This is a genomic window from Streptomyces sp. ME19-01-6, assembly GCF_033793745.1.
In the GTDB taxonomy this organism is placed as follows: domain Bacteria; phylum Actinomycetota; class Actinomycetes; order Streptomycetales; family Streptomycetaceae; genus Streptomyces.
Genome location: NZ_JARAXF010000034.1, coordinates 56891 through 112606, shown reverse-complemented (window position 1 = coordinate 112606; position 55716 = coordinate 56891). Strand labels below are relative to the sequence as shown.

The 55716-nt window shown below is 70.9% G+C and carries 53 protein-coding genes and 5 pseudogenes (2 of these 58 only partly in view); 24 read left to right on the top strand and 34 right to left on the bottom strand.

What is annotated here, in order from left to right; genetic code table 11:
- Positions 1-781: the 5' portion of an activator-dependent family glycosyltransferase gene (locus tag PV419_RS43565; RefSeq protein ID WP_319698579.1), read on the bottom strand. 509 nt of this gene lie to the left of the window's left edge; only the first 781 of its 1290 coding nucleotides appear in the window; the start codon lies at positions 779-781; its stop codon lies beyond the left edge, outside the window.
- Between the two features lie 136 nt (positions 782-917).
- Between PV419_RS43565 and PV419_RS43560 the strand changes: the two genes are divergently transcribed.
- The 4 genes and pseudogenes from PV419_RS43560 (at position 918) to PV419_RS43545 (ending at position 5627) form a co-directional block, all read left to right on the top strand.
- A complete protein-coding gene (locus tag PV419_RS43560) occupies positions 918-1835 on the top strand; it encodes a putative sugar O-methyltransferase (protein WP_319698578.1) in 918 nt (305 codons plus the stop codon).
- Positions 1836-1855: 20 nt separating this feature from the next.
- Positions 1856-2893 (top strand): NAD(P)-dependent oxidoreductase, encoded by a 1038-nt coding sequence (locus tag PV419_RS43555; protein ID WP_319698576.1) that lies wholly within the window; start codon positions 1856-1858, stop codon positions 2891-2893.
- A complete protein-coding gene (rfbH, locus tag PV419_RS43550) occupies positions 2890-4194 on the top strand; it encodes a lipopolysaccharide biosynthesis protein RfbH (protein WP_319698574.1) in 1305 nt (434 codons plus the stop codon). Before PV419_RS43555 ends, rfbH (PV419_RS43550) begins: the two co-directional genes overlap by 4 nt.
- Positions 4191-5627 (top strand): annotated as a pseudogene (locus PV419_RS43545) (NDP-hexose 2,3-dehydratase family protein). Before rfbH (PV419_RS43550) ends, PV419_RS43545 begins: the two are co-directional and overlap by 4 nt.
- On the opposite strand, the gene PV419_RS43540 reads toward PV419_RS43545, so the two are convergent.
- From PV419_RS43540 to PV419_RS43515, 6 genes are read right to left on the bottom strand one after another with little or no spacing between them, the layout of a single operon-like run.
- Positions 5617-6597 carry a Gfo/Idh/MocA family oxidoreductase gene (locus PV419_RS43540; RefSeq protein ID WP_319698573.1) on the bottom strand — a complete coding sequence of 327 codons (981 nt, stop codon included), beginning with the start codon at positions 6595-6597 and terminating at the stop codon, positions 5617-5619. The pseudogene PV419_RS43545 and the gene PV419_RS43540 sit on opposite strands and share 11 nt — an antisense overlap.
- Positions 6598-6626: 29 nt before the next feature.
- Positions 6627-7616: a dTDP-glucose 4,6-dehydratase gene (gene rfbB, locus PV419_RS43535; protein ID WP_319698572.1), complete on the bottom strand. Its 990-nt coding sequence runs from the start codon at positions 7614-7616 to the stop codon at positions 6627-6629.
- Positions 7613-8521: a glucose-1-phosphate thymidylyltransferase RfbA gene (gene rfbA, locus PV419_RS43530; protein WP_319698571.1), complete on the bottom strand. Its 909-nt coding sequence runs from the start codon at positions 8519-8521 to the stop codon at positions 7613-7615. The genes rfbB (PV419_RS43535) and rfbA (PV419_RS43530) overlap by 4 nt, the downstream gene beginning before the upstream one ends.
- Position 8522: 1 nt before the next feature.
- The gene (locus PV419_RS43525) at positions 8523-9398 is read right to left on the bottom strand and encodes an SAM-dependent methyltransferase (RefSeq protein WP_319698570.1); all 876 of its coding nucleotides are present in this window, start codon (positions 9396-9398) and stop codon (positions 8523-8525) included.
- A gap of 24 nt (positions 9399-9422) precedes the next feature.
- Positions 9423-10709 (bottom strand): cytochrome P450 family protein, encoded by a 1287-nt coding sequence (locus tag PV419_RS43520; protein WP_319698569.1) that lies wholly within the window; start codon positions 10707-10709, stop codon positions 9423-9425.
- The gene (locus PV419_RS43515) at positions 10709-11662 is read right to left on the bottom strand and encodes a methyltransferase domain-containing protein (RefSeq protein WP_319698567.1); all 954 of its coding nucleotides are present in this window, start codon (positions 11660-11662) and stop codon (positions 10709-10711) included. Before PV419_RS43515 ends, PV419_RS43520 begins: the two co-directional genes overlap by 1 nt.
- 236 nt (positions 11663-11898) lie before the next feature.
- Here PV419_RS43515 and PV419_RS53580 point away from each other — a divergent pair, with 236 nt between their 5' ends.
- Entirely contained in the window at positions 11899-12402 is a 504-nt protein-coding gene (locus tag PV419_RS53580) for an NUDIX domain-containing protein (RefSeq protein WP_415925510.1), read from the top strand.
- Positions 12403-12563: 161 nt separating this feature from the next.
- Here PV419_RS53580 and PV419_RS43500 read toward each other — a convergent pair whose 3' ends face one another.
- Positions 12564-13007, bottom strand: a complete 444-nt coding sequence (locus tag PV419_RS43500; protein WP_319698566.1) for a hypothetical protein — start codon at positions 13005-13007, stop codon at positions 12564-12566.
- A 1984-nt stretch (positions 13008-14991) separates the two neighbouring features.
- Between PV419_RS43500 and PV419_RS43495 the strand changes: the two are divergent.
- Positions 14992-15440: pseudogene (locus tag PV419_RS43495) on the top strand (protein kinase); the annotation flags it as partial.
- Between the two features lie 222 nt (positions 15441-15662).
- Here the strand turns inward: PV419_RS43495 and PV419_RS43490 are convergent.
- The 5 genes and pseudogenes from PV419_RS43490 to PV419_RS43470 form a co-directional block, all read right to left on the bottom strand.
- A complete protein-coding gene (locus tag PV419_RS43490) occupies positions 15663-15881 on the bottom strand; it encodes a hypothetical protein (RefSeq protein ID WP_319698564.1) in 219 nt (72 codons plus the stop codon).
- A gap of 35 nt (positions 15882-15916) precedes the next feature.
- Entirely contained in the window at positions 15917-16276 is a 360-nt protein-coding gene (locus PV419_RS43485) for a DoxX family protein (RefSeq protein WP_089509417.1), read from the bottom strand.
- Positions 16273-16887 (bottom strand): TetR/AcrR family transcriptional regulator, encoded by a 615-nt coding sequence (locus tag PV419_RS43480; protein WP_319698562.1) that lies wholly within the window; start codon positions 16885-16887, stop codon positions 16273-16275. Before PV419_RS43480 ends, PV419_RS43485 begins: the two co-directional genes overlap by 4 nt.
- A gap of 205 nt (positions 16888-17092) precedes the next feature.
- Positions 17093-17292: pseudogene (locus PV419_RS43475) on the bottom strand (hypothetical protein); the annotation flags it as partial.
- A 144-nt stretch (positions 17293-17436) separates the two neighbouring features.
- The gene (locus PV419_RS43470) at positions 17437-17973 is read right to left on the bottom strand and encodes a hypothetical protein (protein WP_319698560.1); all 537 of its coding nucleotides are present in this window, start codon (positions 17971-17973) and stop codon (positions 17437-17439) included.
- Positions 17974-18244: 271 nt separating this feature from the next.
- On the opposite strand from PV419_RS43470, the gene PV419_RS43465 reads away from it, so the two are divergent.
- The 3 genes from PV419_RS43465 to PV419_RS43455 all read left to right on the top strand — a co-directional run bounded on the left by PV419_RS43465 (position 18245) and on the right by PV419_RS43455 (position 19421).
- Positions 18245-18439 carry a hypothetical protein gene (locus PV419_RS43465; RefSeq protein WP_319698559.1) on the top strand — a complete coding sequence of 65 codons (195 nt, stop codon included), beginning with the start codon at positions 18245-18247 and terminating at the stop codon, positions 18437-18439.
- A gap of 188 nt (positions 18440-18627) precedes the next feature.
- Complete coding sequence (locus PV419_RS43460; RefSeq protein ID WP_319698558.1) at positions 18628-19056, top strand: DUF2848 family protein; 429 nt, start codon at positions 18628-18630, stop codon at positions 19054-19056.
- Positions 19057-19214: 158 nt separating this feature from the next.
- On the top strand, positions 19215-19421 hold the full coding sequence (locus PV419_RS43455) for an AMP-binding protein (protein ID WP_319698556.1): 207 nt from the start codon (positions 19215-19217) through the stop codon (positions 19419-19421).
- 347 nt (positions 19422-19768) lie between these two features.
- Here PV419_RS43455 and PV419_RS43445 read toward each other — a convergent pair whose 3' ends face one another.
- The 3 genes from PV419_RS43445 to PV419_RS43435 form a co-directional block, all read right to left on the bottom strand.
- The gene (locus PV419_RS43445; protein WP_319698554.1) at positions 19769-21163 is read right to left on the bottom strand and encodes an ABC transporter permease; all 1395 of its coding nucleotides are present in this window, start codon (positions 21161-21163) and stop codon (positions 19769-19771) included.
- A 203-nt stretch (positions 21164-21366) separates the two neighbouring features.
- Positions 21367-22302, bottom strand: a complete 936-nt coding sequence (locus PV419_RS43440) for an ABC transporter ATP-binding protein (protein ID WP_319698552.1) — start codon at positions 22300-22302, stop codon at positions 21367-21369.
- Positions 22295-23104, bottom strand: a complete 810-nt coding sequence (locus tag PV419_RS43435; RefSeq protein WP_319698551.1) for a TetR/AcrR family transcriptional regulator — start codon at positions 23102-23104, stop codon at positions 22295-22297. Before PV419_RS43435 ends, PV419_RS43440 begins: the two co-directional genes overlap by 8 nt.
- Before the next feature lie 312 nt (positions 23105-23416).
- On the opposite strand from PV419_RS43435, the gene PV419_RS43430 reads away from it, so the two are divergent.
- The 3 genes and pseudogenes from PV419_RS43430 to rfbB (PV419_RS43420) all read left to right on the top strand — a co-directional run bounded on the left by PV419_RS43430 (position 23417) and on the right by rfbB (PV419_RS43420) (position 25718).
- Positions 23417-23821, top strand: a complete 405-nt coding sequence (locus PV419_RS43430) for an SAM-dependent methyltransferase (protein ID WP_319698549.1) — start codon at positions 23417-23419, stop codon at positions 23819-23821.
- Between the two features lie 18 nt (positions 23822-23839).
- A complete protein-coding gene (gene rfbA / locus PV419_RS43425) occupies positions 23840-24748 on the top strand; it encodes a glucose-1-phosphate thymidylyltransferase RfbA (protein WP_319698547.1) in 909 nt (302 codons plus the stop codon).
- A pseudogene (rfbB, locus tag PV419_RS43420) lies at positions 24745-25718 on the top strand (dTDP-glucose 4,6-dehydratase). Before rfbA (PV419_RS43425) ends, rfbB (PV419_RS43420) begins: the two are co-directional and overlap by 4 nt.
- Positions 25719-25823: 105 nt before the next feature.
- Here the strand turns inward: rfbB (PV419_RS43420) and PV419_RS43415 are convergent.
- The 8 genes and pseudogenes from PV419_RS43415 to PV419_RS43380 form a co-directional block, all read right to left on the bottom strand.
- Positions 25824-26063 (bottom strand): NDP-hexose 2,3-dehydratase family protein, encoded by a 240-nt coding sequence (locus tag PV419_RS43415; protein ID WP_319698545.1) that lies wholly within the window; start codon positions 26061-26063, stop codon positions 25824-25826.
- Positions 26060-27367 carry a lipopolysaccharide biosynthesis protein RfbH gene (gene rfbH / locus PV419_RS43410; RefSeq protein WP_319698544.1) on the bottom strand — a complete coding sequence of 436 codons (1308 nt, stop codon included), beginning with the start codon at positions 27365-27367 and terminating at the stop codon, positions 26060-26062. The genes PV419_RS43415 and rfbH (PV419_RS43410) overlap by 4 nt, the downstream gene beginning before the upstream one ends.
- Positions 27364-28432, bottom strand: a pseudogene (locus PV419_RS43405) (NAD-dependent epimerase/dehydratase family protein). The gene rfbH (PV419_RS43410) and the pseudogene PV419_RS43405 overlap by 4 nt, the downstream one beginning before the upstream one ends.
- A 2-nt stretch (positions 28433-28434) precedes the next feature.
- A complete protein-coding gene (locus PV419_RS43400) occupies positions 28435-32289 on the bottom strand; it encodes an acyltransferase domain-containing protein (protein WP_319698542.1) in 3855 nt (1284 codons plus the stop codon).
- A gap of 5 nt (positions 32290-32294) precedes the next feature.
- Positions 32295-33017 carry a hypothetical protein gene (locus tag PV419_RS43395; RefSeq protein WP_319698540.1) on the bottom strand — a complete coding sequence of 241 codons (723 nt, stop codon included), beginning with the start codon at positions 33015-33017 and terminating at the stop codon, positions 32295-32297.
- A 24-nt stretch (positions 33018-33041) separates the two neighbouring features.
- Positions 33042-33926: an ATP-binding protein gene (locus PV419_RS43390; RefSeq protein ID WP_319698538.1), complete on the bottom strand. Its 885-nt coding sequence runs from the start codon at positions 33924-33926 to the stop codon at positions 33042-33044.
- Between the two features lie 510 nt (positions 33927-34436).
- On the bottom strand, positions 34437-34634 hold the full coding sequence (locus PV419_RS43385) for a winged helix-turn-helix domain-containing protein (RefSeq protein WP_319698536.1): 198 nt from the start codon (positions 34632-34634) through the stop codon (positions 34437-34439).
- On the bottom strand, positions 34604-34720 hold the full coding sequence (locus PV419_RS43380) for a hypothetical protein (protein ID WP_319698535.1): 117 nt from the start codon (positions 34718-34720) through the stop codon (positions 34604-34606). The genes PV419_RS43385 and PV419_RS43380 overlap by 31 nt, the downstream gene beginning before the upstream one ends.
- A 299-nt stretch (positions 34721-35019) precedes the next feature.
- Between PV419_RS43380 and PV419_RS43375 the strand changes: the two genes are divergently transcribed.
- Positions 35020-35649: a DNA-binding response regulator gene (locus PV419_RS43375; RefSeq protein WP_319698533.1), complete on the top strand. Its 630-nt coding sequence runs from the start codon at positions 35020-35022 to the stop codon at positions 35647-35649.
- Here PV419_RS43375 and PV419_RS43370 read toward each other — a convergent pair.
- Both PV419_RS43370 and PV419_RS43365 read right to left on the bottom strand, forming a co-directional pair.
- Entirely contained in the window at positions 35555-36754 is a 1200-nt protein-coding gene (locus PV419_RS43370; RefSeq protein WP_319698531.1) for a hypothetical protein, read from the bottom strand. The two genes, PV419_RS43375 and PV419_RS43370, sit on opposite strands and share 95 nt — an antisense overlap.
- Entirely contained in the window at positions 36747-37937 is a 1191-nt protein-coding gene (locus PV419_RS43365) for an ATP-binding protein (protein ID WP_319698529.1), read from the bottom strand. The genes PV419_RS43370 and PV419_RS43365 overlap by 8 nt, the downstream gene beginning before the upstream one ends.
- Positions 37938-38227: 290 nt before the next feature.
- Here PV419_RS43365 and PV419_RS43360 point away from each other — a divergent pair, with 290 nt between their 5' ends.
- On the top strand, positions 38228-38443 hold the full coding sequence (locus tag PV419_RS43360) for a DUF5988 family protein (RefSeq protein ID WP_319698528.1): 216 nt from the start codon (positions 38228-38230) through the stop codon (positions 38441-38443).
- Between the two features lie 75 nt (positions 38444-38518).
- Here PV419_RS43360 and PV419_RS43355 read toward each other — a convergent pair whose 3' ends face one another.
- Positions 38519-39229: an AfsR/SARP family transcriptional regulator gene (locus PV419_RS43355; RefSeq protein WP_319698526.1), complete on the bottom strand. Its 711-nt coding sequence runs from the start codon at positions 39227-39229 to the stop codon at positions 38519-38521.
- Between the two features lie 96 nt (positions 39230-39325).
- Positions 39326-40087: an AfsR/SARP family transcriptional regulator gene (locus PV419_RS43350; protein WP_319698525.1), complete on the bottom strand. Its 762-nt coding sequence runs from the start codon at positions 40085-40087 to the stop codon at positions 39326-39328.
- A 711-nt stretch (positions 40088-40798) separates the two neighbouring features.
- On the opposite strand from PV419_RS43350, the gene PV419_RS43345 reads away from it, so the two are divergent.
- Genes PV419_RS43345 through PV419_RS43335 form a run of 3 tightly spaced genes read left to right on the top strand, consistent with a single transcriptional unit; the run spans position 40799 to position 42390 of the window.
- Positions 40799-41254 (top strand): LacI family DNA-binding transcriptional regulator, encoded by a 456-nt coding sequence (locus tag PV419_RS43345; protein ID WP_319698524.1) that lies wholly within the window; start codon positions 40799-40801, stop codon positions 41252-41254.
- 9 nt (positions 41255-41263) lie between these two features.
- Positions 41264-41449 (top strand): substrate-binding domain-containing protein, encoded by a 186-nt coding sequence (locus tag PV419_RS43340; protein ID WP_319698522.1) that lies wholly within the window; start codon positions 41264-41266, stop codon positions 41447-41449.
- Entirely contained in the window at positions 41449-42390 is a 942-nt protein-coding gene (locus PV419_RS43335; RefSeq protein ID WP_319698591.1) for an AraC family transcriptional regulator, read from the top strand. The genes PV419_RS43340 and PV419_RS43335 overlap by 1 nt, the downstream gene beginning before the upstream one ends.
- On the opposite strand, the gene PV419_RS43330 is transcribed toward PV419_RS43335, so the two are convergent.
- On the bottom strand, positions 42350-43534 hold the full coding sequence (locus PV419_RS43330; protein WP_319698520.1) for a glycosyltransferase: 1185 nt from the start codon (positions 43532-43534) through the stop codon (positions 42350-42352). The two genes, PV419_RS43335 and PV419_RS43330, sit on opposite strands and share 41 nt — an antisense overlap.
- 351 nt (positions 43535-43885) lie before the next feature.
- Here PV419_RS43330 and PV419_RS43325 point away from each other — a divergent pair, with 351 nt between their 5' ends.
- On the top strand, positions 43886-45715 hold the full coding sequence (locus tag PV419_RS43325) for a cellulose synthase catalytic subunit (protein ID WP_319698518.1): 1830 nt from the start codon (positions 43886-43888) through the stop codon (positions 45713-45715).
- Positions 45716-45737: 22 nt separating this feature from the next.
- Here PV419_RS43325 and PV419_RS43320 read toward each other — a convergent pair whose 3' ends face one another.
- The 4 genes from PV419_RS43320 to PV419_RS43305 form a co-directional block, all read right to left on the bottom strand.
- Positions 45738-46802, bottom strand: a complete 1065-nt coding sequence (locus PV419_RS43320; protein ID WP_319698516.1) for a glycoside hydrolase family 6 protein — start codon at positions 46800-46802, stop codon at positions 45738-45740.
- Between the two features lie 144 nt (positions 46803-46946).
- Complete coding sequence (locus PV419_RS43315) at positions 46947-47633, bottom strand: cytochrome b/b6 domain-containing protein (protein WP_319698514.1); 687 nt, start codon at positions 47631-47633, stop codon at positions 46947-46949.
- Positions 47617-48465, bottom strand: a complete 849-nt coding sequence (locus PV419_RS43310; RefSeq protein ID WP_319698512.1) for a molybdopterin-dependent oxidoreductase — start codon at positions 48463-48465, stop codon at positions 47617-47619. The genes PV419_RS43315 and PV419_RS43310 overlap by 17 nt, the downstream gene beginning before the upstream one ends.
- 96 nt (positions 48466-48561) lie before the next feature.
- Positions 48562-50217 (bottom strand): FAD-binding dehydrogenase, encoded by a 1656-nt coding sequence (locus tag PV419_RS43305; protein ID WP_319698511.1) that lies wholly within the window; start codon positions 50215-50217, stop codon positions 48562-48564.
- Positions 50218-50468: 251 nt separating this feature from the next.
- Here PV419_RS43305 and PV419_RS43300 point away from each other — a divergent pair, with 251 nt between their 5' ends.
- From PV419_RS43300 to PV419_RS43285, 4 genes are all read left to right on the top strand, one after another.
- Complete coding sequence (locus PV419_RS43300; RefSeq protein WP_319698509.1) at positions 50469-51155, top strand: hypothetical protein; 687 nt, start codon at positions 50469-50471, stop codon at positions 51153-51155.
- 63 nt (positions 51156-51218) lie between these two features.
- Positions 51219-51785, top strand: a complete 567-nt coding sequence (locus tag PV419_RS43295; protein WP_319698508.1) for an NUDIX hydrolase — start codon at positions 51219-51221, stop codon at positions 51783-51785.
- 12 nt (positions 51786-51797) lie between these two features.
- Complete coding sequence (locus PV419_RS43290) at positions 51798-52226, top strand: YidH family protein (RefSeq protein ID WP_319698507.1); 429 nt, start codon at positions 51798-51800, stop codon at positions 52224-52226.
- Positions 52227-52230: 4 nt separating this feature from the next.
- On the top strand, positions 52231-52578 hold the full coding sequence (locus tag PV419_RS43285; RefSeq protein ID WP_319698505.1) for a DUF202 domain-containing protein: 348 nt from the start codon (positions 52231-52233) through the stop codon (positions 52576-52578).
- 230 nt (positions 52579-52808) lie between these two features.
- Here the strand turns inward: PV419_RS43285 and PV419_RS43280 are convergent, their stop codons facing one another.
- Positions 52809-53735: an NADP-dependent oxidoreductase gene (locus PV419_RS43280; RefSeq protein ID WP_319698503.1), complete on the bottom strand. Its 927-nt coding sequence runs from the start codon at positions 53733-53735 to the stop codon at positions 52809-52811.
- Positions 53736-53953: 218 nt separating this feature from the next.
- Here PV419_RS43280 and PV419_RS43275 point away from each other — a divergent pair, with 218 nt between their 5' ends.
- On the top strand, positions 53954-54976 hold the full coding sequence (locus PV419_RS43275; protein WP_319698502.1) for a phosphotransferase family protein: 1023 nt from the start codon (positions 53954-53956) through the stop codon (positions 54974-54976).
- A gap of 7 nt (positions 54977-54983) precedes the next feature.
- A protein-coding gene (locus PV419_RS43270) for an acyl-CoA dehydrogenase family protein (RefSeq protein ID WP_319698501.1) crosses the window boundary here: on the top strand, positions 54984-55716 show its 5' portion. The gene runs 482 nt beyond the window's last position; only the first 733 of its 1215 coding nucleotides appear in the window; it begins with the start codon at positions 54984-54986; the stop codon falls past the right edge of the window.

Genomic DNA, 55716 nt, shown 5'->3' with positions numbered 1-55716 from the left:
CGCTCCACATGCTGACGCCGAAGGTGGCGAGGACGCGCGGTTTCTCCGGTTCGGCGCGGCACCATTCGGGCACGGTCGCCTGGCCGTTGTAGGGGATGTAGCGCACGGGGACGTGCGGCACCGCGGATTCCAGTTGCAGGGAGGGGACCATCTGGTCGATCACGAACTGCCCGGTGAACATCTCCTCGGAGAAGGCGAAGCCGTACTTCTCGCCCCATCCGTTCACCCATTCCGCCACCGGGTCCTCGCGGTCCTGGGGTGCCTGCCGCGCCAGGGCGGCGAGGAAGTGGCCGCGCAGCCGGACGTCGACTTCGATGATGAGGGACATGCGGGCCTGGGCCGCGCCCACCGCGGCCGCGACGACGGGGCCGGCGTTGCTGAGCCACTCCCAGACCACCAGGTCGGGCTTCCACCAGCGGCCGTAGGCCACCAGATCCTCGATCATCGAGTCGTTCTGCACCTTGAGGATCTCCGCGAGGCCGGAGTGGTACCGCTTCAGCTTCTCCAAGGTCAGCATCTCCGGCCGGTCCTCGGCCATGCCGATGTCGGGGATCTGGAAGCCGGTCCTGTTGGCCGTCTCGGAGAACCGGTTGACCTTCTCCCGCAGGGGTTCGTCCGATCCGGCCGCGACCGCCGTCAGCCCTGCTCCGGTGATGACGTCGGTGAGCTCGGGCCCACTGGCGACGTGCACCTCGTGGCCGGCCGTCCGCAGTGCCCAGGCCACGGGCACGATGTGGTGGAAATGGGTTCGCGCCGGGTACGTGACGAATAGCACACGCATGGTGTCATCTCCTCTCCGGCTCTCAACTCTATGGACACCCCTAAAGCGAGTGTTGCGCTGTCAGTACGCCTTTAGCGCTGCTGGCTAGGCTTCGCGTGACAGCACGTGACCGTCGTCGATGGAGAAGGAGGGCGGGATGGCGAAGGCATTTCAGGCCAGCCGGCAGTGGGAGCGTATCAGCGAGCTCTGGGTCACCGAGAATTCGGCGGCCGATCTCCATGGCTTCAAGTCGGATCGGAGGAATTTCAATCTCGCCCTCTGGGACCCGACGACCAACGGGATCAGGTATCTGAGGGCACTCGTCTACGAGTTGGCGACGCGTCTCGGCGACGACGACTGGGCGAGGATCGAGAGGATAGAGAACCGCGAGGTCGGTGATCCGGTCTCGATTCGTTACGAGGGCCACGACATCTGCCTCGACTATCTCCAGGCGGCTGTCGAACTCGGCTTCATCGAGAAGGAGATGGATCTCCACGGCGCCCACGTCCTGGAGATCGGCGCGGGATACGGCCGCACGGTCCACGCGATGCTGTCCAACTACGACCTCGCGTCCTACACCATCATCGACCTGAAGAACACCCTTTCGCTGAGCACGGCGTACCTGCGCGCGGTGCTGGACGACAAGCAGTTCGCGAAGATGAAGTTCGTGCAGGTGAAGGACATCGAGACGGCGCTGGGGTCCGACCGGTACGACCTGTCCGTCAACGTGCACTCGTTCACGGAGATGGCCCCCGACACCGTCTCGGCATACCTGCGCCTGATCGACGAGCGGTGCACGGGGTTCTTCGTGAAGAACCCCGTCGGCAAGTACATCGACAAGAGCATGGACGGCCACGGGAAGGGTGAGGAGGCCGTGAAGCTGGCCCTGGCGAACGGGCCGCTGCGGCAGATCGTCGACATCCACGACACCGAGTCCGTCGCGGCGTCGGTGCCACTCTTCATCGACGCCTACCGGCCCGGCGAGAACTGGACGGTCGCGGCCGACACGCGGGGCATCCCATGGAGCTATTTCTGGCAGGCCCTCTACCTGAAGAACGCCGGCGACCACGCGTAGGCCCTGTCCTGGAGGAACCCATGGCCGCCACCCCGCCGCACCCGACCGACCGCCCCGACGAGCTGGCCGGCACGCCAGTCCTCGTCCTGGGTGGCCGGGGGTACCTGGGACGGCACGTCTGCTCCGCGTTCGCCGCCGCGGGCGCGCGGGTGGTGCGCGTCTCGCGCGGCGCGGGCGGCGACCGGGACGAGGACGGCTGCCGGACGGTACGCCTGGACCTGGCCGCGGCCGGCCCGGCGGAGCTGGCTTGGCTGTGCGCCGGCACCGGGGCGCGCGTGGTGGTGAACGCCTCGGGGGCGGTGTGGGGCGGCGACGAGCGGGAGATGACGGAGCTGAACTCCACGCTCGTGAGCCGGCTGGCACGGGCCGTCGCCGAGCAGCCGGGGCGCCCGCGGCTGATCCACCTGGGCAGCGCCTACGAGTACGGCCCGGCCCCGCCGGGAACGTCGATCGGCGAGGACTGGCCGCTGCGGCCGGCCTCCGTGTACGGCCGCACGAAGCTGCTGGGCTCGCAGGCCGTCCTGCGGGCCGCCGCCGAGCTGGGGCTTGACGCGGTGGTGCTGCGGGTCTCCGTCGCCTGCGGTCCCGGCGCGCCCGGCAACAGCCTCCCCGGGGTCGTCGCCTCCCACCTGGCGGCCGGCCGCGAGGAGCTGCGGCTCGCGCCGCTGCGCAGCCACCGCGACCTGGTCGACGTGCGGGACGTGGCGGACGCCGTCCTCGCGGCGGCCGTGGCACCGGCCGGCGCCTCGGGCGCGGTGCTCAACATCGGCGGCGGCACGGCGGTGCCGGTGCGCGAGCTGGTCGACACGGTGATCTCCCTCAGCGGCCTGCCGATGCGTGTCGTGGAGGACCCGGCCCTGGGCCTGACCCGATCGGACGCCGCGTGGCAGCTGCTGGACATCTCACGGGCGCGGCGCCAGCTGGGCTGGGAGCCGCGCCGGACCCTGCGCGAGTCGCTGCGCGATCTGCTCACGGACGCAGGCGTGGTGCCGCCTCCCGTGGCGCGGGCCGCGACGGCCAGCGTGCCCCTGAACAGCCATACGAAGGACAGCAGATGAGTGACCGGGCCGCGCACATCCTCGACGAGGTGCGCAAGTATCACCACGACAGCCAGGAGGGGCGGGGCTTCGTTCCCGGGGTCACGGAGATCTGGCCCTCGGGGGCGGTCCTCGACGAGGACGACCGGGCGGCGCTGGTCGAGGCCGCGCTGGAGATGCGGATCGCGGCCGGCCGCAGCTCCCGGAAGTTCGAGTCGGCGTTCGCCCGCCGGCTCAAGCGGCGCAAGGCGCACCTGACGAACTCGGGCTCCTCGGCGAACCTGCTGGCGGTCTCCGCGCTGACCTCGCACGTGCTGGAGGACATGCGCCTGCGCCCGGGCGACGAGGTGATCACCGTCGCCGCCGGCTTTCCCACCACCGTCAACCCCATCCTGCAGAACGGCCTCACGCCCGTCTTCGTCGACGTGGAGCTGGGCACGTACAACGCCACGGCCGCCCGCGTGGCGGAGGCGATCGGGCCGCGCACCCGGGCCATCATCATCGCGCACGCGCTGGGCAACCCCTTCCAGGTCGCCGAGATCGCGCAGCTCGCCACCGACCACGGGCTGTTCCTCATCGAGGACAACTGCGACGCGGTCGGCTCGACCTACGACGGCAGGCTGACGGGCACCTTCGGCGACATGACCACGGTGAGCTTCTATCCCGCCCACCACCTCACCATGGGCGAGGGCGGCTGCGTGCTGACCTCGAACCTGACGTTCGCCCGCATCGTGGAGTCGCTGCGCGACTGGGGCCGGGACTGCTGGTGCGAGCCGAGCGAGAACAACAAGTGCCTCAAGCGCTTCGACTACCAGATGGGCACCCTGCCGGCCGGGTACGACCACAAGTACATCTTCTCCCACGTCGGGTACAACCTGAAGTCGACCGACATCCAGGCGGCTCTCGGCCTCACCCAGCTCGCCAAGCTCGACGCCTTCTGCGCCGCCCGCCGGGCCAACTGGCGCCGCCTGCGGGACGGTCTGGACGGCATCCCCCACCTGATCCTGCCGGAGGCCACCGAGCGCAGCGACCCCAGCTGGTTCGGCTTCGCGATCACCGTCGCGCCGGACGCGCCGTTCTCCCGCGCCGAGTTCGTCGACTTCCTGGAGGGGCGCAAGATCGGCACACGCCGCCTGTTCGCCGGCAACCTCACCCGCCACCCCGCGTACCTCGATCAGCCGCACCGCGTCGTCGGCGACCTGACCAACAGCGACATCATCACCGAGCAGACGTTCTGGATCGGCGTCTACCCCGCCATCACCGAGGACATGATCGACTACGTCATCGCGTCGATCACCGGGTTCGTCGGGAGCCACCGATGAGTGACACGATCTCGGTGCGGCCGCGTACGACGCCGCGCGAGGACGCCGCGCTCGCCGGCCGGATCGCCCGGTCCGCGGCGGCGCTCCAGGGCCAGGTCCGCGACGCCGACGACGTGCTGGCCTGGCTGGAGCGCCGGGAGCGGGAGATCCACTTCGCGGTGGACCGCATCAAGCTGGACGAGCTGGACGGCTGGTCCTTCCAGGAGGACACCGGGAACCTGGCGCACCGCAGCGGCCGGTTCTTCACGGTGGAGGGGCTGCGGGTCGCCGTCGAGCACGAGGACGGCGCACACGTGCCGGTCGACGCCTGGCAGCAGCCCGTCATCTGCCAGCTGGAGGTGGGCATCCTCGGCATCCTGGCCCGGGAGATCGACGGGGTGCTGCACTTCCTGATGCAGGCGAAGATGGAGCCGGGCAACTCCAACCTGATCCAGCTGTCCCCGACCGTGCAGGCCACCCGCAGCAACTACACGAAGGTGCACCAGGGTTCCGCCGTCCGGTACCTGGAGTACTTCCGGGACCTGTCGGGCGCGCGCGTGCTGTCGGACGTGCTCCAGTCCGAGCACGGCTCGTGATTCTTCCGCAAGCGCAACCGGAACATGATCGTCGAGGTGGACGGCCCGGTCGAGGAGCACGCGGACTTCCGCTGGCTGACGCTCAGTCAGATAGCGCGGCTGCTGCACCGGGACAACGTCGTGAACATGGACGCCCGGTCGGTGCTGGCGGGTCTGCCGGGCGGGCCGGCGCCGCGCGCCCTGTTCTCCGACGCCGAGGTGCTGTCGTGGCCGGCCGACGCCCGCTCGCAGAGCCCGGTGCGCGCCGACCGCGTCCCCCTGGCCTCGGTGCCCGGCTGGGTCCGTGACGAGGCGGAGGGGACCGTACGCCACGAGGAGGGCCGGTACTTCCGCGTCGTCGGCGTGTCGGTGGAGGCCGGCAGCCGCGAGGTCTCCCACTGGACGCAGCCGATCCTTGAGCCGTGTGGCCAGGGCCTGGCGGCCTTCCTCACCCGCGAGATCGACGGCGTGACGCACGTGCTGGCCAGCGCGAAGGCGGAGGGCGGCTTCCGCGAGGCGGAGCTGGGCCCGACCGTGCAGGTCACCCTCGGCAACTACGCCCACCTGCCGGCCGACCGGCAGCCGCCCTTCCTCGACCCGGTCCGCGACCCGGACCCGGCGCGGGTGCGCTACAGCGCGCTCCACGACGAGGAGGGCGGGCGGTTCCTCAACGCGGTCAGCCGCTACCTGCTGGTGGAGGCGGACGAGAGCCAGGCGCCGCTGGCGCCGCCGCCCGGGTTCCGCTGGGTCTCGCACGCCCAGCTCGCCGCGCTCGCCCTGCACAGCCACTACGTGACGGTGCAGGCGCGCACCCTGCTGACCTGCCTGAACGCCGCCTCGGCCGGGTCCGGGTGGGGCGGGGCGCCGCTCACACCGTGACGCGCACGGCCCGGCTCTCGACCTCGCCGACGAGCCGGGCCTGGCGCAGGGCCGCCTCCGCCTGGGCCGGGGTCCCGGTGCGCACGGCGTGGACGAAGTGGCGCACCACGTTGGCGTACTGGTCGTCGGCGGGCAGCACGACCTCCTCGCGGCCGTCCTGCCGCTCGGTCCGCACCACCGGCGGGAAGTCCGGCGGCGGGGTGAAGACGCGGTCGAGCTGGAGCCGGCCGGCGCTGCCGGCGAACTCGCAGCTGGTGCGGTAGGAGTGCTCCATGCCGAACGCCAGGTCGGCGGTCACCCCGGCTGGGGTGCGGGCCGGGACGCGGCCGGCGACGACGACGCCGGTGGCGGCCTGGGAGCGCAGCACGGCGCCGACGACCTCCACCTCGGGCCCGAGGTAGTACAGGGCGGCGCGGATCGGGTAGACGCCCATGTCGAGCAGGGCGCCGCCGACCCGGGGCTGGTAGCGGATGTCGTCCTCGGGCCGGGGCGGGATGGTGAAGGCGACGGCGACGTCGCGTACCTCGCCGATGGCGCCGTCGGCCAGAAACTTGCGCACGGCGGCGTGCTGGGCGTGGTGGGGGAAGACGAGGTTCTCCAGCAGCACCAGGCCGCGGTCGGCGGCCAGCCGCAGCAGGCGTTCGGTGCCGGCGGCATCGGCCGTGAGCGGCTTCTCCGCCAGGACGTGCTTGCCGGCGCGCAGCGCCCGCTCGATCCACTCGGCGTGCAGCATCGGCGGCAGCGGGAGGTAGACGGCGTCGATGTCGGGGGCGGCGAGCAGTGCGTCGTAGCCGTGGACGGCGGCGCAGCCGAAGGCGTCGGCGAACCGGGCGGCCTTCGCCTCGGAGCGGCTGGCGACGGCGGCCAGGCGCAGCCCGGGATCGGCGGCGATGACGGGCAGCATGCGGCGCCGGGCGAAGTCGGCGCAGCCCAGTACGCCGATCCGCAGGGGCGGTGCCGGGGCGTGCACGGTGTCTCCTGTCGTCGGCGGCGGGATGTTCAGTGGGACGCCGACTGCGCGGCGCGCTTGAGCGGCTCCCACCAGGAGCGGTTCTGCCGGTACCAGGAGACCGTCGCGGCCAGTCCGTCGCGGAAGTCGTGCCGGGGCCGGTAGCCCAGCTCCTGGCGGGCCTTGTCGTCGGCGACGGCGTAGCGCCGGTCGTGCCCCTTGCGGTCGGCGACGTAGCGCACGCGGCTCCAGTCGGCGCCGCAGGCCCGCAGCAGGTGGCCGGTCAGCTCCTGGTTGGTCAGCGCCGTGCCGCCGCCGATGTTGTAGACCGCGCCGGGGGTGCCCTGGGTGCGGACCAGGTCCACGCCGAGGCAGTGGTCCTCCACGTGCAGCCAGTCGCGCACGTTCAGCCCGTCCCCGTACAGCGGCACGTCCTGGCCGTCGAGCAGGTTGGTGATGAACAGCGGGATGACCTTCTCGGGAAACTGGTGCGGTCCGTAGTTGTTGCTGCAGCGGGTGACGCGGACGTCCAGGCCGTGGGTGCGGTGGTAGGACAGGGCGACCAGGTCGGAGGCGGCCTTGGAGGCGGCGTAAGGCGAGTTGGGCTCCAGCGGGGCGGTCTCGGGGCTGGTACCGGTCTCGACCGAGCCGTAGACCTCATCGGTCGACACGTGCACGAAGCGCTCCACGCCGTGCCGCAGCGCCGCGTGCAGGAGGGTGTGGGTGCCCTCGACGTTGGTGCGGACGAACGCGTCGGCGTCGGTGATGGAGCGGTCCACGTGGGACTCGGCGGCGAAGTGGACGACCTGCCCGGCCTGCGCCATGAGGGAGCCGACCAGTTCGGCGTCGCAGATGTCGCCGCGGACGAACGTCAGCCGGGGGTCGGCGAGGTCGAGGTTGCTGAGGGTGCCGGCGTAGGTGAGTTTGTCCAGCACGGTGACGCGGGTGACGTCGCCCCGGGTGTCGCCGGAGCCGGCGAGGAACCCGCGCACGTAGGCGGAGCCGATGAAGCCGGCGGCGCCGGTGACCAGGAGGTTCACATCTCCTCCACGAAGCTCAGGGGCGGCAGGCCCTGGCGGAAGGTGCCGGCCCGGTCCATGACGTACCGGCCGTAGGGCGAGTTGCTCATCTCGGCGCCCAGGGCGTGGCAGGCGTCGGGCCCGATGTAGCCCATGTACATGGCGATCTCCTCGACGCAGCCCAGGCGGGTGCCCTGGCGGTGCTGGAGGTCGCGGACGAAGCGGGCGGCGTCGAGGAGGGATTCGTGGGTGCCGGTGTCCAGCCAGGTGACGCCGCGGCCCAGCCACACCAGGTCCGCCGTGCCGGCGTCGAGGTAGGCGCGCAGCACGTCGGTGATCTCCAGCTCCCCGCGGGCCGAGGGCGCCAGGCTCCGCGCGATGTCACAGGCGCGGGCGTCGAAGAAGTACAGGCCGGGGACGGCCAGGTTCGACGGCGGGTGCTCGGGTTTCTCCTGGATGGACAGCAGCCTGCCGTGCTCGTCGACCTCGGCGACGCCGAACTGCCGGGGGTCGGCGACCTCGTGCCCGAACAGCACGCAGCCGCGCAGCTTGGCGGCGCTGCGGCGCAGCAGCACGGGCAGCTGCGCGCCGTGGAAGAGGTTGTCGCCCAGGATCAGCGCGCACTCCTCGCCACAGATGTGGTCGGCGCCGACCAGGAGGGCGTCGGCGATGCCGCGGGGCTTGTCCTGGGTGGCGTAGTCGATGCGCAGCCCGAGGTGCGCGCCGTCGCCGAACAGCCGGCGGAACACGTGGAGTTCCTCGGCGCGGCAGATGATCAGGATGTCCCGGACGCCGGTGAGCATGAGGACGGACAGCGGGTAGTAGATCATCGGCTTGTCGTAGACGGGGGCGAGTTGCTTGGACCCCGCGAAGGTGAGGGGCTGGAGCCGTGTCCCGTTTCCGCCGGCGAGAATGATGCCCTTCATCTCACCGACTGCCTCCTCGGGTGCCGGCCAGGTGGGCGGAGACCAGCAGATAGCCCTGGGCGGGCAGGGCCTCCATGCTGGCGAGCCCCGTGAGGAACGCGTCGTGCTGCTCGGGCGTCAGGCCGTACTTGTCGGCGGTCAGGGCGGGGTTCTGGCGCAGCGACTCCGACAGCACCCGCCAGCCGCGCGGCCCCCACCGGTGCGGGTCGAGGTGGTCGCCGACGTCGGTCATCCGGTCCAGCTGGAAGCCGCTGTCCCGCAGGATCCCCGGGTAGTCGTCGATCGGCGGCACGTTGACGACCTTGAACAGGTCGTAGTAGCGGTCGAGGACCTCGCGCTGCTCGCCGGTCATGTGCGGGGAGCGCAGCACCGGGTCGGACAGGGCCAGCGAGCCGCCCGGCCGGAGGACGCGCGCGATCTCGCGCAGCACCGTCAGCCGGTCCGGCATGTGCAGCAGGCACTCGATGGCCCACGCGGCGTCGAACGACGCGTCGGGGAACGGCAGTTCCATGGCGTTGGCGCGCTGGAAGCTGACCTGGTCCGACAGGCCCTCGGCGGCGGCCCGCTCGGTGGCGATGTCGACCTGGACGCCGCTGATGGTGACGCCGACGACGGTGACGTTCCTGGCGCGGGCCAGCCGCATCGCCGGGCTGCCGGTGCCGCATCCGATGTCGATCACCCGCTGGCCGGGGCTGGTGTCGAGCCCGTCCATGATCAGGTCGGTCATGCGGTGGGAGGCGTCCTCGATCGTGAGGGCCGGTTCAGGTCCACCCCAGTACCCCATGTGGAGGCTGCTGCCGAGCACTTCGCCGAGGTTGTCGGCGATGCCGTCGTAGGCGGATGCGATCTCGTCGGGCGTCGCCTTGCCCATTGTCATCGTGTCGACCTCCGTTGGGGGTTGTCAGGCGCTCGCCGCCGGGCCGCCGCCGAGCCGGACGGGAAGCCGGGCGAGCTGCCGCGTGCTGGGGACGGGGTTCCACGTCAGCGCCTCCTCGGGCACGGCGAGCCGCATCCCGGGGTAGCGGCCGAAGAGCGCCGAAAGCGCCACCTCCGCCTCCTGGTTGGCCAGGGTGGCACCCAGGCAGTAGTGCGGGCCGCGCGAGTACGCCACGTGCGCCACGCCCCGGCCGTCGGGGCGCCGGGTGATGTCGAGCCGCTCCGGGTCCGGGAAGCGCCGCGGGTCGTGGTTGGCCGCGCCCAGCACCGGCAGCACGACATCGCCCGCGCCGATGAGGGTGCCGCCGACCTCGACGTCCCTGGTGGCGTACCGCTGCTTGCCGAAGACCACCGGGCTGCACCAGCGCAGCAGCTCCTGGACGGCGCCCGGCAGCAGCTCCGGGTCCTGGCGCAGCAGCGCGAGCTGGCCGGGGTGGGTCAGCAGCGCGAGGACGCTGTTGCCGATGAGGTGGGCGGTCGTCTCGTGCCCGGCGATCATCAGGGTGATCACCATGGTGACCAGCTCGGTCTCCGACAGCCGCCCGCTCTCCTCGTCGTGCACCTGGAGCAGGCCGGTGAGCAGGTCGTCGCCCGGCTCGGCGCGGCGGCGTTCGGCCAGCTCCCGCAGGTACGCGCTGGACTCGGCGAGCATGCCGCCGAGCGCGAAGAGGCTGCTGTAGTCGCTGCTCCACTTCCGCCACATCGCCCGGTCCTCGGCGGGCACGCCGATCAGCTCGCAGATGATCGTGATGGGCAGCGGGTAGGCGAAGTGCTCGATCAGGTCGACGGAGCCGTCGGCGCCGGCGGTGCCCGGCAGCGCGTCGACCAGCTCGCCGGTCAGCTCCCGCACCCGGGGCGCGAGTTCGGCCACGCGCCGCGCGGAGAACGCCCGCGCGACGAGCTTGCGCAGCCGGGTGTGGTGTGGCGGATCGAGCTGCGTGACGGCCTCGGCGAGATAGGGGACCACCGCCTCCGGCAGGCCGAAGCGGATCAGCGACTCGGCGTGGAGGTCGGCCGTCGTGCCCGGCACGGAGCGGGAGTTGTTGACGAAGCCGGGGTCGGTCAGGACCGTCATCACCTCGTCGTGGCGGGTGACGATCCACACGACGCGGCCGTCCGCGCCCCGGCCGCGCACGACGGGGGCCTCCTCCCTGATGCGGGCGAAGCCGCCGTAGGGGTCGGCGGTCAGCGCCGGGTCGCTGATGTCGACCGGACAGCGGCCCACCGCCCCGGACGCCTCGGCCCGCGCCATTACGCGTCCTCGGGCTTCCTGGCCACCGCGAGGACGTACTCCTGCACGATGGCGCGCCGGGCGATGAGGTTGGCGTACGCCCTCATCTGGCGCCGCTGGAATCGGGAGAGGTGCTGGATGTCGGCGGCGTCGAGGCGCTTGCGCGAGTGCAGCGCCTGCGGGATGAGGACGCGGTCGCTGACGTCCCGCACCTCGACGTCGGTGAAGCCGGTCTCGCGGAGCTTGTCGGCGTAGACGGAGCGCGGGTACCAGTTGCACTCCAGGATGACCCGGCCGCGTCCCCACTTGTCCACGCGGGTGAGCAGGGTCCTGCGGCCCGGCGGCAGGACGCGCGGCACCAGGTCGAAGGTCGCGAGCACGCCGCCCGGCCGCAGCACCCGGAAGGCCTCCTCGAAGAACTTCTGGCGGGTGTCGAAGTGGCAGGCGGACTCCAGGGCGACGACGCGGTCGAAGGAGCCGGGGCCGAAGGGGACGTCCGTCGCCGAGCCGACGCGCAGGTCGACGCGGTCGCTCAGCTTCATCTCCTCGGCGCGCCGCCGCCCCGTCTCGACCTGGCTGCGGGTCACGTTGAGACCCACGATCCTGGCCGGGTTCCTGGTGCGCATCCAGTGGAAGTCCTGCTCGGCGTAGCCGAAGCCGACGTCCAGGACGTCGTCGCCCTCCGCGATGCCGGCGGCCTCGCCGAGCTTCTCGGCCAGCGCCTCGCACGCCTCGTCGTGGTCGGCGCAGCCGGCCTCCCACCAACCGTAGTTGACGTAGAGGCTGTTGAGGCCAAGGACGTCGCGGTACGCGCTGGTGCCGCTGAGGCGGCGGTCGTTGAGCTCGTAGAAGGAGGCCACGCGGGCGGTGGGCGAAGCGGTCATGTACCGCACGAAGCGGACTGCGGACGCGAACGCGTTCGTCAGCGGGTTGCCGCTCTTGTCAACGACGACTTTCTCGGTGGTTGATGCCATCTTCGGCCTTCCATCGCCGGCCATCCGGAACTCACGGTCTGTGAGAGACGGTCGCCGAGAGGCCTAAAGCACGCCTGTCACTCCCCGCGACCGGCGGCTTCTCCGCCTCCGGCCGTGCCAGCAACTCCCGTCTCTCGCCCAGAAGTTCGCATCCAGTCACCGTCAGACGACGTCCAGCCGCGCCGCCTAGCGTGTGGTTCCCGATGCACCACACCTTTCACCGGAGGGGAGAATTCATGAAGGCAACAAGCAGAGGAGCGATCAGGCGGCGGCCGACGGCGGCGGTCGCGGTCCTGGCCGCCACGGCGGCGCTCGCCCTCGCCGCCCCGAGCAGCAGCTCGGCCCAGCAGACCGGCCTGCGCGCGTACGGGATAACCAGCGACGGCACCCGGATGGCCACGTTCACCACCGACCGGCCCCAGACCCTGGACTGGGTCCAGCTCGTCACCGGGCTCAGCGGCGACACCGCCCTCATCGGGATCGACGATGGCCGGCGGCGGGTGGTGCTTGTCGAGGACGACTTCTACCTCCAGGGGCGCCGGGTGCTGCATCTGCCAGGGGGCGGTGTCGGCGGCCAGGACCCCCGTGAGGCGGCTGCCCGGGAGCTGGAGGAGGAGACGGGCTTCATCGCCAGTGAACTGCGACCTCTTGGCGTGATCGATCCGCTGCCCAGCGACGACGCGCGCGCGAACGCATCTGTTCGTCGCCACCTGTCTACGGAACGGCACCATCCACCGTGACGACACTGAGATCGGCATGACGGTGCACTGGTGGGACGTCGCCGATGCCGTCGAAGCCGTCCGCGAAGGCCGGATCACCGAGGCGGGCAGCGTGACCGCGCTGCTCCTGGCCGGGCTCGGCCCGATTTCCTGAGCTTCGAACCTCAACACCTCCCGACGATCTACGCCGCGCCGAGCCCGGGCCGGGCAAGGTTCACGCCGCAGAAGTCGGCCAGCTCATTCTGCAAGTCGGCGACCGGTCCTGTCGCCGCATCCAGAGCAGCCTTCCCCTCGGAGAACCTCGGCCAGGAGCGCACCGTGTCGCCCGAGATCCACAAGCGGCTCATCTCGCTGCTCGGGTCGCTGGCCTCCGGGTCGAGCGAGAACGTCTCATTGCAGTACGCCGCCCGGTCCGGCCGCAGTTCCACCAGCGCCGTCACGGCGGTCAGCCCCTGCTGGGTGTACCGGGTGACGGGGTGGCTCGGTTCCAGGGCGGCCACCAGGGCCGTGAGCGCGGCGTGAACCTTATCGCCATCCCTGACTGCCTCACCAACCAAGCAGTCGGGATCTTCACGCCGGATGTTCGCGATACCAGCCAAAAATGGCACCCGGGTCGCGATGATCACCTGGGCTTGCCAGGCACAGTCACGTGCCCACTGGGAGCCCTTCGACCTCCCGGGCCGGGTGACCCTCCGCGAGCACGGAGCGGACGAAGCCACCGAACTCCCGCAGGGCTGTCGGCGTCACCCCGTGATCCTCCTGTACTCCCTCTGGCCGCGATGGTGCCGCGGTGCTCGACCACGGAGACGCCCTGGCCGCGTCGGGCGATGGGGGCCCCACAGGGTGGCCGCGATGGTGCTGCGGTGTTGGACCGCAGAAGCAGGGCGAGTCGGCGTTCGAGTGGACTGAGGAAGCGGAGCCGCGATGGTGCTGCGTGGTGAGCTCGAACCCACCGCGATGACGCTGCGGACGTGACCGCAGACGCAAGCCATCGTGTCTGCCATGTCAACCGGGGCGCCACGATGGTGCCGAGGCTCGCGACCGCAGAGATAGATGACAGACAAACCATCATGCCATTCAAATCAAATGGTTTGCCGCGATGATGCAGCGGTCGAAGACTGCGGAGGCAGGTCACACGGTGCGCTGCCCTTCCGGCGTGTAGTGGCTGCAATGATGCCGCGGTAATCGACCGCGGAGGCAGGGGTTGCCGGGACGAATCCTCCCTAATTGCCCGCATTGCCGTGATGGGTGCCACGGTGCTCGACCGCGGAGACGCGGTGCGCTCGGAGCGAAGCGGAGGGTGCAAGAGGGGTCCATGTCTTGCCTCCCCAAGTCGATCAACGCCTCAACGGTACCCAAGCGTGCGTTCGACTCGTCGGCAAGCAGGGGGAACCCTGCCTCACTGTGCGTGATCGGGCGGCCCGGCTTGCGGGCGAACGCCTCCAAGATCAGCGGTCGGGCAGCCTCTTTCGGCATGTGTCCCCGAAGCCACTGATGAGCGGATGGTTCCCGGTACTTCTGCGGCGTTCCGCGTTCCGTGCCGATGCGGTTGACCTCCTGTGCGAGCTGCCGCAGCGTCCACCCGGTCTCTCGGAACAGCCGTTCCAGGCCCTTGTTCGGCTCCCGCTCACTCACTCGGCGCTCAACTCCTCAGCCAAAGCAGGCGCTTAAAGCTCTTAAAAACTGCCGCTCTTGCCACGGTACCGCGATGCGTAGCGGAGCGGTTGCCTAGAGCGAGAAGGACCCCGCGACCGTGCGACCGGTCCGGGGGGGTGGTCAACGCTGAAGAGGAGCGTCAACGTGAGAAAGCGTATCGCCCGAATTATGGAACGGTGGGGACGAAGGTTATTCCCCGCCCCCGGGCGCCATCGGACAAACGATGTCTCAAAGCCCACACCGGCACGCGTCGCCGTGCCCGTACCCACCCCGGCCTGCGTGCCTGCTTGTGTCGCGGACACCCCCACGCTTCAGCTCCCGCGCATTCCGACCGCAGGGCGCTATCCCATCGCATGGGACACCGACCCCGTGCCGTTGTACGTCCTCCAGCACGAGCAGCAGCGAGCGCTAGGAGCCTCGCGGTGAGCGCGCACGAGCCTCCAGCTCAGCCGCAGGAGACACAGCAGGACCCGCCCAAGTCCCCGACTCCGAAGAAGTTGGACGCGTGGGCGGAAGCGCTGAAGAAGGAGATCGACAAGCACCTCGGACGGGGGCGGGGCGATGAAGTCGTTCATTGTGCGTCAGCGTCCCCGTCTGACGGTCTGGTGGTGCATGTACAGGCCGCAGAACGGGGGCATCGCATGACCGACGAAACTGCCGCCTGTGCGGGTTGCCAGTCGATGGGGGCCGCCGGAATGAGCGAACCGGCGCCCTACAAGGGCCCTCAGGTGGGTCAGAAAGCCTACGACGCTGCCACGGGACAGGTGGGCGTGCTCCAGGCTGTCTGTCACGTTGACGATCTCCTCTTCGACCACAAGATTCCGGGCCCGCGCGTCGCGTTCCTGCGACCGGAGAAGGGCGGTCAGGAGTGGATGACCGACGCCAGGAACGTCCGCTTCCCCGAGGAAGCGAAGACGCATCCCGCGCCTGACGACGAGTTGCACCGTAGACGCATTGCATGCGGCTGGTTGGGCGCACGGGGACATCCAGCCCGCACACTTGATCATCAGTTCCAAGGGAACGGCGCTCATCGATCTTGCCTTGGCGCACGGCGGAGAGATCCCCACCGCGTATGACTTCAGCTATCGGGGGTGTCTCGTCCACTACGAGAGCCCGGAAATCTCTCGAAGTGTGCTGGAGACCGGAACGGCCACCCCGACCATGGAGGCAGACGTCTATGCCCTCGGTGCCTCGCTCTTCATCAGCGCAACCGGCCTGCGCCACGTCGCGTATCCCGACGACGCCAGCCGCAAGGATCAACGGGAGCCATCGTGGACGGACCACACCGTCCGGTGAACGTGCCCGGAGCGCTCGGCAAGCTCATCGAAGCCATGCTCAGACCCGACCCTGCCGACCGGCCCACGAGTGCCGAAGTCCGCAAGGAACTGAGCAGCGGGCGCTGAGCCCCCTTGATCGCCCCGCCCATCTGATCCACCCCGGGACGGTGGGCGGGGCTCGCCGCAGTTCAGGCAGGGTTGGTCACATGACCAACGCATGACCAACAGCGGCCAGGAACGGGCAGAAACAGCAGGTGAGCATGACCAACACTCACAGGCTCCAGAGAGGCCCAGAGGGTACGTATTCCCAGGTCAGCAAACTAAAGAGCTGGTGCCCGAGTGGAGAGTTCAAGTCCCCCCTCGGACACGTATTGGTAGCCCACGGGTTTCGCGGAAGTGCTGGTCGAGTCTCGTCTCGGCCAGCACGTTGTGTTTCCCGGAGTCGTACGTGAGTCGAACTCCGAGCTGCCGGTAGATCTCGGCCTTGTCCTGGGGCTCGGCCTGCCGTACCGCGGCGGCCGGATCTTTGATCGAGCGGACGAGCCGGGCGATCTCGTCGCGTGACATCCGGGCTCCGCTACGCGGCGTCACCCACAACTGCGTCACACCGCGTAGCCCGCGATGAGCACAGCCACTGAGAAGGCCAGCATGCCCAGGCAGTTGAGCCAGAACTCCTGTTTGAGGAAGCGTGCCCGGTAGTGTGCGTACGCCGCGCACACGAAGTATCCGATGACGGCGACGTTCACGGTGAACCCGACACCGGGGTACTTGAGTCCGACCACCAGTCCAGCTGCCGCCATCAGCTTGATCACGACGAGGATCCACCACCAGTCGCGCGGCAGCCGGACCCCGTCGAGACACCGCTGGATGAAACCCGGCGGGCGCAACGACATCACAGCGTCGCCGAACAGGATGAGCGCCAGCAGCGCCGTGAGCCACCAGTAATGCGGTACGTCAATCATTCGTCTCCTCCTTCGTGGCCGATCACGAATCCGATCACCTCATGGAGCCGGCCGATCGCATCGTGCTCACTGATGGCGCCGTTGGAGACGGTCATGAGCAGGCCGAGGTACGAGAGATAGATGATGCGCGCTCCACGGCCGGCATCGACGCCGGTCAGACCCGCTCGCGCGAGCACTGCATCGATCTCGGCGATCAAGGACAGCGCGAGGTTTTTGAAGATCGCCGACTCGCGTTCTCCTCGTACGATGATCGCCGCGTACTCGCGCGAGAGCTCGTCGTCGAGTGTGAAGTAGCGGATGAAAGGCTCGAAGAGAGCCATGAATGCCTGCGCCGCGACGTCTGCGGTCAGTGGGCCGGAAGCCGCGCTGTCAGCACTTTTCCTCTCGCGGTGTACGGCATCGATCCAGCGGTCGAAGATGGCGACCAGGAGCGCGTCCTTGTCGCCGACCGACATCACAGTCCCGGTGCTGACTTCCGCGTCGGCTGCGATCTGACGGACCGTCGTGGCACCGAATCCCTGCTCGCGGAACAGCCGCTCGGCTGCGGCCAGCACCTTCCGTCGCGTTGCTTCCCGCTTCGCGGGACGCGACTGAACGGGTTCACTGAACATGTTCAGGAAAGTGCATCGTCGAACCCTCTGGGCGCAACGCTCCTCCGAAGTCACCCACTACGAGCGTGAGGATCGTGTACTGCGCGGAGCTGATGCGCGCTGCGTGGCCTTGAGCGCGGGCGGGGCGTCGAAGCCGGGAGAGCCCCGGTGCGCGACGCGCGACCGCCCGCACGGGCGTCCGTGACGACGAGGGCCGACTACACTCGTCGGTGGCGAACAGCTCGAGGTGCCCGCACTTGGGGCAGCGGAACGCCGCTATCTGCCGCCGGGGACGGCCCATCCGCTTGGCACCCCCGAAAATTCCCCGCTCCAGCGCGCGTACCCACGCGAGTGCTCGCCGGCGTCCTCGATGAAACCGTCCACCAGGCCGACGGTGCCGCAATGAGTGCACGTGTAGTTGTTCATCCCGTGAGTCTAGGAAACAGTGCGTCAAGTGCGAAGTCTTGGCCGTCGACTTGGAAGATAGTCGTTCAGGTGTTGCTCAAAGGCCAGCTCGCGCTGGAGTTCCCGCTGGAGTTCCCCGGCGGCGGCGCCTGAACGACACCCGCCCTACTCCGCCGGGAAGAGCCGCAGCTTCGCGGTGTCCCCCACGATGGCGAGAACGGCGATCGACAGCTCGTTGACGGTGGAGGGTCCGCCCTGGTCGGGGCGTTGCCCGAGCAGGTTGGAGGTGAATCCGCTGGCGTCGACCGAGCTCAGGTCCACGCCCGCGGCACCGACGGCGCTCACCGTGAACGGTCCCGCCCGAAGGCCGGCGACGCGTGGGATCTCGGTGCCCTTCGTCACGACGACCGTGCAGCTTCCGTCTGCACATGCCCGCAGCTCGGCCGGGGTTGACGGCTTCATCGGCTTCACCGCGGTCGGCGACAGCGATGAGGAGGGCTTCGTGGGCGTTGGCGAGGGGGGCGACGGTTCGGCCGAACGCGAGGGTGCGGCTGGTGCGGGCGCCCCCGCGTCGTCGCCCGAGTCGGAGCCGCAGCCGGTCAACGCGGCGGCGAGGGCCAGGGCGCAGACGGTCCCCGCCGGGCCGCGCGCCGCAGTCAGCCTGGCCCTACGGCGGCGGGCCGATGATTCCGATGTGGTCATGGGACCGTTCTATACGCGGGTGGCCGGGAGGGGTCCCGCGCGCCCGACACCTCGTACGACGAGTACCACAGCCGGTTGTTCACACGACGTGACGGCGGGTTGCCCGTTGCTCCGTTCGTGGGACTGATGCTGCCACCGAGCGCGGTGCGGACGGGCGAGCTGGGCGAGGCCGAGATCCGGTCGATGGACGGGAGTTGGAGGCGCTGTGCGCCTCGGTCGACGATGTGTTCGCGCGTCCGGCCTCGCGGGAGAACCTGCGGGCGATGGTGCGGTGCTGATTGCGCACCTCGGTCGCGTCTGGGCCGGCACCACCGCTGAGCACGAGAGTCGCTGCGTCGAGCAGGGCATCCCACCCGAGCGGGCCACCACGGCGGCGACCAGGCCAGAGCTGGCCCGGCGCATGCTGGAGCGCGCCCTTAACGCCTGTGCGCCCTTCACCTACTTCCTTGCCGACGGGCGCGGGTGAGCCGGAGGCCCGGCTGTCGGTGGATCTCGGCCTTGTCTTCGGCTCTGACCCGGGGGGTCTTCGAGGCCAACACGGTTGCGCTGAAGCTACGTTGATTGCGGTGCCTTGCGGGGGTTCATCGGCAGGCAGCACTGTGAGCGCATCACCCTGGGTGAGGGGAAGGCACACCGATCGGCTTCCGAGGCGGCATGGCCACCGCGTGCGAGTCGCGACAGTTCGCGATGGTCGCGGTCGCTGTCGACCTCGAGGTGCACGGCGTGGCCTGGAGCAAGAACGCCGGCCCCGACGTCCTGGCCCGCCGCGCCTGGCGGCTCGCAGACGTCGAACCGCGCCTGGACGACCTCACCCTGCGCGCCTGGGTCACCCACGACGGCACCGAGACCGAGATCCAGCACGGCACCCTCGGCGAACTCCTCACCCCCGCCTACTGGGTCGACGTGCTGCGCTCCCGTGACGCCCTCACCCCGGGCACCGTGCTCATCTCAGGCACGATCCCCATGGCCCCGGGTGTCGACCAGTTCGCCGACGCCTGGCGGGTGGAACTGGGCGACCCCGCCACCGGCGACACCATCCGCCTCGCCTACGACGTGCGCCCCATGCCGGAACCCATCGGCTGACGAGCCGTCGGCGGACCCCGGAGACGGCCCGCGGTGGCGATGCGCCCGGACGTTACGTACCTCGGCGTGCTCCGGACCGGCGGCATCGTCGTTCCGATGAATTTTTTGCTCAAGTTTGGGGAAGTCGCCTACTACCTCGGTGACTCAGGGCCCGGCTGTTGTCTGTCTGGCACGCCTTCGCCGATGAGGCGCGGATCGGTGCACAGCGGGCCGGTGCCGAAGCCGTCATCGTCGACGCCGGCGGATTCGACGAGCTCTCCGAGTCCGGACCGTCCGGCGACGACGTGGCTGACCTGCACGAGGACGACACCGCCGTGGTGCTCTACACCTCTGGAACCACAGGTGCACCGAAGGGCGCCGAGTGACCCACGCGAACCCCACCCGCAACTGCGACATCGTGGCCACCGATCTGCCAGCTCCCTGCGGGATGGCCCAGACCCGGTTCGGTCGGCATCCCGATCCGGGACGGCTGCTTCCACACCGGGGACCTCGGCCGGGTCGACCAGGACGGATACTTCTGGATCGTCGGCCGGACGAAGGACGTGATCATCCGGGGCGGATACAGTGTCTACCCACGCGCTTTCGGTCGCCGCAGGCGACCCGGCAGAACCGGCCCGCGCCGCGGGCACAGGGAGAAACCGCGGTACGGGCCGGTTCACGTACCCGGCGCAGCCGCTCTGGAGCGTACGGCTGCGCGGGACGGCATCCGCCGCTAGGCGCCCACATCCCGCCCGCGGGTGCGGACCAGTCCCGCCGCCGTCAGCAGCACAGCCGTCAGCAGCAGCCACAGCAGCGGGGCTGCCGCCACATCACCGCCCGGCACCCGCGGAATATGCGTGAACGGTGACACATCCAGCACACTCTGGTCGAATTCCAGCGCCTGACCGAACTGGCCCAGCACGAAGCACAGCGCCAGCGCGCCCCATCCCACCGTGGCGGTCAGCCGGGGCAGGAGGCCGAACAGAGCCAGCGTCAGACCGGACAGGATCCACACCGCCGGCAGTTGGATCATCGCTGCCCCCAGGATCGACGGCAGCTGGCCGCCCACGTCCGAGACGTTCGCCCCGTGCACCACGCCCGCCGACACACCGGCCAGGGCCAGCGCAACCGCAGGACCGATCAAGGCGAACACCAGGTGGCTGGCCACCCACGGGATACGGCCGGCGCCGGAGGCGAGCAGGTACTCTCCGCGGGAGGACTCTTCCTCCTGGCGCAGTCGCAGTACCGCCTGGACGCCGTAACCGGCGGCGATCAGACCCACCAGGCTCATCATGGCCGCGATGTAGGAGTCGACGAGCCCCTGCTGTCCACCGATCCGGGCGAACACATCCTGAAGGTTCTTATTGTCCTTCAACAGATCGCCCACGCCCTCGGCCAGTCCGCCGAACACCCCGCCCAGGATCACGAACGCGCCCGCCCAGCCGACGAGCAGCGTCCGGTGCAGGCGCCATGCCAGACCCAGCGGGCCACGCAGCGCCGGAGCGGCCTCGGCCGGACCGAGGCGGGCCGCCAGCAAGCCGGCACCGACGTCCCGCCGCGCAGAGACCGTCACCGCGACCGCGGACACCACGGCGGTGAACACCACGAACAGCAGCAACACCCACCACCGGTCTTCCGCGAACGCGCTCAGCTCCGTCCGCCACCCCAGGGGCGACAGCCAGTTCAGCCAGTTGAGGCCGCTGTCCTCGCCGCTGGCGTCCGCCGCGAGCCGGATCAGCAGGAATGCCCCCAGGCTGCCGATGGCGATACCACGGGCCGTTCCCGCGTTTTCTGTCACCTGCGCCGCCAGCGCACCGACCGCCGCGAACACGCACCCCACCGCGGCAAAGCCCAGCCCCAGGATCAGGGAGCCGGAGCCGGGGAGGTCCTGACGCAATGTGGCGCCGATCAGCAGACCGACCACGAGGTTGGCCACCATGGTCACCGACACGGCCGCGGCCAGGGCGGAGTGTCGTCCGCAGACGCCGGCGCTGAGCAGTTCACGCCGCCCCGCCTGCTCTTCCGTCCGGGTATGACGGATCACCGTCAGCACGCTCACCAGCGCGATGAAGATCGGAACCGCGCCCAGGCGTTGGGAGATGATCCCCCCTACGCCGGAGTCCTGCAATGGTCCGTACAGTGCGAGGAACGTGGGATTGGTGCCGCTGGTGTTCGCGTACTCCGCGCGGTCAGCAGCCGTCGGGTACTGGTCCTGATACGTGGTGGAGAGACTCGACGCGATCAGAACCAGCCACAGCATCCACACCAGCAGCAGCCAGCGGTCTCGGCGCAGAATCAGCCGGATCAGCCTGCCCGTACCGGTCAAAGCAGTCACCGGGCCGCCCCCACTCCGGCGCCCTGGCCGCTGTCACCGCTGCTCTCGCCGTCCGTGGCGTAGTGTCGCAGGAAGAGATCCTCCAACGTCGGCGGCTGGCTGACCAGGCTGCGCACTCCCAGCGCCGTCAGGCGCCCCAGCACCCCGTCCAGTTCGTCGGTGTCGACCTCGCACCGCACACGGCCGCCGTCCACCCGCAGTCCGTGGACGCCCACGAGGCCTTTCAGCCCGGCCGGCGACTCCTTCACCACGGCGTCGATGGACGTGCGCGTCAGGTGCCGCATGTCCGCGAGGGTGCCGGCCTCCACCCGCCGCCCGGCGCGGATGATGCTCACCCGCTCGCACAGCGCCTCGACCTCGGAGAGGATGTGGCTGGACAGCAGTACCGTACGGCCAGCGTCACGCGCCTCGATCACACACTGCCGGAACACCTCCTCCATCAGCGGGTCCAGGCCCGATGTCGGCTCGTCCAGCAGCAGCAGTTCGGCGTCGGAGGCGAGGGCCGCCACCAGCGCGACCTTTTGCCGGTTGCCCTTGGAATAAGTGCGCGTCTTTTTCTTCGGGTCCAGCTGGAACCGCTCCAGCAGCTCTGCCTTCCGTGTTTTGTCCAGGCCACCGCGCATCCGGCCGAGTAAGTCGATGACCTCACCACCGGACAGGCTCGGCCAGAGGGTGACGTCGCCGGGTACGTAGGCGATCCGCTGGTGGAGCTCGGTCGCCTCGGCCCACGGGTCGCCGCCGAGCAGCCGAACCTCACCCTGATCGGCGCGCATGAGCCCCAGGAGGATCCTGATCGTCGTCGACTTGCCCGCGCCGTTCGGCCCGAGGAATCCGTGGACCTCGCCGGTGGCCACGCTCAGTTCGAGTCCGTCCAGCGCACGGGTGGGACCGAACTGCTTCACCAGCCCGGTCACCGTAATGGCATCAGACATGGCAGCGTCCTTCAGTCATGGGGGATGTCTTCTCGTCTCGGTGTTCATCGGAGGGTGACGTGCCGCCTGCCCCTGCGGGCGGCTGGTCGTCCGGGAGGTGGTGCTCGGGTCCGGGAGTGTGGCCGCCGGCCAGGTTCTCCTGAGCGGAGGCCGCGTACTCCGGGCTCACCAGGGGGTGGGAGTAGATATCGAGCAAGGCCAGGGCGATCGTCCGGTCGCCCTCCGCGGAGAAGATGTCCATGCCCATCGTGCGGGAGATGTGCTCGTGAAACGTGGCGATCCCCATGGACTGCGCGACCATCAGCGCGGCGCGGGTCGTCCGGTCCACCCGGGGCTCGTCCGGCCGCTCGGCGTCGGCCCGTGCGAGCCATCGGTCGACCATCTTCACCATTTCGTCGAACATCGGCGCCGCGACGGAGGAGTCGTCCCACAGGGCGTTCACCAGGTAGCGCTGGAAGGGGTCCAGGGTGTGGCGGTCGGCCACCTCGGGCTCCACGCCGCCGGGCTGCTGCTCCCGCTCCAGGGCCTGGTCGTTGAAGCGGTGGAGGGCTTGGAGGACGTATGCGTCGCAGGCGTCCCGGAGGTCCTCCTTGGATCCGAAGTGGTGCCGGACGAGCCCGGGGGACACACCTGCGGTGCGGGCGATCTCACGGATCGTCGCCTTCGCGAACCCGGAATCGGTGAAGTGCTTGAGAGCCGCGTCCCGGATGCGGGCGCGGGCGGTCAGGTCCTCCTCGGGTGCTGATCTACCGATCCCGCCCGGGGTCTTGCGCCCGGCGGCGCCATCCCCTGCTCCCTTCATGCGGCGCTCCCACTCACGCGTATTGCTGGCTGTACGGCCGCGTCGTTTACTATACGGCCGTACCGTCGATGATACACACGTATAGCCGTTGCGGGGGAGCTTCCGAATCCGCGGCCGACCGCGGCCGGCCGCGGTCGGTTCCGCGGGAGCGTGGCAGACCGCTGCGACCTCGGACTTCAGCCAGCCATTGCCGTGGCTTCGGTGGTCAGTGGCTGGGTCTTACTGCACAGGTATGACGTACCGCACGCAGTCAAGCGCCCTTGGAGGAACGCGATGACGTCTCCGTCAGCTCCGCCGCCGACGAGCGACCAGGTGACCGACTACTACAGCGCGCTGGGGCCGCTGTTGCGGATGGCGTGGGGCGACAACCTCCACTTCGGTTATTGGGAGGGGCCGTCGGATCGGAGTTCGCCGCAGGAGGCGACGGATCGGTTTACGGATGTGCTGGCGGAGCGATTGGGGGTGGGTGTGGGGTGTCGGGTGTTGGATGCGGGGTGTGGGATCGGCAGTCCGGCGTTGCGGGTGGCGGCGTCGACGGGTGCTGAGGTGCTGGGGATCACGATCAGTGGGCAGCAGGTGGACCAGGCGGTGGAACTGGCGGAGCGGGCGGGGATGTCCGACCGGGTGCGGTTCCAGCTGAAGGATGCGATGGACACGGGGTTCGAGGCGGAGTCGTTCGCACACAAGCCGGTGTCCCCCGGTCCCGGTGCGCGGTAGCCGGGACGGGGTGCCGTCATGAAGGGCATCATTCTTGCGGGCGGGAGCGGCACGCGGCTGCAGCCCCTGACCCTGGTCAGCTCCAAACAGCTGGCCCCGGTCTACGACAAGCCCATGATCTACTACCCGCTGTCCATCCTGATGTTCGCGGGGATCCGGGACGTCCTGATCATCACCCGCCCCGGGGAGCTGGCGGCCTTCCGGCAGTTGCTGGGGGACGGCAATGCGCTGGGGATGTCGTTGTCGTACGCGGCGCAGGACGAGCCGCGGGGCATCGCGGACGCCTTCCTGGTGGGCGCCGACCACATCGCCGGCGAGGACTGCGCCCTGGTGTTGGGCGACAACCTCTTCCACGGCGCGGACCTGCCGTCGCTGCTGCGGCGCAGCGTGCGGCAGCTGGACGGGTGCGTGCTGTTCGGGCACCAGGTGGCGGATCCCGAGCGTTACGGCGTGGCCGAGATCGACCAGGAGGGCCGTCTGGTGTCCATCGAGGAGAAGCCGGAGAAGCCGAGGTCGAACCTGGCCGTGCCGGGGCTGTACTTCTTCGACGGCCAAGTGGTGGACATCGCGGCGAGCGTGCGGCCGTCGGACCGGGGCGAGCTGGAGATCACCGATGTGCTCCACGCGTATCTGGAGCAGGGTCGGGCCCGGCTGGTGTGGCTGGGGCGCGGGGTGACCTGGCTGGACACCGGGACGCACGAGACGCTGCCGGAGGCGGGCGAGTTCGTCCGGCATGTCCAGCGCCACCAGGGCATGCGGATCGCCTGTCTTGAGGAGATCGCCCTGCACATGGGGTTCATCGGAGTGGAGGAGTGTTACGAGCTGGGGGCCGCGATGGGCCACTCGCCGTACGGTCAGTACGTGATGGACCGGGCCCGCTCGTACCTGCCCGAGCGGGCGCTGGCGAAGCTGCTGGAGGAGGCGTGAACCTTCTGGTGACCGGGGCCGCGGGGTTCATCGGTTCGGCGTATGTGCGGATGCTGCTGGAGGGCGAGCTCTCGGGCGCCCGGGGTCTCCGGTGTGACGGTGTTGGACAAGCTCACCTATGCCGGGTCGCGGGAGAATCTCGACCTGGCCGACCGGCGGCTGAGGTTCGTCGAGGGCGACATCTGCGACGCGGATCTGGTGGGCACGTTGATGGCGGAGGCCGGGCAAGTGGTGCACTTCGCGGCCGAGTCTCATGTGGACCGGTCGATCGCCGACTCGGGAGCATTTGTGCGCACCAATGTGCTGGGCACGCAGACGTTGCTGGAGGCGGCGCTGCGGCACGGCGTGGAGCAGTTCGTGCACGTGTCGACGGACGAGGTCTACGGGTCGGTGGAGACCGGTTCATCGATGGAGGCGGACGCGCTGGACCCGAACTCGCCGTATGCGGCGTCGAAGGCGTCCTCGGATCTGATCGCCCTGGCGTACTTCCGCACGCACGGCCTGGATGTGCGGGTGACGCGGTGCAGTAACAACTACGGTCCGTGGCAGTTCCCGGAGAAGGTCATACCGCTGTTCATCACCCGGCTGCTGGATGACGGCCGGAATGCCGCTGTACGGCGACGGCCTGAATGTGCGGGATTGGCTGCATGTGACGGACCATTGCCGGGCGGTGGAGCTGGTGCGGGCCGGGGGCCGGGCCGGTGAGGTGTACAACGTGGACGGCGGAGTGGAACTGACCAACCGTCAACTCACCGAAAGGTTGCTGACGGCGTGTGGGAAGGACTGGGACAGCGTGGAGTTCGTACCGGACCGCAAGGGGCATGACCGGCGGTACGCGATCGACGGCGGCAAGCTCCGCCGCGAGCTGGGCTACCGGCCGGTCACCGGCTTCGAGCGCGGGCTGGCCCGGACCGTCGACTGGTACCGGGACAACCGTGCCTGGTGGGAGCCGCGACGGGTGACCGCGTAACAACCGCGCGGACCGGTCCCGGGGCGGCCGGCCCGGGCCGGCGACGGCCGCCCCGGGCCGCGCCTGCACGCTGACGTGGTGTCCGTAGCGGCCGAGCGCGGACAGCTACGCGTGGGAGGTCCACTGCAAGCCGGGCGGTGCCTGGGGCGGCCGGGGCCACAGGGCGGCCTCGCGGCTGCCCGCCTGCACGGCCCCGGCCACCACCTCGAAGTACCGCCCGTCGGCGTGGCGGACCGCCGTGCCGTCGCGGGCCCAGCCGGGCACGGTGGCCGGCGGGGTGCGGGCGGGCAGCCCGGCGTCCCCACGGGGCCAGGCCAGGGGCTGGGCGGTGGTGACGGCGGTCACCGGTGGGCCCCGGCGAACTCGGTGACGGTGGCCACGACGTAGTCGATCATCTCGTCGGTCAGGCCGGGGTAGACGCCGATCCAGAAAGTCTGTCCGGCGACGATGTCGCTGTTGGTCAGGTCGCCCGCCACGCGGTGCGCACGGTCGAGGTAGGCGGGGTGGCGAGTGAGGTTCCCGGCGAACAGCCTGCGGGTGCCGATCTTCCGGGACTCCAGGAAGTCCATCAACTCCACCCTGCTGTACGGGCCGTCGGGGTCGACGGTGATGGCGAACCCGAACCAGCTGGGGTCGCTGCGCGGGGTGGGCTCGGGGAGGATCAGGCCCGGCAGGCCGTCCAGGCCCTCCCGCAGCCGCCGCCAGTTGCGGCGGCGCGCGGCGCAGAACTCGTCGAGCTTGGCCAGCTGGCTGAGGCCGAGGGCGGCCTGCAGGTCGGTGCCCTTCAGGTTGTACCCGACGTGGGAGAAGATGTACTTGTGGTCGTACCCGGCGGGGAGGGTGCCCATCTGGTAGCCGAACCGCTTGCGGCAGGTGTCGTTCTCGCCCGGCTCGCACCAGCAGTCGCGGCCCCAGTCCCGCATGGACTCCACGATCCGGGCCAGTACCAGGTTCGAGGTCAGCACGCAGCCGCCCTCCCCCATGGTCAGGTGGTGGGCCGGGTAGAAGCTGACGGTGGTCAGGTCGCCGAAGGTGCCGGTGAGCTGCCCGTCGTAGGTGGAGCCGACCGCGTCGCAGTTGTCCTCGATGAGCATCAGGCCGTGTTCCTCGGCCAACTGGGCGATCTCCGCGACCTGGTAGGGGTTGCCGAGGGTGTGGGCCATGATGATGGCCCGGGTGCGCGGGCCGATGGCGGCCGCGATGCGCTCAGGGGTGGCGTTGTAGGTACGCAGGTCGACGTCGACGAAGACGGGTGTGAGCCCGTTCTGCAGGATGGGGTTGACGGTGGTGGGGAAGCCCGCCGCGACGGTGACGACCTCGTCGCCGGGGGTCAGGCGCTGGTCGCCGAGCAGGTGGGACGTGAGCGCCGAGACGGCCAGCAGATTCGCCGAGGAGCCGGAGTTGGTCAGGTGGGCCTTGCGGCGCTTCAGGGTACGGGCGAAGGTTCGCTCGAACTGACGTGAGGAGCGGCCCGCGGCGATCCGCATCTGCAGGGCGGCCTCGACCAGCGCGACGCGGTCGTCCTCGTCGAGGACCGCGCCGGACGGCCAGATCTCGGTGACGCCCGGCACGAAGCCACCCTGTGCGGCCTGGGTGTCCTGGTGGTGCTTGCGGACCTCGTCGAGGATCCGCGCCACCCGTTCTGTCATTGTCCATCCTTCCCTTGGCCGGGCTCGCCGTCGGCACGGCCGTCGGTGCGTCGGGCCCCGGCCTGGTGGCCGGGCGGCTTGGGTTGTCCGGTCGGGCGCGACCGGGCCGGCGGCACTCCGGCGGCGGCCAGGAAGTCGGCCAGCGACTCCTCCAGGGAGCGGCGGGGTGCCCAGCCCAGCACCCGGCGGGCGCGGGCCACGTCCAGCCGCTGCCACGGCGCGTCCGAACGGGTCCCCCGGGCGGTCCGCTCCTCCACGATGCGCAGTGGGCGGCCGCTGAGCGAGATCATCAGGTCGACCAACGTGCGCACGGGCACGGCCCGCCCGCTGCCGATGTTGACCACGGTGCCGGTGACCTGGCCCGCGGGGGCCCGCGCAGCGGCGACCACGGCGTCGGCGACGTCCCGGACGTCGACCAGGTCGCGGTGGGCGAGCAGCGGGGCGAGGCGGAGTTCGCCGCGGCCCTCGGCGAGGTGCGCGGCGACGATGCCGGGCAGGCTGTTGGGGGGCGCGCCAGGGCCGCAGGCCACCGACACCCGCAGCACCACCGCGTCGAGGTCCTGCTCAGCGGCGGCCCGCAGCACGGCCCGGGTGCCCGCCAGCTTGGTGCGGCCGTAGGGAGTGGTCGGGGCCGGGGGGGTGGTCCTCGCCGGTCACGGCGCCGGGCTCGGTGGGCCCGTACTCGTACGCGCTACCGAGCTGCACAAGGCGCGGCCGGGCGGGCAGGGTGGCGAGCGCCCGGATGAGCCGGTCCACCAGGTGGGTGTTGGCCTCGGTCATCTCCTGCTCGGTGCCGCCCCAGACGGCGCCGGCCGCGTTCACCACGATGTCGGCGTCCGCGCACAGCCGGGCCAGTGCGCCGGTGTCGGGGGCGAGCGGGTCCGGGCGGGCTGGGCCGCAGCTGTCCAGGGCGGGGCGGGCGGTCCGGGAGAAGGGCACCACGTCGGCGCCCGCGGCGGCGAACGCCGCGCACACGTGGCGCCCCAAGAACCCGGTGCCGCCCAGCACGACGACGCTGCCGCCGGTACGGCCGGGGCCGCGGTCCGGGGCGGTGCGGGTGGTCATCGCTACCGGCCTCTTCCGTCCTTGTAGAGGGCCTGCCGGAAGTAGCTCCACGGGATCGCGCGGGCTTCGGCGACGCAGTGCCAGCCCTCACCCGGGGTGTAGGCGTCGATGTAGTCCGGCACGACCTTGGCCACGGCCTCGCTGTCGAAGATGTCGATGACCTTGCGGAGCGGGCCGGTCTGCAGCGCCATCTGCACGGCCTCGTTGCCCTTGAAGTGGCCGTCGAGGGCCTTGCCGAGGAACTTGCCGACCGGGTTCTTCACGTAAAAGGCGCGGCACTTCTCGGCGATCAGGTCGAGGTACTCCCGCACGGTGGCGGGGGTCATCTCGGTGAACGAGTGGATGTTGACGCACAGGTCGAACGGGGGCGCCTGCTCCACGACGTCGATGTCGTCTGTCAGCGAGCTGAAGCCGAGCTTTTTGAACGCGGCCTGGGCCGGGACGGCAGCCGGATCGGTGTGGCCGAGCACCGCCGCGGCGTGGCCGCGCACCAGCTCCAGCACCGTGCGGCGCCGGTCTTCGGGTGACAGGCCGGTCAGCCGGCCGACCCAGTCCGCCGGCTGGTCCGCCTGCCCGGCGGCGGCGCGCCGGCGGCCTGCGGCCTGCGCCCGTACGGCGGCCGAGTGCGGTGGCGCGGCGGGCAGCGGGCCCGCTGGTCCGGCGGCCAGCAGGTGCGGCTGGCGGTGTGACCACACCGCGTCGAGTAGCGCGGCACCGTCCTGAGCGGGATCGGCCCCCGGGCTCCAGGTCACCGCCGTCCCCGGCAGGCCCCGGGCATGCCGGTGCGCGATCAGCGCGTCGCAGTAGGTGTGGGCGGCCGCGTGGTCGATCGCGTTCGGCTCATCCGGGTCGGTCACCGGCGCGGTGAACACCACGAACCAGCGCAGCGGCAGCTCCTGGGTGGCGGCGGCCAGTTGTGCGGCGACGGTGGCCTTGGCGTGCCACACCTGCGCGGGGGCGCCCGCTCGTGCCCCGGCCGCGTACACGATCCCGGTCAGCGGGTGCGCCGGGTCGATGCCGGCCAATACCCCCGCCACCGCCTGGGGGTCGGTGAGGTCGGCAGCCACCACACTCACCCGGGGCCCGTACGCCCGCAGCCGGGCAGCCAGTTCCGCCGCCGCAGGCGCCGCGGGACCGCGGCGGCTGACCAGCACCAGATGGGCCGCCCGCCCGGTGCGCGCCAGGTGCTCGGCCACCCGGGCGCCCCAGGAGCCGGTGCCTCCGCTGACCAGCACCGTGCCTCCGCTGTCCGCGGCCGGTTCATGCGCGGCCGCCGGGGCGGTGTCGGGGATCCAGCGGGGCGCCAGGAGGCGGCCGGCGCGCAGCGCGACCACCTGCTCGCCGCTGTCCAACGCGGCCTGCACCGCGGCCGCCGGCTCCGCGTCCAGCGGCACCGGTGCCGGGTCGGGAGCCTGCCCGCCGGCACCCGCTCGGCCGACGTCGGCCGCGGGCTCGACGTCGAGCAGGACGACACGGCCTTGGTGGGCGGAGAGCATCTGCCGCAGCCGTCCCCGGATCCCGGTCTCCGCCGGGTGCGGCGCGGCCGGACCGTGGGGCAAGCCCACCGACCAGGCACCCCGGGTGAGCAGCACCAGACGCGCACCGGGCGGGCGGGGCTCGGCCAGCCACGTGCGTACCAACGCCGAGGCCCGCTCCACCTCCACCAGGCCCGAGCCGCTCCCGGTGTGCACATCCGCCACGGCCACCACAGCTCCGCCGTCCATCGCCTCGGCCACCGCCCGCGGCCCCTGGTCGGCGAGCGTCACCCAGCCCGCCTGTGTGTGTGCGACGGTGGGCGCGTCGGCGAGCGGCAGGGGAGTCCACGCCAGGGTGAACAGCCGCCCGCTGCCCTGCGCGGCCGCCCGGATCCGGGCGGCGTCCGCCGGGCGCAGCACGACCGAGTCGGCGTTGAGAACCGGGGGGCCCCGTGCGTCGGCCACCGCGACGCGCAGCTCCCGCTGGTCGCCCGACTCGTCCTCGCTGTGGCGTGGTGTCAGCCTCACCCGTACGGTTCGGGCCCCGTCCGCCCACAGCGACACCCCGGACCAGGCGAACGGCATCCACAGCCGACCGTGCGCCGGGGGCGTCCCGACGGCACCCAGAGCGGGGTGAAGGGCGGCGTCCAGCAGCACCGGGTGGATGCCGAACCCGTCCTCTTCGTCTCCGGCGCCCTCGGGCAGCACGACCTCGGCCAGCAGCTCGTCGCCGTGGCGCCACAGCGCCCGCAGCCCGTGGTACGCCTCACCGTAGGAGTAACCGGCCGCCTCGGCCTGGGCATAGAACTCCGCCACTTCGAGGGGTTCGGCGCCAGGGGGCGGCCATGCCCCTTCAGTTCCCAGGCCCGCGGTGTCCGGTCCGGTGGCCTGCTGGGCGGACGCGTGGGGAGCGAGGAGGCCCGAGGCGTGGCAGGTCCACCGGTCGTCGAACCCGTCCTGTTCGGTGCGGGAATCCACCCGCACCTCACGGGTGCCGTCCTGGGCGGGCGCGCCCGCGAAGACCCGGATCTGCAGGTCGCCGACCGTAGGCCGGGCTATCGGCTGCCGCAGCATCAGCTCTTCGATACCACCGCACCCGGCCTGGTGGGCGGCGTGTAGCGCCCACTCCACGAGCACCGTGCCCGGCACCATGGCCGTGCCGGCCACGGCGTGCTCGCCCAGCCAGCCGTGGACACCGGCCGGTATACGGCCGGTGAGGACGAGAGCGCCATCGGGCAAGTGCACCGCGCCCGGCAGCAACGGGTGGCCGCTGCCACGCAGCCCGGCCGCGCTCAGAGCGCCGGTGCCGGTCTGAGGCGCCAGCCAGTAGCGTTGGCGCTGGAAGGCGTACGTGGGCAGGTCGACCGCCTGGCGGGGGCCGTCCGGGAACCAGCCCGGCCAGTCCACCGGTGCCCCCGCGGCGAACGCTGCCTGACCAGCCGCCAATGCCACCTGCTCTTGGCCACCGGCATCACGGCGCAGCGTGGGTACGGTCACCGCCTCGACACCAAAGGCCTCGAAACACTCCTCAAGCCCCAAAGTCAGCACCGGATGGGGACTTGCCTCGATGAAGATACGGTGCCCGTCGGCCAGCAACGCCTCTACGGTGTCGGCGAACCGAACCCGCTCGCGCAGGTTCCGCACCCAGTAACCAGTGTCCAGAGCGGCGGTGTCAACGCGCCCCGCGGTCACCGTCGAGTAGAACGCGACCTCACTCACCACCGGCCGGACACCCACCAGAACACGATGAAGCTCGTCGGTGATCTCACCCACCTGCGGACCATGCGAGGCATAGTCCACATCGATCAACCGCGCCCGGTGCCCGGCCCCCTGGACGGCGGCCACGACCTGGGCGACGGCCTGCGGCGGGCCGGAGATCACCGTCGAGGACGGACCGTTGACCGCCGCCACCACCACACCACCCCCGGCCGGGAAGAAACCCTCCGCCTCCCCCGCACCCACCCCCAGCGAAGCCATCGCACCGCCACCCGACAGCGCCCGCAACGCCCGGCTGCGCAACGCCACCACCCTCGCCCCGTCCTCCAAGGACAACGCCCCCGCCACACACGCCGCCGCGATCTCACCCTGCGAATGACCAACCACCGCCACCGGGACCACCCCCTGCCCGGCCCACACCGCCGCAAGCGACACCATCACCGCCCACAACACCGGCTGCACCACATCCACCCGCGCCAACTCCGCCCCATCACCACGCAGAACCTCGGTCAGCGACCAGTCCACATACGGCCTGAGCGCCCGCTCACACGCCTCGATCCGCTCAGCGAACACCGGCGAGGACTCCAGCAGTTCCACCCCCATACCCACCCACTGCGACCCCTGCCCCGGAAACACCAGCACCACCCGCGCCTCATCACCCGCCATACCCGTCACCACACCCGGATGCGGCCGACCCTCAGCCAACGCCCCCACACCCGCCAACAACCCATCCCCGACTGGGCCGCTTCCGTCTCGTGGTCCTGCCCGTGGCCGTACGGGTGGCTGTCGGTCCAAGGCAGGCAGAGCTCCGCCATGTAGGTCAGCTGAGCGCCCACCTGGACGGTGGCGAGCGGAAGGGCCCCCGCGGGCCTCTTCCGCAGTGCTTCCAGAACCTCGTTCGCCTCCTCGATGCGCCCGTGGGCGAGGAAGAGATTCACCAGCGGCACGCAGTGCCGGGGCGCCAGCCGCCCCAGTCGTAAGGCGTGCAGCAGTTCCTCGGCGATCTTCTCCGCCCCGGAGGGGTTTCGCCGGCGCATCAGCACAGCGATCCTGATCCTGATCGCGGCGCAGTGCTGGGCGTCGGCACAGCAGCGGTGGGCCAGTTCCAGGTACGCGATCGCCAGCCGCACCTCGTCGTCGGCGAGCACCTCCTCGGCCGCGTCCTGGAGCACCTGCACACCCCAGGGCTGGTCGACGCTCCGTGCGGCCCGAAGGTGCGGGGCGATCACGGATGCCTGGGCGCCGTCACCGTGCAGGAGGGAGTCGGCGCGGTGATGCAGGTCCCGCCGGTGGGCCGGGCCCATGCCGTCCAGCACCTTGGCTCGCGCTGCCGGGTGGCGGAACGACAGGTCATCGACCAGGCCCGCGGCGCGCAGCGCCCGTACCCCCCGCACCGCCTCGGCGCGCGGCAGTTCGCACTACAGCCTGCTCAGCGCTTCGACCGTGCTCGCCTCGCCGAGGATTGCGAGACCGTCCGCGACCTCGGCGGCCGCAGGTCCGCTGCGGTCCACACAGGTCAGCACGGCATGGGCGAAGGCATCCCCGGCCACGGGGTCCGCCACTTCGGACTGCGCCGTCGAGGCAGGCGTCAGCAGGTGGTCCTCCTGAAGGGCGCGCAGCAGGAGGGGGTTGCCGCCGGTGACGGAGAAGTAGTAGTCGAGCGTGGCCTCGGCCAGTGCCGGGGTGAGCAGTTCAGCGGTGGCCCGACGGTCGAGGCAGTGCAGGCGCATGCGCTGGACGTGGGGCTGCCGGAGAAACTCGGTGCGGTACGTCGGCACTCCTTGTTGGTAGTGGACAGTCTCCGTGAAGATCATCATCAACCGGGTGGACCGCGACCTGCCGCTCAGATAGAGGAGATACTGCAACGAGGTGGCGTCCACGTGCTGGAGGTCATCGACGCCGATCAGTACGAGCCTGGTCCGCACCACTTCGTGAAGCGCGGCGCACACCTTCTGCATCCTGGCCGCCCGCGCCGGGGCCGTCCGGTCGGCTGCGTTCGGGTCGACCGTGGCCTCGTCCTCGTCCAGCAGCGTCCGCAGGCGCCGCCCCGCCTCCGCAGGCAGCGACGGGCTGTCCATCAGCTGTCGCATCACTCCCAGAGGCAGAGCGCTTTCCGACCGCATGGCGGTGGCACGGAGGACCACTGCCCCTTTTTCGGCGGCGTTGGTGGCCACTATTCCCAGGAGTTCGCTCTTTCCACACCCTACGGGTGCTTCAAGGATTACAGTTCTCGCTTTATTCGATGCGCATTCCGCGAGAAAGGTATCCAGTTCAAGGAGTTCCGCTCGCCGACCGACCAGCATACAGAATCTTACCCCCGTAATTCTGACGCGACCTTAACAAAGTCGCCCCTCAGGATACGGAAAGGGCATGCACTCACCGCCTTACAAATAAGGCAGCGCAACTCCGCGAGATGCTGGGTCACTTCATCACACAGCGGTGGACACACTCACTACTCAGCAGCTTTCTTTAATGAAACCTTGACAGCAGCATCACTGTCAACTGCCCCACTTTTCACACGATCTTCCACGATCACGGCAAGATAACAGGGGAATCCAAAGGCCAGATAACAAGCAAAGTAAAAGCGGTCACATCTCTTCATTTTTGCAGCAATCGGGCCGCGATGTGCACCGGATCAACACGCAGAGCCACCATGGGGACACCCTGCGTGCCTGCGAATTGAGCCCTCGCACCGGCCGTCGGAAATTACTGACTTCGGCACGTCAGGGTCCGTCCGGTCCGTCGAGAGCGAGCCCCGTCCCGGCGAGGAATCCGCCGAGGATGCCATGCCGGCACCTTGGGCGGCCGGCCGGTCACGCCCGCTTCGCCCTCGAAGCAGATGAACGCGCCGGTCGCCGCCCGGAGGGTTTTACCGCCTGCCAGGCCGCCTCCCACCATACGGTGATCGCGTCCTCGTCGCGTTCGGCGGCGGGCCGGGCGGGCATCTGCACGCTGCAGCCCATCCGGTGCGGCAGCCGGGTCACCCCGGAGACGCGCAGGTGCGGCGCCACTGGTAGACCGACTTCTCACTCACCCGTAACTCCCGGGCGACGCGTGGGACTTCCACGTCTTCCTCGAAGAGGCCAACGGTTCGCATCCGTACTCAGCCAAACATCGCGGAAGCGGCCCCCGGACCACACGCAGTCACACCTTCGACGCCTCCACGATCCCGGGCGGCAACAACTCCTGGCCCCGCCTTCGCATCCGCCACACGAAACCCGGGAAACCTTTTGACAGGCCCCGTCCCGATTGAGGCGGAACCGCAGGCATTACGTGGAGCATCACATCAAGCGAGCCCAATCCCAGGGCTCGAACTACATCAATTTGTCTACATTTTGACAAGTGGCCTGGCGATTGGGGTAGGTGCGTGTGGAGTTAGGGATTCCGCTCAGTGTCGTGTTGATCGATGATCACCCCGTGGTACGCGCGGGCATCGCGGCGTGGTGTGCCGCCGCCGACGTGCCGATCAAGGTGGTGGCCGAGGGGGCAGATGTATCAGTGGCCCGCTGCGGACCGGGCCGGAGCGCGGACGTCGTCGTCCTGGACCTGCTGCTGCGGGACGGGCAACCCGCGTACGGCGAGTTGCAGGAGCTGGTCGCACAGGAGCGCAAGGTCGTCGTCTACACGATGCGGGACAGCCAGGAGGCGGCGTTGACCTGCATGGACCTGGGCTCGGCCACCTATATCACCAAGGGGGAGGGGCAGCGGCACCTGGTCAAGGCAATCCAGGCCGCTGCCGACGACATTCCCTACACACCCCCGTCGCTGGCCGGAGCGTTCGGCAGTGACACGCGGCAGAGCCGCCCCGTGCTGTCCGTCCGGGAAGTGGAGGTGCTGGTGGAGTGGTTCCAGTCCGAGTCCAAGGCGATGGTCGCCCAGAGCCTGGGGATATCGGAGCGCACGGTGAACACCTACCTGGACCGGGTGCGCATCAAGTACGCCAACGTCGGCCGCCCGGCGACCACGAAGGCCAAGCTTGTGGCCAGGGCGGTTCAGGACGGTCTGATCGCGCTGGACGAGCTGTGATCCGGCACGCGGCCTCGACCAGGCAGTGGTGCTCGCCCTGGACCGTACGCACCCGGATCCCGCTCGCCGCCGCCTCGGGCAGCCGGTCCCGCAGCGCGTCCACCACGATGCCCACCCGCACCTGGTCCTCGCCGCGGACCACAGTGACCCGGGCCGTCTCCCCGGCGGCGGCCAGTGTGGCGATGACCGGGTCCAGGAGCGCGCGGCGCAGCTGCAACGGCAAGTCGAGGGGGTCGCCGCGCACGGCGAGCAGCACGGTGGTCCCGTTGCGCTCGGCGGCGTCGATGCAGGCCCGCATCTCGTGGACCAGCGGGTCGAACGTAAAGTCGCTCTCCGCGAACAGCCGTCTCAGCCGGGCGGCTTCCAGCGCGCAGGCCCGCCGCACCTCGTCGTCCTGCGGGTCGAGGGAACCGTCGGCGAGCCCGGTGAGCAGGGGGATCACGGTGGTGTTCAGCTCGGCGTACCGCTGGCGCTGGTCCGCCTGGATCTGTGCGCCGACGGCGATGCGGGTGCACACGCGCTCTTGCGCCCGCAGGGCCTCGCCGATGGCCGTGCTGCTGTTGAGCAGAAGCTTGGCGCCGGCGGCGATGGTCATCTGGAGGCAACAGGCGGACAGGGCCCGCAGGGCCATGCTCGCCGCGATGGCCCGCGGGGGAACCTCGGCCGCCAGCAACTGGGCCACGATGACGGCCAGATGGCACCCGGTGAAGACGCCGAACGCCGCCAGCCCCCGGTGGCCGAGCAGGACGACGGCGAACCAGCCGACGAGCGAGAAGGACCAGTGGGCGCGGCCGACGAAGTACTGGTCCGCCGGCACTTGGGTGGTAGTGGCCACAGAGGCCGCGAAGGCGCAGACCAGTGCCAGCGGCACCCAACCGCGCGGCCACGGGCGTCCGCCGATGCCGACGAGAACACTGCCGCCAAGGATCAGCGTGAGCAGGCCGTAGGCGGTCAGCGGGACCCAGGGGTGCCGGTACTCGTCCAGGCCGGCCAGGAGCGCGGGCAGCGCGGACCCGACGTGGACGGTGATCACGATGGCCAGTGCCCCGGTACGGATGCCGCGGAGCTGGTGGCGGGTGATCAGCTGACGGAGGTCCTCAGACACGCGGCCACTCCAGACGCACCGTCGTGCCGTACCCGGGCCGTGACTTCACGGTCGCGCGGCCCCCGATGTTCCGCATCCGCCCGCAGATGGAACGCTTGATTCCGATCCGATGGGCGGGGATGCGTTCGGCATGGAACCCCACCCCCCTGTCGACGACGGTCACGACGACGCGGTGCCGCACGCGCTCCGCCCTCACCCGCACCACGGTGACGCCCGCGTAGCGGGCCACGTTGCGCAGCGCCTCACCGAGGCCGCCGCGCAGCGCCGCCGCGGCAGGGTGCCAGACCGTGCCGAGGTCCTCGTCGAACCGTGCGGTGACGCGGAGGGGATGGGCGGCGATCTCCTCGGCCAGCTCGGCGGCCAGGTCCACTTCCCCGACGACCGCCTGCTCGGCGCGCAATCGGACGAGGTCCCGCGCGGCCTGGGCCCGCAGGGTCTCCGGTCGCATCGACGCCCATGGCGCCGACGCGATCAGCAGGGTCGCGCAGGCGGTGTCGTGGAGCGCGGCCAGGTGCTCCCGTTCCGCGGCACAACGAGCCTCCGCCGCCTCCCCCTGCCGCCGGGCCCGCGCGGCCCGGTCGGCGGCCTCGTCGGCCGCCCGGCTCTCGCTGAACACCAGCCGAACCACGAGCTGAGCCAGGGCGCTGTTCACCACCACCCAGACCACGCTGTGCAGAGCGTCGGACCACTCCAGCTCCGGGTGCAACGCGGCACCCGCCAGATCCGCGCAGCACAGCCACAACGTCGCCAGAATCCCGATCAGGGGCGTCTGGGAGAGCTGGTAGGCCACGGCCGTGAAGTTGAGCGCCACCAGGATCCAGGTGCCGGCGTGATCGGTCCCCGCGTCGGGGACCGTGAACCGCTGGCTCAGGCACAGGGCCGTCATAACCGCCAGATCCAGGGCGAAAAGCGGCCGGGGCCGCATCCTCGAGTCGGTGGTGAGGCGCAGGTGAAGCCAGCTCCAGGCAAGCGTGGTGGCCGCGGCCACCGCCGCGGGCGCCATCTCTCCCACCGGCATGGCCACGACGGCCAGCACGGCACAGGCGCTTATCACTCCGGCCCGGCCGTAGAGGGCCAACCGCCGGTTGAACGCCACGTATTCGCGCGCCCAGGGCCCCGCCGGAGCAGGAAGGCGCGCTGAACCCGGCAGGTCGATGCCGGGCGGCAGTGTGGGAATCGGCATCGATCATCCATCCTCGGCGACCATCGGTGTGACACGGCGATAGCGGAAACCTCACGATCCGTGAGGAAAAGCGAATGTCTTTTGTCGGTCGAACGACCCTCACACCGCATGACCCGACGCGTCTAAGCTGGACCAGTCGCGGCGGCTTGGGGCGAGCGGATCGGGATGATCTGGAATCCCATCCATGTCGGGCCCTCTGGAGGCCCTTTGCGAGTACGAGGCAGCTTCGACACACTTTCGCCTCATGCCAACCTTCTCTTGAATGCATAGTGAAGGGAATGCAGTCTCCTATGTCCGCATCTGCGCCCAACGTCATCCTGCGCGGCGGCCCCATGCAGCCGGCCGACGAGTCGTGCACGCGGTATGTCAATGACACCGAATCGACCCTGAAACTTCTCGTCGGCAATGCCTACGAACACTTTCAGCCCACAGGTCAGGTCGTGAAACACCAAGGGCGGAGCCTGCGGGTGTTCGAATGGATCCGCCGGACCTACGTCGCCGAGTAACCAGGGGGCTAAATGCTCGCCGGGGGCTTTCTCGCGCCGCACGCGAGAAAGCCCCCGGCGAGCACGGCCTGTCCGTCAGGTCGAGGCGAGAACCGTGTGGCGCAGCTCCCTGAGCTTCCTACCGGGCTCGAGACCCAGCTCCCGGTCCAGGACCCGCCGGGCGGACTCGTAGATGCCGAGCGCCTCGGACTTCCGGTCCGATCGGTAGAGGGCCAGCATCAGCTGCCGGTAGAACGTCTCTTGGAGCGGGAACTCGTCGACGAGAGACCGCAGTCGGCCGACGAGTTCCTGATGGCGGCCGAGTTCGAGATACACCTCCGCAGACATTTCCGCGCACTCGATGCGCATCTCGTCCAGCCGCTTCAGGAAACCCGCCACGATCGGCCCGATCTGGACGTTGCCGAGCACCGGGCCGCGCCAGAGTGCCAGCGCCTGCTCGAAGCAGCCCGCCGCCTTCGCGGGCTCACCACACCTGCTGAGTCTGCGGCCGTCCGTGACCAGCCGCTGGAAGACATCGAAGTCACATTCGCTCGACGCCCGGCGCAACATGTATCCGCCGGGGCGCGTGATGATGGGGTTCTGCTGGCCCGGCCGGCTCAAGAACTTACGAAGCCGTGAAATGCAGACATAGATACCTGCGGTGGTGCGCTGCGGAGCCAGCTTCCCCCAGATCTCCCTGCTGATCTGTTCCGCCATCACGACCTGGTCCGATCGGATCAGCAGTACCGCCAGGGCGGTGGCGAGTTTCTGCGCTCTGAGCAGCGAGCTGCCCTTCTCGTCCACCACCCGGAGAGGCCCTAATATCTCGTACCGCACTGAATTTTCCCCCTGTACTCGGTCGGTACCGAATTACCCCTGTCCCCACCCCGGTACATTCGCCGACTAGGCCGCTTCGAGCTCCGGGGCGTCGACGAGAACGGCTTGATGCAGCCGCTTGAGAGTGACCGACGGCTCCAGCCCGAGCTCCTCGCTCAGCACGGTCCGTGCCGACTGATAGACGCTCAGGGCGTCGGCTCTGCACCCCGAACGGTAGAGCGCCAGCATGAGCTGACGGTAGAACGCCTCGTGCAGCGGGAGCTCCTCGATCCGCCCATAGAGGAAGCTGACGAACTCCCGGTGACGGCCGAGTTCCAGGCCGGCGTCCACAAACGCCTCGACGCACTCCAGCCAGGCCTGCTCGGCCCAGCACACGAAGCCGTTGATGATCGCCCCGTCGCGCAGGTCCTCAAGGACCGGACCGCGCCAGAGGGCGAGCCCCTCTTCGTAAGCCTCGCACGCCTCCTGGGTGCGGCCGGCCCGCTGCGCGGCCCGCCCCTGGCGCATCAGATCCTCAAAGATGTGAAAGTCCAGCTCGTCCGTGCCCAGTCGCAGGACATACCCACCGCGCGCGGTCACGATGGGGCTCTCGGCCCGGTCGGGCCGTTTCAGGAACTTGCGGAGCTGGGACACGTAGACGTGGAGCGTCGCGATGGCCTGGCGCGGTGCGCGAGTGCCCCAGATCTCCTTCACGAGGTCTTCGCTGCTCACCGCCTCGTCCGCACGCACCAGCAAGGCCGCGAGCAGCACCTCGATCTTCCGGGCGCTGAGTGAGGTGATCGACGAACCATCGACGACGCGTAATGGGCAAAGAATCTCATACCTCATACCAGGTGACCTCCCGCTGTCGCCGGGACCTCCTCAGAGCAAGGGGATTTTCTTTTGCCATCGAAAATGGCCAGCATTCGACATTCACCCCGATTTTGAACGTGCTTTCGAATCAGTGGCCTACACGCAATGAGCGCCGAAGCTTTATGGTCGCGCTTCAGACCCCAGCGGTGAATTGTACCCGTGCCGACGACATCTTAGACGGAACCAAGCCGCCTCTACACTTTCGACACACGAATACAACATGTCCCCCAGGTCTATATTCCGTCAGGTGAGGGTCGTCTTTCCACGGAGATCGAACGGCGTGCCCTGCGGTCGGCGGTCACGCTGACTCATGCCGCTGCGCTGCGACCGGCACCACGGACACCGGTCGCCTCAAATGGGAGAACAATCGGCAACGGTGCTCGTGAAGGGGCAGCATCGAACGCATCCTAACCGCGAGACGCGCGCCAGTGTGAGGGTCGATAGACCCACAACCAAACAGGCATTTAGGGTGATTCGTCGACCAGTGACCCATAGCCGCAACCTGGCCGTCATCCGCCGCGTCGCCACGCGCCATCGATCGGCCCCGCAATCTTCGGCGAACTCCGGCTCGGCGTACTCGGCACCACCTCGCAAGCACTTTCGATTAGATCAACTTTAGGAAAGTGTCGACCGCGACTGACGGCGATTGACGCCGGTGGAACGGGGTGTCGACCTCGGGGCGTGCAGGTGACGATTCGGGACGTCGCGCAGGCGTCGGGAGTGTCCCCGTCCACCGTGTCGCGGGCCCTGGCGCCCGGCGGGGCGGTGAGCCCTGTGACGCGCGAGCGGGTGCGGGCCGCCGCCGACCGACTCGGCCACCAGCCCAACCAGGCGGCGCGCGGGCTGATCACCGGCCGTACGGGCCATCTGGGCGTGATCGTCCCAGATCTGAGCGGCGAGGGGCTGGGGTCGCTCGGGGACTTCACCGACAAGCCGATCGTGCTGCCGCACCCCAAGGAGCCCGGGTTCGGGTGCGTCACGGCCGATCTGGTGGAGGGGATGACCGATGCGCTGACCCGTCTGCACGCGCTGGGCCACCGCAGGATCGCGTATGTCGGCGGGCCGCGCAGCTCATGGGCGGCGCGGGAGCGGGCGGCCGGTGTCGAGGCGGTGGCGGCGTCGGGGTTGGTGGAGATCGTTTAGGTGGGGAGCGTGGCGCCGCCGCTGACCACGGTCTCGGTGCCCAAGGCGCATGGCGCGCGGGCCGCCGTCGATCTGCTGTGCCGCATACTGGCCACCCCGGCCGCCGAGGGCGAGCAGCCCCCGCAGCGGGTGCTGCCCACCCATCTGGTGGTACGGGGCTCGACGGCCGCCCTCGACCGGCGGTCGCGGGCGTGATGGATCCACTCGCCGGTCTGCTGGACGGGCCGAGGGCCCGGGGGGCGTTTCTGCTCCGGATGGTGATGGACCCGCCCTGGTCGGTGCGGATCGAGGACCGGGCCCCGCTGTGTGTGATGACCGTGGCACGCGGTGAGGCGTGGGTGGTCCCGGACCGGGGCGAGGCGCGGCGGCTCGGTCCGGGGGATGTCGCGGTCGTGCGCGGCCCCGATCCGTACACGGTGGCCGGCGATCCGGCCACCGAGCCCCAGGCGTGGATCCTGCCGGGCGAGGTGTGCCGCACCGCCGAGGGCGAGGACCTGGCGGAGCGGATGGCGCTGGGCGTGCGCACCTGGGGCAACAGCGAGCACGGTGCGGCGACGATGCTGGTCGGCACGTACTGGATGGACGGGGAGATCAGCCGGCGGCTGCTGGACGCGCTGCCCCCGCTGCTGGTGCTGGGGCGTGAGGCATGCGATTTGCCGCTGCTGCCGTGGCTTGGCGAGGAGATCGTCAAAGAGGAGGCGGGCCAGACGGCCGTGCTGGACCGGCTGCTGGATCTGCTGCTGATCTCGGTGCTGCGGGCGTGGTTCGCGCGGCCCGAGGCGCGGGCCCCGGCCTGGTACCGGGCGCTGGGCGACCCGGTGGTCGGCCGCGCCCTGCGGCTGCTGCAGAACAACCCGGGCCATCCGTGGACGGTGGCGCTGCTGGCGGCGGAGACCGGGATCTCCCGCGCGGTGCTGGCCCGCCGGTTCACCGAGTTGGTCGGCGAGCCGCCGATGGCGTATCTGACCGGCTGGCGGCTGGATCTGGCCGCCGATCTGCTGCGGGAGCCGGGCGCCACCCTCGGGGCGGTGGCCCGGTGGGTCGGTTACGGCAGCCCCTTCGCGCTGAGCGCCGCCTTCAAGCGGGTGCGCGGGGTCAGCCCGCGGGAGCACCGCTCCGCGGCCAGCGCAGGGTGACGGCGGGGCCGCGGGCGCAGCCGTCGGGCCCGCAGCTGACGGAGCGTTCGTACAGCAGGGCCAGCCGGCGGGCGGTGCGGACGATGTCGTAGCGCTCGACGGCGGCGGGCACCGGGTGCCGTACGGGGCCGGCGGCGGCCCGCTCGCGCAGGGCGTCGGCCAGGGCGGCGGCGCCGGGGCCGATGCGGCGGGCGCCGGGGGCCGCGCCGGGCGGCAGTTCGTCGAGGGCCGGGCAGACGCCGTGGAGCACCGGGAGCCCGGCCGCCAGGGCCTCCACGGCGGCGAGCCCGAACGCCTCCTCCGCGGAAGGCGCGACGAACACGTCCATGGCGGCCAGCAGCCCGGGGATGTCCGCGGGCCGGTCCCCGGTCCCGGCCACCGCCCCGTCGCGCTCGCCGAGCAGCCGGACCCGGTCGGCCGCCCCCAGCCAGGCGGCCAGGTCCCGCAGCGCGGTGCGCTCGGGGCCGTCCCCGACCAGCAGCAGCCTGGCCTGGGGCACCTCGGCGACGGCCCGCAGCGCCACGTCGAAGCGCTTGGCCGCCACCAGCCGGCCGACCCCGCCGACCACGAAGGCGTGTGCGGGGATGCCGAGGCGGGCACGGGCGGCGGCCCGGGCGGCCGGGGTGAACCGGAAGTGGCGGGCGTCCAGGCCGTTGGGCACCAGGTGGATGCGGTGGTTGGCGACACCCCAACCGCGCAGCCGGTCGGCGACGGCGGCCGAGACGGCGACGGTCGCCGAGCCCAGGCGCTCGGTGGCGAGGTAGCGGGCGCGGGTGCCGACGGTGAGCGGGCGGCCGTCGATGTGGCGCTCGCCGAGGCTGTGCTCGGTGGCGATCACGGCGCCGACGCCCGCCAGCCGGGCGGCGATCCGGCCGTGTACGCAGGCCCGGTAGAGATGGGTGTGCACCAGGTCGTAGCCGCCGCCGCGGATGAACCGCGCCAGCCGGGCCGGCGCCATCGGGTCGCGGCCGCCCATCGGCAGATGGGTGACGGGCACGCCGTCCGCCCGGATGCCGTGGCCCGCGGCCCCGGGGGCGGCCAGGGTGAGGACGTCACAGCGGGCGGGCAGGTGGCGCAGCAGCAGCCGCAGTTGCTGTTCGGCGCCACCCACGCCGAGGCGCGAGATGATGTGCAGCACTCTCATCGGGCGACCGGGCCCCATCTTCCGTATGTCGCACGCCCCGTGGCGCGGGCTGCCTCGCGCACCCCGAAACCCACAGCCGTGACGCGCGGTCGAAACATGCACGCTGAATCGCTTCCGACCATGACAGATGACGGAATGTAAATCACGTAAGACGCGCGTCGATAGGCCGTCGGAGTGATGGCCCGCTCGGCATATCGGCAGGGCGCGACAGGGCGCGCCGAAAATCCGATTTGCACAGTCATTCCCCAGGGGATTGTTACCTTCTCATCTCGCGCGATGACATGACGAATGTAGGCCGTCCGGGTCATCGCCGCGCGATATTGCGTCCCGACGACCCGCGGGAGTGCCCAGATGTCCGCACCTACCCCCGTCAAAGACACGGCCGAGAAGGGTGCCGCGCCCTCGCCCCCTCCCGCGCGGCCCGCGCACCACGAGACGGCCTCTTGCCGCCGGGGCGCGACCGGAAGTTACGAGTACGAGCGGTACAGCCAACTGGCCGGCCCGCTGACGCAGCCCCCGCCCGGCCGGCCGTACCGGGTGCGCTGCCGGAGCCTGCTGGCACAGGAGCCGCACCGCGTCCGCGCGGCGCTGCTGCTGTGCGCGGCGCCGGTGTGCTCGGCGCTGCTGCTGCTGTGGCTGCTACAGCCCCAGCACTGGGTGCACCGCGACTATGTGGCGGCCTGGGAGACGGCCGCGGACCGGACGATGCTGATCTCGATCGCGCTGATCGAGGCGTTCCGCCTGTTCACCGTGGTCTCCAACGCGCACGCCACGCTGGTGGCCCGCGACCCGGTGCCGGTGACCGCCGAGCCCGGGACCCAGGTGGCGTTCCTGACCAGCTTCGTCCCCGGCAAGGAGCCGATCGAGATGGTCCGGGCGACGCTGGAGGGGGCGAAGCGGGTCAGACACGCCGGGGGGCTCGACGTATGGCTGCTCGACGAGGGTAACGACGAGGAGGCCAAGGAACTGTGCGCCCGGCTGGGCGTACGGCATTTCTCCCGCAAGGGCGTCGAGAAGTGGAATCAGCCGAAAGGATCCTTCCGCGCCAGGACCAAGCACGGGAATTACAACGCCTGGCTGGACGCCCACGGCGACGACTACGAATTCATGGCCTGTGTGGACACCGATCACGTTCCGCTGCCCAACTTCCTCGAGCGCATGATGGGTTACTTCCGCGATCCCGATGTCGCCTTTGTGGTCGGTCCGCAGGTGTACGGAAATTACGACACGGCGGTCACCAAGGCGGCCGAGAGCCAGCAATTCCTCTTCCACGCGCTGATCCAGCGGGCGGGAAACGCCTATGGCGGCCCGATGTTCGTCGGGACCAACAACGCGGTGCGCATCGCCGCGCTGCGGAGCATCGGCGGGCTGTACGACTCGATCACCGAGGACATGGCCACCGGCTTCGAGCTGCACCGCCGCCGCAACCCCGTCACCAGGAAGAAGTGGCGCTCGGTCTATACCCCGGACGTGCTGGCCGTCGGGGAGGGCCCGAGCACCTGGACGGACTTCTTCACCCAGCAGCTGCGCTGGAGCCGCGGCACCTACGAGACGGTGCTCAAGCAGTTCTGGAAGGCGCCGTTCACGCTCTCACCGGGGAAGCTGCTCAACTACTCACTGATGATCGCGTACTACCCGATGACCGCGCTCAACTGGATGCTGTCGGCGCTGTCCTGCGGGCTGTTCCTGGTGCTGGGCGCGTCCGGGATCCACATCCCGGCGGAGATGTGGATGATGCTCTACAGCGACGCCGCGGCCCTGCAGATCGGCCTGTACATCTGGAACCGGCGGCACAACGTCTCCCCGCACGAGCCGGAGGGCTCCGGCGGGGTGGCGGGGATGCTGCTCTCCGCGCTGTCCGCCCCGATCTACGCCAAGTCGCTGTGCGACGCGCTGCTGCGGCGCAAGAGCCGGTTCGTGGTCACGCCCAAGGGCGACTCCTCCAGCGCCGACCAGCTGTCCACCTTCCGGATCCATCTGGTGTGGGCCGTGGTCTTCGGCGGCTCGCTGGTCGCCTCGCTGTTCCTGGGGCACACCCACGCGGCGATGCGCACCTGGGCGCTGCTGGCGCTGGCTCTGTGCCTGGCGCCGATGGCCATCTGGTCGGGCGGGCTGCTCCTCGCGCGGCGCGGGCGGCACGCCGCCCCGGCGGTGCCGACGGCCCGCGCCGGGGCTCGCTGACGGCCCGCGCCCGCGCCTGTCCTCACTTGCCGCGCGCCCTGGCGTTGCGGGCCAGGTCGAGCGCGTACTTGGCCCACCAACGGCCCGCGGGGGGGCCGCCGTTGCAGGTCCCGTCGGACTCGCCGGGGCGCTTGATCCACAGATAGGCGTCGATGGAAGGGTCGCCGGTGCGGGTGCTCGGCGGCTCCCCCAGCGCCCGCCCCGGGGGGTTGCACCAGCTCTCCTGGTCGCCGCTGCCGGAGCGCGCGGCGCCCGCGCCACCACCGCCCTTGCCGTCGTCGCCCGCGCCCCGGCCGGAGGCGAGCGGGCCGTTGCCGTTGCGGCTGGTGTCGATGATGAAGTGGACCCTGCCGAGCTGGGTGGACAGGCGACGGCCGTAGGCGCGGGTCACCCGCGTCGGCTGGAAGTTCGAGACGTTCAGGGCGAAGCCGTCCGCCTGGTCGATGCCGCTCTTCATGAGCGGCTCCACCAGCCGCTCGGAGTTCCTGATCCATCCCGGGTTCCCGGCGTCCAGGTAGATCCGAGTGGCGGGCATCGCGGAGAGCATGGCGACCGCGTCGCGCAGCAGGGCCAGCCGCGGCGCCCGCAGCCGCTTCGGAACGCAGCCGTCGACCACCTGAGCCACCGCGTCGGGCTCCAATACGACAATCGCTTTTCGCTCGCCGATTCCGGAGACGATCTCACGGATCCAGTCCAGGTATTCGGCGTCGTTCCTCGCCCCGCCCCGGGAATATCTTCCGCAGTCCCGGTACGGAATGTGATAGGCGACCAGCACCGGTGTACGATTCTCCCGCGCCGCGGATTCGGTGAGGAACCGAACCCGCTCGCGCGGATGCGGGCCCAGCCATTCGGCGATCGGCTCGTCGGCGATCCGCCGCATGAGCTCCGCCTCCGCGTACCGGCCCGCGCGCCGCTGCTCACGGGCCTGCCGGGCGGCCGGGTTGTCCGGGTTCACCCACAGCCCGCCCTGCCGGTGCGACCCGCCGGGCGTACCGAGACACCCGCTCAGCGCGAGGAGCGCGGCGGCGCATCCCGTGATCGGCGCCCGGCAGCGCGCGATGGCCCTCCTGAGCCCTTTCTCGGCCATTCGAGCATTCCCTTTCCCGGAGTTTCCCTGCTGCGGAATTGACGGCACGTGTCGCATCATGGCATCGGGAACGGGCGGTGGCTTTCAATTCACGCCTGTGTTGCCCGGCCGCCGTCGGGCGAATTCCGGGAAGGGCCGTGAGGCTTACCGATCGCGGTCCTCGCCGGTGCGCCACAGCGGGTGCTCGTGGGCCGCCCACTCCTGGTCGACCGTGCCGGTGCGCATGCCACGCCGGGCCTCCGGGTCGCCGAGCGCCATGCCGATGTGCCCGAGCAGGACGACGCCGACGGCCAGCGCCAGCCAGTCGTGGACGAAGGTGGCGCTGGTGCGCCAGACCAGCGGGGCCAGGCCGGTGAACCACATCAACAGCCCCGTGCCCGCCATCACCAGCACGGCGCCGCTGATATAGGCGGCGTACAGCTTCTGCCCGGCGTTGAACTTGCCCGCCGGGCGGGCCCCGTCGCTCCTGTCGCGCCGCAGCGCCGAGCGCAGCCAGCGGCGGTCGTGCGGGCCGAAGCGATTGAGGCGGGAGAGGTCGGCGCGGAAGGCGCGGGAGGCGAGGCCCAGCAGCGTCGGGACCGGGGTCAGGATGCCGGTCCACTCGTGCACCGTGACCACGAGGACACGGCGGCCGACGAGTTCGGCGAGCTGGGGCAGGTACAGACAGGCCGCGCTCGCCACACAGACGCCCAGGAGAACGGCGGTGGTGCGGTGGATCCACCGCTCGGCCGGGGTGAAGCGGGCCACGCGGGGGCGGGGCCCGGAGCGGGCGCGCGCGGCGGAGCGTACGGGGGCGGCGCCACCGGGGCGCGCGTCAGGTCGTGGGGGCATCGTCGCGTCCGTTCGACTTGCCGACCCAGGCATCCACGTCGTAGCCGCGGTGCTCCCAGTAGCCGGGCTGTACGTCGCGGGTGACCGTGATGCCGGAGAGCCACTTCGCCGACTTGTAGAAGTACATGGGGGCGACGTACAGCCGCACCGGGCCGCCGTGGGAGTGGCCCAGCGGCTCGTCCCGCATCCGCAGGGCGACCAGGACGTCGTCCCGGCGGGCCTGTTCGAGGGTGAGGCTCTCGCTGTACGCCCCGTCGAAGCAGGTGAAGCGGACCGCCCCGGCCCCCGGGCGGACCCCGGCGGCGTCGAGCAGCGTCGCCAGGCGTACGCCCTCGAAGGAGGTGTGCGGCACGCGCCAGCCGGTGACGCACTGGACGTCGTGGACGATGCGGTGCTGCGGCAGCGCGCGGAGGTCGGCGAGCCGGTAGCCGGCGGGCTTGTCGACGAGCCCGCCGACGGTCAGGCGGTAGTTCTCGGCGTTTTTGTGGGGGACGGAGGAGGTCACCGAGTAGTAGCGGAACCCGCCGCCGTTGGGGAGCAGCCCGGTCACCCCGGTGGGGTCGTTCTCCGCCGCCGTGGCCAGGAAGGTCTCCAGGCGGCGCTGCAGCCAGGGGGCGGCGGCCATGCCGCCCGTGCCCAGGGCGAGCATGCCGAGGATGACGCGACGGCCGACGGGGGTGCCGCGGTCGGCGGTGTCCGGGTCGGCGGCGCCTGGTTCTGTGGCACCCGGGTCGGCGGTGTCCGGGTCGGCGGCGCCTGGTTCTGTGGCACCCGGGTCGGCGGTGTCCGGGTCGGCGGCGGCGTGCTCCGCGGCGCCGGGGTTGCGGTCCATGGGTTCGATGAGAGCACCCCGGGGGTGGCGGGCGCCAGGGCCCTCGGCCGTTCGTCAGACTTCCGTCAGAAATCCGGCGCCGGGTGCGGGGACGCGCTACCCCACCGCCTTCGCCGCCGCGCGGCCCGCCGTACGGCCGGAGAAGAGGCATCCGCCGAGGAAGGTGCCCTCCAGGGAGCGGTAGCCGTGGACGCCGCCCCCGCCGAACCCGGCCGCCTCGCCCGCCGCGTACACGCCCGGCAGCGGCTCCCCGCCCTCGGTCAGCACCCGCGCGGACAGGTCGGTCTCCAGGCCGCCCAGCGTCTTACGGGTCAGGATATTGAGGCGCACGGCGATCAGCGGGCCCGCCTTGGGGTCGAGCACGCGGTGTGGGGCGGCGGTGCGGATGAGGCGGTCGGCGAGGTACTTGCGGGTGCCGCGCAGGGCCGTGATCTGGAGGTCCTTGGTGTAGGGGTTGGCGATCTCCCGGTCGCGGGCGACGATTTGGCGGCGCAGCTCGGCCTCGTCGATCAGCGGTTCCTTGGTGAGCTCGTTCATGCGCCGCACCAGGCCCGTGAGCGACCGCTCGACGATGAAGTCCGCGCCGTGGTCCATGAACGCCTGGACCGGGCCCGGGGCCCCGCCCCGCCCGCGGTTCAGCACATCGCGGACGCTCTTGCCGGTGAGGTCCGGGTTCTGCTCGGAGCCGGAGAGCGCGAACTCCTTCTCGATGATCTTCTGGGTGAGGACGAACCAGGTGTAGTCGTAGCCGGTCCGCATGATGTGTTCGAGCGTGCCGAGGGTGTCGAAGCCCGGGAAGAGCGGTACGGGGAGCCGCTTGCCGCGGGCGTCGAACCACAGCGAGGAGGGGCCGGGCAGGATGCGGATGGCGTGCCGGGGCCAGATGGGGTTCCAGTTCTCGATGCCCTCGGTGTAGTGCCACATCCGGTCGCGGTTGATCAGTCGCGCGCCCGCCGCCTCCGCGACGCCCAGCATCTTGCCGTCCACGTGCGCGGGGACGCCGGAGAGCATCCGCTCGGGCGGGGCGCCCAGCCGCTCGGGCCAGTTCTGGCGGACGAGTTCATGGTTGCCGCCGATCCCGCCGGAGGTGACGATCACCGCCTGGGCGCGCAGCTCGAAGGCGCCGGTGACCTCGCGGCCGCTGGGGGTGCCGCGCTCGGCGTCGCTGGGCTCCAGGATCTCGCCGGTCACCGTGTCGACGGCGCCCGCGCTGCGGGACAGTCCGGTGACCCGGTGCCGGAAGCGCAGCTGGACCAGGCCGCGCGCGGCCGCGGCCCGAACCCGCCGCTCGAAGGGCGCGACGACGCCGGGGCCGGTGCCCCAGGTGACGTGGAAGCGGGGGACGGAGTTGCCGTGTCCGGTCGCGTCGTAGCCGCCACGCTCGGCCCAGCCGACGAGCGGGAACAGCCGCAGCCCCTGGGCGTGCAGCCAGGCCCGCTTCTCCCCGGCCGCGAAGTCCACGTACGCCTCGGCCCAGCGGCGCGGCCAGTGGTCCTCCTCGCGGTCGAACGCGGCCGTGCCCAGCCAGTCCTGCCAGGCCAGTTCGCGGCTGTCGCGGATGCGCAGCCGGCGCTGCTCGGGCGAGTCGACGAGGAAGAGGCCACCGAAGGACCAGTGGGCCTGACCGCCGAGGGACTGTTCGGGCTCCTGGTCCAGCAGGATCACCTTGCGGCCCGCGTCGGCGAGTTCGGCGGTGGCCGCCAGCCCCGCGAGCCCCGCCCCGACCACGATCACATCCGCGTCGTACGCCATGGTTTCTGGTGTCCCGTTCTGTCAGGAGCGCGCAGGAAGGCCGGCGGCCGGGCCGTGGCGCCCGGGCACCGATGGTGTCGGTCGATCCTGCCTACCGGTCAGTATGGCGTCAACCCGCCGGGCGGGCAGCGGACCTCCTGGCGCCCGGCTCAGCCTCCCGACTCCCGTGCCGCACCGCCTTGTACGACATAACGGGCACAAGCGATCGCCGAGATGGACAGGGGTTCGGCGGACGGGCATCATCAGGCCCCATGGCTGACCACCATCTTTCTCCTTCGCGGCCGCGCGGCGCGGACAAGCGCGTAGTGAGTCCCACGCTGGTCACTCCCGGCCCACAGCCCGTCGAGCTCGCCGGGGCCTGTGCCGACGAGGAGCCGCAGGTGCTGCGGGGCGAGGTGGTCGGCCCCCGGCACGCCCGCCGCCGCCCGGTCAGCGACCGGCGCAAGGCCGCGGCCGGGGCGATCCTGCTCTCCGCCACCGGCGCCGCCACCGCGCTCTTCCTGATGCTGGGCAAGGACGGCCGCCAGGCCGCCGCCGCGCCCGCGCACGACGCGCCGTCGTCGGCGCCCGACGCGGGCGCCGACGACACCGTCCCGGTGGCCGACGCGGCGGTCGGTGCCAAGCCGCTGCCGGGCGCGTCGAGCGCCGCCGAGCCCGCGGCGGCCCCCCGCGTCCCGGCCGCACAGCCCAAGGCCCCGTCCACGGCGCCCGCCCAGCCCCCGGCCCGCACCAAGCAGCCGTCGCGCCCCTCCTGGCCGTCCCAGTGGGGAGACCGGGGGCGGTCCGCCGAGGACTGGCAGCGGGATGCGGAGGAGGCGGCCCGCTGGGCCGAGGAGTGGTCGGACCGGTACGGCTCCGGGTACGACGGCTCGGACCCCGGGCACGGGGGGCGCGACCGCGGCGGGTCGGGGTACCCGGGCGGAGGGCACTGGCGCTGACCGCGCCCCCGTCGCTCTTGAGCCGCCGTTCTGCTCGAGCCGCCGCTCTGCTTGGATGGTGGCATGCCTGAGAAGGAACCGCCGCAGGAGCCGCGTTCCGCCGACGAGCTGCTGGACATCGTGGACGAGCGGGACCGGGTGATCGGTCAGTCCCGGCGCGCCGACGCCATGGCCCACCGGCTGCGCCACCGGACCGTCTTCGTGCTGACCCGGGACGGCGCGGACCGGATCTTCGTACACCGCCGCACCGCGGACAAACTCGTCTTCCCTTCCCTGTACGACATGTTCGTCGGCGGTGTCGTCGGCGCGGGCGAGTCGTACGACACGGCGGCGCTGCGCGAGGCCGAGGAGGAGCTGGGGGTGTCCGGGCTGCCCGCGCCGACGCCGCTGTTCTCCTTCCTCTACGACACGCCCGAGCACACCTGGTGGTCGCGGATCTACGAGGTCCGCTGCGAACTGCCGGTCGCCCCGCAGGCCGAGGAGATCGCCTGGCACGCCTTCCTGAGCGAGGAGGAGCTGGGGCGGCGGCTGACGGAGTGGGAGTGGGTGCCGGACGGCGCGGAGGCCTACCGGCGGCTGCTGGAGTGGCGCCACCAGGGTCGGTCTCCGGAGGGTCCGGACGGGCCCTAGTAGGCTTGTCGCATGATCGACGCCAACCGCACGCCGGCCCGGGGCAGGCTCGCCTCCGCCGTCGCCGACGTGCGGCTGTGGTTCGCGCCCGAGCGGCTGCGCACCGAGGGGGAGACCCCCGACTACCGCTTCTCCCTCGCCAACGAACGCACCTTCCTGGCCTGGCTGCGCACCGCGATGGCGCTGGTGGGCGGGGGCTTCGCGGTCGATCAGTTCCTGCCGGACACGAACCGGACGCTGCGGCTGGCGGCGGCGCTCACGCTGCTGGCGGGCGGCGCGGTGTGCGCAGTGCGGGCGCTCAACCACTGGATCCGCTGCGAACGGGCGATGCGGCGCGGCGAGGACCTGCCGGTCTCCCGCTTCCCGGTCGTGCTGGGGCTGGCCGTCGGGGTGATCGCCCTGCTGATGGTGGTCCTCGTCGCGGTCCGCTGGGGCGGCTGAGCCGATGGCCGGGCCCGACTCACCCACGGGGCCGCCCCCCGAGGGACCCTGGCCGCGGGATCCGGGGCTGCAGCCGGAGCGGACCCGGCTGGCCTGGCGGCGTACGACGCTGGCCTGCGCCGTCGCCGCGTCGCTGGCCGCCCGGCAGGCCCTGCACAACGGGACCGGGCCGGTCTCCCTGCTCTGCGCGGCGCTGGCCGCGCTGGTCTGGCTGGGTTTCCTGGGTGTGGCGGGCCGCCGCATCCGGGCGGTGTCCGCGCCGCGTCCGCCCGCACTGTCCCCGCGGGCGGCCGCGGCGGCGGCAGGCTGCACCCTGGCGCTCGCGGCCTTCGGCGCCGCGCTGGCCTGGTGACGCGCTGAGGCGCTGAGGCGCCGCCCTGCTGAGGCGCGTCGCTAGTGCCGCATCAGCCAAGGTTTGCCCCGCTCGCCGCCCTGGCACGGCCATCTGCTGCGTTGCCGAATCAGCCGAGTAGGCCCGCCCCCGGCCTTCGGCCGGGAGGTGCCCCCGGAGGCCGATCCGGCGCCTTGCAGCTGACCGCACCAGGACGCCTCGCTACCGGGCAAACCTTGACTGACGCGGCACTAGCCGACCGTGACGACGATCTTGCCGCGGGTGTGGCCCTCCTCGTTGAGGCGGTGCGCGTCGGCGGTCTTCTCCAGGGGGAGGACGGACGAGACCTCGACGCCGAGGGCGCCGCGCTCCGCGATGTCGGTGAGGTCCTGCAGATCGTTCGCGTCGGGCCGGACGAAGACATAGCGGCCGCCGAGGGCGAGGACCGCCTGGTCGGTGATGGAGGCCAGCCGCCCGCCCGTGGCCAGCAGCGGGACCGAGTCGGTGAGCGCGTCGCCGCCGACCGTGTCGAAGACGGCGTGCACCCCGCCGGGCGCCAGCGCCCGCACCCGCTCGCCGAGCCCGGCCCCGTAGGTGACCGGATCGGCGCCCAGCGAGCGCAGATATTCGTGGTTGCGCTCACTGGCGGTGCCGATGACCCGGGCGCCGAGGTGCCTGGCCAGCTGGACGGCCATGGAGCCGACGCCGCCCGCGGCGGCGTGCACCAGGACGGTGTCGCCCTCGGTGACCTTCAGCGCCCCGACCAGCGTCTGGTACGCCGTGAGGCCCGCCAGCGGAATGCCCGCGGCCTGCGTGAACGTGAGGTTCCGCGGCTTGCGGGCGAGCGTGCGCAGGGGCGCGGCGACGTACTCGGCGAAGGTGCCCCGGGACAGGAAGTCCTCGCGGACGTATCCGATCACCTCGTCGCCCGCCGCGAACTCGGTCACCGCCGGGCCCGGCCGCTCGACGACGCCCGCGACGTCCCAGCCCGGGATGACCGGGAAGACGGCGTCCAGGACGGGGTCCAGATAGCCTGCCCGCGCCTTCCAGTCGACCGGGTTGACGGCCGCGGCCCTGACCTTGACCAGGACGGAGTCGGGGCCGACCGTGGGCTCGGGGACCTCCCCGTACTCCAGGACCTCGGGGCCGCCGTAGCGGCGGTAGGTGATGGCCTTCATGGGGCGCTCCTCGCGTTCCTTCGCGCTTGTGCGGGCGGTACGGGAGCGCGCTCGCCGGCCACGCCCCCGCCTTCGACGCTCCTGCTCCCCAGGAGCCGGCGCAAACCGGGCGGCCCGGCACTGGACTCCATACCGACTGGTCGGCATCATGATGCGGGACCGTCCGTTCGCGGTCCCCGCGCCCGCCCGCAGCACCCCTCAACGGAGGCAGAGACCCGATGAACCCAGGCAATCCGCCAGGACTCGACCTCGAACGGCTCCGCGCCCACCTGGACCGTGAGCGGCCGGGTCTGGTGCGCGGGCCGCTGCGCGCCGAGCTGATCGAGGGCGGCCGGTCGAACCTCACGTATACGGTCGACGACGGCGCCGCCCGCTGGGTCGTGCGCCGCCCGCCGCTGGGTCATGTGCTCGCCACCGCCCACGACATGCGGCGCGAACACCGGGTGATCGGCGCGCTGCACCCGACCAGCGTGCCCGTGCCGGAGCCGGTGCTGCTGTGCGAGGACGAGTCGGTCCTCGGATCGCCCTTCTACGTCATGGAGTTCGTCGAGGGCACGCCGTACCGTACGGCCGAACAGCTCACCGCCCTCGGCCCACAGCGCACCCGCCGTGTCGTCCTCGGCCTGGTGGACACCCTGGTCGCGCTGCACGCCGTCGACCCGGCCGCCGTCGGTCTCGCCGACTTCGGGCGCCCGGACGGGTTCCTGGAGCGCCAGCTGCGCCGCTGGGGCAAGCAGCTGGCCGCGTCGCGCAACCGTGAGCTGCCCGGGATCGACGAGCTGCACGAGGCGCTTGGCAAGGCCCTGCCCCTCTCCCCCGCCCCCACGGTGGTGCATGGCGACTACCGGCTGGACAACGTGCTCGTGGGCGCCGATGACCGGATCAAGGCGATTCTCGACTGGGAGATGTCCACCCTCGGCGATCCGCTGACCGACCTGGGCCTGCTGGTGATGTACAGCGAGCAGGAGGAGACGGCGGACTCCCCGATCAGCACCACGAGCGGCGCCCTGGGCCACCCCGACCCGCGCGAGCTGATCGAGCGGTACGCGGCCGGCTCGGGCCGCGATGTCGGCGGCGTCGCCTGGTACACGGCGTTCGCCTATTTCAAGCTCGCCGTGATCCTCGAAGGCATCCACTACCGGTTCACCCTCGGCCAGACCGTCGGCGCCGGCTTCGACCGCATCGGCGAAGTCGTCCCGGTGTTCGTCGAGAGCGGCCTCACCACGCTACGGAAGGGCTGAGACAGCCATGGACTTCGCATTCGACGCCCGCACCGAGGAGCTGCGGGCCCAGCTGCTCGCCTTCATGGCGGACCATGTCCATCCGGCCGAGGCGGTGGCCGAGGAGCAGCGCGCTCGGCTGGACTCCCCCTGGCTGACCCCGCCCGTCGTCCAGGAGCTCAAGGCGGAGGCGCGCAAGCAGGGCCTGTGGAACCTCTTTCTGCCCGACGCCGAGCTGGGCGCGGGGCTGAGCAATCTGCAGTACGCCCCGCTCGCCGAGATCACCGGCCACAGCCCCCAGCTGGCCCCCACGGCCCTGAACTGCGCCGCCCCCGACACCGGGAACATGGAGGTGCTCGCCCAGTTCGGCACCGAGCAGCAGCGCAAGCAGTGGCTGGAGCCGCTGCTCGCCGGCGAGATCCGGTCGGCGTTCGCGATGACCGAGCCCGAGGTCGCCTCGTCCGACGCGACCAACATCGAGACCCGGATCGAGCGGGACGGCGACGACTACGTCATCACCGGCCGCAAGTGGTACATCTCCGGGGCGATGAACCCGGACTGCAAGATCCTCATCGTGATGGGCAAGACCGACCCCGACGCCTCCGATATCCGCCGTCAGCAGTCGATGGTGCTGGTCCCCCGCGAGACCGAAGGCGTCGAGGTGCGCCGGGCCATGCGGGTCTACGGCTATGAGGACCACTACCACGGCGGCCACGCCGAGGTGGCCTTCCACGGTGTGCGCGTCCCGGCCGCCAACCTGA

Excerpts from the sequence above, each read along its gene's own strand:
- PV419_RS43280 (WP_319698503.1), bottom strand. The coding sequence starts at position 53,735 with ATGAAGGCCATCACCTACCGCCGCTACGGCGGCCCCGAGGTCCTGGAG.
- PV419_RS43400 (WP_319698542.1), bottom strand. The coding sequence starts at position 32,289 with ATGGCGGGTGATGAGGCGCGGGTGGTGCTGGTGTTTCCGGGGCAGGGG.
- PV419_RS43285 (WP_319698505.1), top strand. The coding sequence starts at position 52,231 with ATGGCCGGGCCCGACTCACCCACGGGGCCGCCCCCCGAGGGACCCTGG.
- PV419_RS43555 (WP_319698576.1), top strand. The coding sequence starts at position 1,856 with ATGGCCGCCACCCCGCCGCACCCGACCGACCGCCCCGACGAGCTGGCC.
- PV419_RS43525 (WP_319698570.1), bottom strand. The coding sequence starts at position 9,398 with ATGACAATGGGCAAGGCGACGCCCGACGAGATCGCATCCGCCTACGAC.
- PV419_RS43310 (WP_319698512.1), bottom strand. The coding sequence starts at position 48,465 with ATGGACCGCAACCCCGGCGCCGCGGAGCACGCCGCCGCCGACCCGGAC.
- PV419_RS43490 (WP_319698564.1), bottom strand. The coding sequence starts at position 15,881 with ATGTCACGCGACGAGATCGCCCGGCTCGTCCGCTCGATCAAAGATCCG.
- PV419_RS43440 (WP_319698552.1), bottom strand. The coding sequence starts at position 22,302 with ATGTCTGATGCCATTACGGTGACCGGGCTGGTGAAGCAGTTCGGTCCC.
- PV419_RS43515 (WP_319698567.1), bottom strand. The coding sequence starts at position 11,662 with ATGGCATCAACCACCGAGAAAGTCGTCGTTGACAAGAGCGGCAACCCG.
- rfbH (WP_319698544.1), bottom strand. The coding sequence starts at position 27,367 with ATGACAGAACGGGTGGCGCGGATCCTCGACGAGGTCCGCAAGCACCAC.
- PV419_RS43480 (WP_319698562.1), bottom strand. The coding sequence starts at position 16,887 with ATGTTCAGTGAACCCGTTCAGTCGCGTCCCGCGAAGCGGGAAGCAACG.
- PV419_RS43290 (WP_319698507.1), top strand. The coding sequence starts at position 51,798 with ATGATCGACGCCAACCGCACGCCGGCCCGGGGCAGGCTCGCCTCCGCC.
- PV419_RS43365 (WP_319698529.1), bottom strand. The coding sequence starts at position 37,937 with ATGCCGATTCCCACACTGCCGCCCGGCATCGACCTGCCGGGTTCAGCG.
- PV419_RS43300 (WP_319698509.1), top strand. The coding sequence starts at position 50,469 with ATGGCTGACCACCATCTTTCTCCTTCGCGGCCGCGCGGCGCGGACAAG.
- PV419_RS43520 (WP_319698569.1), bottom strand. The coding sequence starts at position 10,709 with ATGGCGCGGGCCGAGGCGTCCGGGGCGGTGGGCCGCTGTCCGGTCGAC.
- PV419_RS43305 (WP_319698511.1), bottom strand. The coding sequence starts at position 50,217 with ATGGCGTACGACGCGGATGTGATCGTGGTCGGGGCGGGGCTCGCGGGG.
- PV419_RS43275 (WP_319698502.1), top strand. The coding sequence starts at position 53,954 with ATGAACCCAGGCAATCCGCCAGGACTCGACCTCGAACGGCTCCGCGCC.
- rfbA (WP_319698571.1), bottom strand. The coding sequence starts at position 8,521 with ATGAAGGGCATCATTCTCGCCGGCGGAAACGGGACACGGCTCCAGCCC.
- PV419_RS43460 (WP_319698558.1), top strand. The coding sequence starts at position 18,628 with ATGGCCACCGCGTGCGAGTCGCGACAGTTCGCGATGGTCGCGGTCGCT.
- PV419_RS43315 (WP_319698514.1), bottom strand. The coding sequence starts at position 47,633 with ATGCCCCCACGACCTGACGCGCGCCCCGGTGGCGCCGCCCCCGTACGC.
- PV419_RS43380 (WP_319698535.1), bottom strand. The coding sequence starts at position 34,720 with ATGCGAACCGTTGGCCTCTTCGAGGAAGACGTGGAAGTCCCACGCGTC.
- rfbH (WP_319698574.1), top strand. The coding sequence starts at position 2,890 with ATGAGTGACCGGGCCGCGCACATCCTCGACGAGGTGCGCAAGTATCAC.
- PV419_RS43320 (WP_319698516.1), bottom strand. The coding sequence starts at position 46,802 with ATGGCCGAGAAAGGGCTCAGGAGGGCCATCGCGCGCTGCCGGGCGCCG.
- PV419_RS53580 (WP_415925510.1), top strand. The coding sequence starts at position 11,899 with ATGAAGGCAACAAGCAGAGGAGCGATCAGGCGGCGGCCGACGGCGGCG.
- PV419_RS43435 (WP_319698551.1), bottom strand. The coding sequence starts at position 23,104 with ATGAAGGGAGCAGGGGATGGCGCCGCCGGGCGCAAGACCCCGGGCGGG.
- PV419_RS43560 (WP_319698578.1), top strand. The coding sequence starts at position 918 with ATGGCGAAGGCATTTCAGGCCAGCCGGCAGTGGGAGCGTATCAGCGAG.
- PV419_RS43335 (WP_319698591.1), top strand. The coding sequence starts at position 41,449 with ATGGATCCACTCGCCGGTCTGCTGGACGGGCCGAGGGCCCGGGGGGCG.
- PV419_RS43350 (WP_319698525.1), bottom strand. The coding sequence starts at position 40,087 with ATGAGGTATGAGATTCTTTGCCCATTACGCGTCGTCGATGGTTCGTCG.
- PV419_RS43330 (WP_319698520.1), bottom strand. The coding sequence starts at position 43,534 with ATGAGAGTGCTGCACATCATCTCGCGCCTCGGCGTGGGTGGCGCCGAA.
- PV419_RS43325 (WP_319698518.1), top strand. The coding sequence starts at position 43,886 with ATGTCCGCACCTACCCCCGTCAAAGACACGGCCGAGAAGGGTGCCGCG.
- PV419_RS43390 (WP_319698538.1), bottom strand. The coding sequence starts at position 33,926 with ATGCTGGTCGGTCGGCGAGCGGAACTCCTTGAACTGGATACCTTTCTC.
- PV419_RS43485 (WP_089509417.1), bottom strand. The coding sequence starts at position 16,276 with ATGATTGACGTACCGCATTACTGGTGGCTCACGGCGCTGCTGGCGCTC.
- PV419_RS43360 (WP_319698528.1), top strand. The coding sequence starts at position 38,228 with ATGTCCGCATCTGCGCCCAACGTCATCCTGCGCGGCGGCCCCATGCAG.
- PV419_RS43470 (WP_319698560.1), bottom strand. The coding sequence starts at position 17,973 with ATGACCACATCGGAATCATCGGCCCGCCGCCGTAGGGCCAGGCTGACT.
- PV419_RS43295 (WP_319698508.1), top strand. The coding sequence starts at position 51,219 with ATGCCTGAGAAGGAACCGCCGCAGGAGCCGCGTTCCGCCGACGAGCTG.
- rfbA (WP_319698547.1), top strand. The coding sequence starts at position 23,840 with ATGAAGGGCATCATTCTTGCGGGCGGGAGCGGCACGCGGCTGCAGCCC.